The organism is Pseudoalteromonas 'SMAR', from assembly GCF_048515945.1.
Classification (GTDB): domain Bacteria; phylum Pseudomonadota; class Gammaproteobacteria; order Enterobacterales; family Alteromonadaceae; genus Pseudoalteromonas.
In genome coordinates this window covers 1-57,671 of the sequence record NZ_JBLWMW010000008.1, presented here as the reverse complement: position 1 = coordinate 57,671, position 57,671 = coordinate 1, and the positions used below count along the sequence as shown (strand labels likewise).

Sequence of the window (57,671 nt, the reverse complement as noted above, 5' to 3'; positions counted from 1 at the left end):
ACCGGCCATTGCCAGCAAGTCGGATCCGGCACAAGAAGAACTTGTTAATACGCCGAATCTATCAGGGGTAAATGTGCTACTGGTTGAGGATAATAAAATAAACCAAATGGTGGTCGCCAAGTTATTAGAGCCGACGGAATGCCATTTGCACACAGCAGACGATGGCGTCATTGCCTTAGAGGTGTTGCAAAAACAACCTTGTGAGCTGATTTTAATGGACTGTCAAATGCCCAACATGGATGGTTTCGCCTGCGCCAAAGCCATTCGGGCGGATGAATCACTTTATGGCCAACCACATATCATCGCCATCACCGCCAATGCTTACCAAGAAGATAAGCAGCGCTGTTTGAGTGCGGGCATGAATGACTTTATTGCTAAGCCAATAGACGTTAACAGCGTTTATCAAAAACTATCAGATTGGGTTAAAGCTTAAGCGTGAGATAAGTATTTTTGTTCAAATAACGCAATAAGCTCTTCTGCCGGTAATGGCTTAGCAAACAAATACCCCTGCATGTATTCACAACCGACCTCACGTAAGTAACTAAGCTGCTTGTCGGTTTCTACCCCTTCTGCAATGCATTTCATATTCAAGCTCTGGGCCAATAAGTAGATGGTTCTTATAATTGACTTATTAGCAGGTTTGGCCGCCATATTACGCACGAAGCCTTGGTCGATTTTAATAATATCCAGAGGGAATTCATTCAAATACGTTAATGAAGAAAAGCCTGTGCCAAAGTCGTCGAGCAATAATACAAACTCTGCTCGTTTCATTTCATTAATGGTTGCTCTGGCCTTAGCTAGATCGGACATAAAAATGGACTCAGTGATCTCAAGGCGGAGGTTATGGTTTCTTAAGCCGTGAGCACTGAGTATCTCGCTAAATTGACTGGCAATATCAGAACGCAAAATATGCACGGCACTGAGATTAAGTGATACATAAAAGTCAGACTGCTGATTAAATAAAGGGCGCAATTCGGTTAAGGCACGAATAAGCGCCTGCTCAGTCATCACTTCTATTAAGCCATTTTCTTCGGCAATAGGGATAAAGTCGTTTGGTGGAATGAGCTCGCCCTGATGGTGCCAACGCATTAGCAACTCTACTCCAGCAATGCCACCAGTGGTAGTATTAATAATTGGCTGATAATGATTTAAAAACTCATTGCCGCGAACTGCCGTTTTCATAATGGTTTCTAAACGCAGCTTTTTACGGATCTCTTGGTTCATGGCATCGGTAAAAAATTTATAAGCATTGCGTCCAGATTGCTTGGCGTGGATCATGGCCACGTCGGCATTACGGATCAACTCTTCAGGTTCATCACCATCAAAGGGGTAAACGGCAATGCCCACGCTTGCTGATACACTGACGGTGATCCCCTCTATCTCAACTCGCTCAGGAATATGCTTAACTAATTTAGACACCATGCCACTTACGTACTCGACTGAGGGCAGGGTTTTCATTAATAATAAAAATTCATCGCCACTTTGACGAGCAAGGATGCAGTTATCATCTATTTGCGCTTGGATCCGCTCTGAAATAGCAATTAGAAGCTTGTCACCAATATGGTGACCATAGGCATCGTTGATGGGTTTAAACTTATCAAGGTCAATGAATAGTAAAGCACAGTTGTGCTGCTGATTGTTGGCATTAAATAGTGCAAATTCAATGTGCTGCAGCATCAGGCTACGATTAGGTAACTGCGTCAGCGCGTCAAAGTTGGCGAGATAACGTAACTCATTTTCGGCCTGCTTTTGTTCCGTTAAGTCTGTGACAACCACCACAAAATACTCAAGGGTACGTTGATCTTTAGAGATGGCGCTAATGCTTAACTGCACAGGATGCACTTTATCCTTACCATCGTTCACTTGTACTTCTTGGCGTAAATACTGGTTTGGTCCAAGAGACTTAAGGTTGGCAATGAGGCTATGGAACTTACGTTGGCCAATGGCATCAACAAAACGTTTGGTTGTCAATTCATTTAATGCTTTATCTTCATCTAGCTGGAAAGCTTTGCAAAAGCTAGCGTTCACGGCAATGGGTTGCAGCGACGGGTCTAAAATGAGTATCCAGTCATTGACCTGAGAAAACGCCTCACCAAGCATACTGGCCTGCATTTGGTTGGCTTTTTGGGTGGTGATATTGGTATAAATACCATGCAACTCTGTAGCTTCACCTTTATCATTAAATTCCGCTACCTGACCAAAGTCATGAAACCAGTGCCAGTTGTCGTCTTGGCATTTTAGCCGATAAGAAAGTGATAACTGGGCTTTGGTGGGGTTAGAAATAAACTTTTTCCAGCTTAGTTCGACCATCTCTCGGTCGTCTGGATGAATGGCGTTGTAGTGGTCTTGTAAAGTGATGGTGGCGTCACTATAGCCAAGATCATATGCCCGTTGCTGGGTAACAAGGCGACTGTCCAAATTGGCCGACCATACGCCGCTTTTGGTTGAACGTAGTGCCAATTTGGTCTGCTGGCTGGCTTGTGTTACTGCTTTTAACGCCTTAGTGAGCTCAGCTTGTTTTCGTTTGTGGCGAGCAATGACCAAACCACTGAATGCCAAGCCACTAATAATATAAAGCGCGATGGTGTAGGGCGTTAGCCAAGGGGAGTGCGCTACTTTAAAGCGTGTTGTTAGGCTATTAATAACATGGTCATCCACTAGAGAATGCTCTGAAATATTGAGCTCATAGCGCCCCGGTGAAAGCTGGTTAAAGAATACTTTGTTGCGGTTGAGACCATTGTATTCCACTGCGCTCGGACCCGAAAGGGCAACGTTAAATCGCGTGGAGTCATTGTTAGCAAAATCAAAATCGGAAAACTGTATTTCAATGCCTATGTCATCGAAGTTGAAATCAAGTGCCTCAGCAATACGTTGTGGTGCGATAAAGCGAGTATTTTGGTTAAGAACATCCAGTTGCGTCAATTGCACTGAGAGGGTTACTTTATCGCTGGTAGTGAAATCGGCTGGGTTAAACAACACAGTGCCGTTAATAGTGCCAAACGCGAGATGATCATTACTTAAGCGACTTGCAGCCCCGCCATTGAATTCTAATGTGGGTAAACCATGGGTGGGGCTAAACGTTTGCAAGCCTTTATTCTGGTGGTCATAGCGAATTAGCCCACGTTGTGAGCTGGCCCATAACACGCCGTTGTTATCAAACTTTAGGCTATAAACAACGTTACTAGCTAGGCCTGTAGACTTATCGATACGGTGTACGACTTCATAGCTACTACCATCGACAGCAACTATCCCTTCGGTGCTGGTTGCAAGCCATAACCTGCCGTTAGCATCCTCTGCCCAATCGTTTACTGCGGATACCATTAAGCTATCTGGCTTTTGGTACAGCCATGATAGGGTGTCAGTTCGGCTGTCATATTGAGCTAGCCCTTTTGCGGTACTAATGTAGTAGGCATCGTCATCAGCAATAAGCGCCGGTAAGAATAAAAACGCTTCCGTACTGGTAAGCTTGGTATTAAGACCTGTTAGCGCTTTGACTTCGTTGCTTTGAGCGTGATATTCATAAAAACCTTTATTGGTAATAAACGGGAAGCGCTGCTGCGGGTATTGACTTACTCCCCAGCTGTACTGGTTATCTCTGCTATGGCCTGGGTAGGGGATTATTTTTTTAGTATTATGCTCGCGGTCGAACAATGCAACAGATTCAGAGGTTTGCACCACAAAGGTATTTTCATTTAAGGCTGGTGCCGTAAATATTGAATATATCGCATCAGCGCCGTAGAGGGCTTTTGACTCACGGTTTTGTAAATACGTGGTTTTATAGCGTTTGCTGGCGCTGTCGAAGGCATTGATGCCATTGTCGGTGCCAATCAAAATCTCGCCTTGCTGGGTTTCTAAAATAGACCAAACATTGTTATTAGCGTATCTGTCCTTATGGCTGGCGAGGGTATCGAAGCGCAATGCACTGGATGGCCACATATAGGTACCATCATTGTACGTGCCCATCCAAAGGTTATGATTTTTATCGGCATATAAGCTGATAATGCTTGGGTTGGTTAGTAAATACCGACTCTGTGCAAGTGACAGTACTTTGTTGATGGATTTGTTACGCCGCGAGACCTTATAGAGGCCCGTTTCTGTTGCGATAAACTCGCCATATGGGGTGATTTGATGACCCCAAATGTTCTTCTTTGGCACTAAGGTATAGCTCTTATTGGCAAGCAACTTTTTGTCGATGATGGGCATTACATATAAGCCCTCGACAGTACCAATTAATAACCCCAGCGCTGGGTCTTGTTTCAATAGCTTTACGTCTTGGTTGTATTCTGAGGTGGTATCAGTAAAGCTCAGCCGTTTAGGTTTACCCGCTGGCATTCTATATTGGTATAAGCCTTGGGTGGTACCGATGAGAATACTGTTGTCGATACGATGCAGTGCCCGAATCACTTGATTAGCTTCGAAGTGTACTAATAGTTCTGTCTTAAGTGTTTTGCGATCGAGTGTATAAAGGTTATTTTCTATGCTAAGCAGTATGTTGTCGTTGTATGCTATAGCAGTGGTTACCGCTGCAATGCCGGCATTATTGTTACCCAGTTTACCGTCGTATATTTTTTGTGCTTTATAGGTGTCAATATTAACTAAGTAAGCGCCATTAAGAAACGTTGAAACCAATAACTCGCCTTGGCCAATATTAAAAATACCGACTATCTCATACTCGCTGAGGTTGACCCCAGCCGAAACGGCGGTAATTTGGTTACCATCGTAGCGGTTTAAACCGAGTAACGTACCAATCCAAATAAAGCCATGTTTATCTTGAGCTATACTGGTGATGGACGCTTGAGAAAGGCCCTCTTCGACGGAGAAGCGGCTGATGTGTTGCGAAGGGGTATGCCCGTAACTGGGCGCTACTATGGTGCAAGCAATAAAGAAGAATAGACAACATAATAGCGTTTGCTTCATTAAAAGACCTTAAATAAATCGAATCAAAACTAGTCCTTTAATATCACCTGCTCCAGCCAGCAAAAGAATATCGACATCATTGGCTTGTCTAGTCGCAGGAGTTTATCCGACTTCCTGTAGTAAAAGCAATGATAAATATAAGATTAACGTTTTAATTTAACGTTTTGTATACAATTTTCGCTTTACAATTACCAGCATTGCGCGCTTGCAAAAGGTCCTCTTTAGCAAGTCGTGCTATCTATTTGTAAGTCTAGCAGCTATATCATTTTTTGCTGCAATGTTAATGACAACCTTAGTAAACGCTTAGTTTCAAGTGACATACTGAGAGTAATAAAGAATAATTATTCGCATTTATTTTCTGTTTATAGTTGATAATTGTTATCGTTTAGATTAGACTCGATTGTGTTAGTGAAATTGAGATTGGTTTTCATTTATGTATGTCTGTATTTGTCACGGCGTAACCGATAAACAAATTGAAGCGAAAGTGGATGAGGGAGCGCGTTCTATGCGTGAAATCAGCCAGAGCTTGTCTGTTGGTAAGCAATGCGGTAAGTGTTGTAACTGTGCGAAAAAAATCCTTAACGATAAGCTGATTGATATCGTCGATGTAACAGAGCAGGTTGCTTAATCGCCTGAGTAACTTCACAACCTGCTTCATTAATATTACAGCTGCGACTGTAAATAATTCTCTAATCCCATTGTTGTGATCAGATGCTGCTGTGTCTCCAGCCAGTCAATTTGTTCTTCTTGCATGTCTTGGATATTTTTCAACGCTTCACGACTGATGTAGTCCTGCTTCTGTTCGCACAGGGCAATGGCATCTTGTAACTGCGTTAACGATGTTTGCTCTAGGGCCATATTGCAATCGATCATTTCAGCACAATCTTCACCAATACGAAGTCGACCAAGATCTTGTAAATTCGGCAACCCCTCAAGGAACAAAATCCGCTCGATCAATCTATCGGCGTTTTTCATTTTTTGAATCGAGACTTTGTAATCGGCTTTATCAAGTTGGCTGAAGCCAAAATCTTTAAACATGCGAGCATGTAAAAAGTACTGATTGATTGCCACTAATTCGTTTGCTAGCACCGAGTTGAGTGCGGTGATAACTTCTGGGTTTCCTTTCATTGCTTACTCTCTCGGTTTATAGCTGTGATTGAATGTAGTTTGGTGCGCCAATTAAATCGATTAAACGAATTTGCTGCTCAAGCCAATAAACGTGGTCTTCTTCGGTATCGAATAGCAACTTTTCTAGCACCGCGCGAGATTGATAATCTTGCTCTTGCTCGCAAATGCTAATGACTTCTTTCACACACTCAACGACCTCAAGTTCTAACTTAAGATCGTTTTCCATCATGGATTTAACGTCTGTGCCAATTAATAAGTCACGACGCTTAGTCATGTTTGGCACACCTTCTAGAAACAGAATGCGTTTGATCAGCCAATCTGCGTGTGTGGTTTCCTCTTCACGTTCGTGCTCTAAGCGTTGGTATAGCTTGTCTAGGCCCCAGTCTTCATACATGCGTGAATGAATAAAGTATTGATCGACCGCCGCCAGTTCGTTGGCTAACAATGTATTGAATGCATCTATGACTCTTTGTTTACCTTGCATGCGTATTACCTCAAACGTTAAAACTGCCGACAGTCTAACCCGTTTATTTTTAGAGTCAATGAAAAAATCTAAGCAAAACAAGTTGTTACCGATTGATTATAATTCGCATTTAAGTTGTGCTTAGGAACGGAGAATAGCAATTGTTGCTATTGTATTTTGCCACCATTTAGGGCTGCTTGTACGGTTGCAGTCGGCGGTACTATAAGGGCGGTTGACAGCAGCAATAAAACTGTTAAATTGGCATGGCTCACTTTTAGATACACTGGGGATGGCGTTGACTAAGTTACTTACACTTATGCTAATTGTGCTTTTTCTATCCAGACTGTTGCTACGGTCGCCAGTGCCGCGGATTTTCACCAGATTGACGTGAGTCACTTACAGCAAAGCCACGACCATGCCAATGATAATACGGCGCAATTCGATGACCATCCGAGTCAAGATTGTCACCACTGTGGGCACTGTTCAGGCAGCCAGCTTAACCTTATTTTGTTAACTCAAGGCCCAGCATTGCCTTATTTACCACTGGCCCCGAGTTACTCCGCTGATGAGCAACAACTGCTTGATTTTATTGAGCAACAATACCGTCCTCCTATTGCTTAACCAAGCCATAGCCGCAACAGGCTAGAACAAATGGCCACTTTAATAACGACAGTGGCTAATACCAATCCGCATTAATACCTGCTCAATTTGAGGGAGTAAATTCGACGCTAACTGCGTTAAAAATTTCTTATTTAGAACAACTAAATAGCAAAATTTTTGCCTTGTTATCGACAGAATTTTCTTGCCTCAAATAGACCACTTAATTAAGCGAATTGTTATAAATTAATCGGTTAGACACAAAGTAAATCCCTTGCAATGTTTGAATGGCAAGGAACCTCTTTGTGCGCTGACTCCCTTATTGGTCGTTAAGCAAAAGAATTAATGATGATGAAACGTATTTATTTAAGTGTTGTACTGACAACATTGTGCTTTGGTCATTTGGCCTTAGCCTCAGAAAACCATTCTGACCATCAAGAGCACGATGAAAAAGTCACTATCCATTTAACCCCAAGCCAAATAGCAATGGCGAACATCACCGTCAAAAGCGTGCGGGCGCAAACACATAAGCGTAAAATTTATGCACCAGGTGAACTCAAAGCCAATGATTTTACCAGCTACCTAGTTGCGCCGCGAAATGACGCTGTGGTTGTAAGACGCCATACTGCGCTAGGGGAAAACGTCAGTGTCGGTACGCCGTTGGTTACACTCTATTCAGAGTCTATGGCACAGGCTCAAGCAGACTATCTGATCGCTACCAGCGAATGGCAACGCGCGCAGGCAATGCGTGCCGAGACTTTAAGTGAGGAGGCGAAAACGCATGCTCGAGCGCGGTTTAGTGCCGCGTATTCAACATTGCGAGCGTTAGGGGTTAGCAAAACAGAGATCACCGCCATAACCAGCAAAGCGGCGAATGAGTTAGGCGAGTACACCTTAGTGGCTGAGCGTAGCGGCATTGTGACCATGGACGACTTTTCTCAAGGGCAACATATTAAAGCTGGTCAAACGTTATTGGCGATTACCGATGAAAGTACACTCTGGGTTGAAGCGCAATTACCACCAGACTCGCAGCTGGCATTGGATGCCGACACCGAAGCACTAGTAAAAAGTAACCAAGGTCATTATCAGGCAAAAGTACTGCAAGCTGCCCACACTATCGACCCGGTAACGCGCACGCGGCGGGTAAGGTTAATTGTTGATAACCCTGAGGATCAGCTGCATGCCGGTATGTTTGTTGCGGTGCAGTTTTTGCTGCCCAGCGGGAAGCCTATCATCGCGCTGCCCCAAAGCGCCTTAATGCAAGGGCATAATGGCACATGGCAAGTCTATGTTGAAAATAAGCCCGGCGAGTTTATGGCAAAAGCCGTGGAGCTTGGTCAAACCTATGGCGAGCTGGTGGCGGTTTCAGGACTTAAAGACGGAGAAAAAGTGGCAACATCGGGTGCCTTTTTCGTCGCTTCTGAGCAAGCTAAGTCCGGCTTTGATCCGCACAATCATTAGGGGGAGCTATGTTGCAACGACTCATTGACTTTGCTATTTCGCAGCGCTACCTAGTGCTCATACTACTGGCCATGGTGATGACTGCGGCAGCATTCACCATACCAAAGCTCAACCTAGATGCGTTTCCAGATGTCACTAATGTGCAAGTGGCTGTGAATACCGAAGCGCCAGGTCTAGCCGCGCAAGAAGTAGAACAACTTATCACCTATCCGATTGAGGCTGTGATGTATGCCTTGCCAAGTGTAAAGCAGGTTCGCTCTATTTCGAAAACAGGGTTGTCTGGGGTGACGGTGGTGTTCGCAGAAGGGACCGATATCTATTTTGCTAGGCAGCTGGTGTTTGAACGCCTGCAAGCGGCTAGGGAGTTAATTCCGCCAGATGTTGGCACGCCAACGATGGGACCCAATACGTCCGGTTTAGGTCAGGTATTTCAGTATTTGCTTAAAGCTGAACCGGGCTCCAACTATGATGCCATGACGCTGCGTAGCCTCAATGACTGGGTGGTTAAGTTACTTATTATGCCCATAGAAGGCGTCACGGAAGTGCTGTCATTTGGTGGCGCGGTGCGCCAATACCAAGTGCTACTCGATAGTAATAAGCTACTGGCTTATGGTTTGACGCAGCAACAAGTGATGGCTGCAATTGAGCGCAATAACCAAAACGTCGGCGGCTGGTATTTACAACGTGGTCAAGAGCAATTAGTGATCCGCGCCGCAGGATGGTTTCCAAGTGGTGAGCAAGGGTTAAAAGCAATTGCCAACGTGGCGGTAAAAACGGTCGATGGCACAGTCATCACAGTATCTCAGCTTGCTGAGGTCAAGTTAGGCCAGGAAATTCGCCAAGGGGCGGTGACGATGACCAAGCGACTGGACAGCGGCGAGGTTAACGCCTTGGGGGAAGTGGTTACTGGCATTGTATTGAAGCGCATGGGAGCCAATACCAAAGCCACGATTGACAGCCTGCAGCAGCGCATTGCCCTGATCAATCAAGCGCTACCACCTGGCGTGAGTTTCGAGCCATTTTATGATCAATCTGATTTAGTCAACCAAGCTGTGATGACGGTCGCACAAGCGCTGGCCTTGGCGTTTGTGTTTATTGTGGTGATATTGGCACTGTTTCTTATGAATTTAAGCGCCACCTTTTTAGTGCTTATTTCTATTCCTATTGCTATCGCGATGGCGCTGATGATGATGACTTGGCTGGGGATATCAGCCAACTTGATGTCATTGGGGGGCATTGCCGTGGCCATTGGTATGCTAGTAGATGGCTCTGTGGTGATGGTAGAAAATATTTGTAAGCGCATAGAAACAAGTTCGCAGCAGCAACACTCGGTAATCGCCGTGGTACGCTCTGCGGCCAAACAGGTGGTGAGACCGATATTTTTTGCAACCGCTATTATTCTGTTGGTGTTCACGCCCTTGTTTAGTTTTGTCGGTGTGGAAGCGAAATTATTTCAACCCATGGCAATCAGTATTATGTTGGCCTTGGTGGCCGCAGTGATAGTCGCCCTTGTGGTGGTACCTGCGCTGGCCTGCATCGTGTTTCGCCATGGCAATAGCCTCAAGCCAAGCGCGGTGGTGAGAAGCATTGAGCGTGGTTATCGCATCGCATTACCCTGGGTGTTACAACAGCGTAAGCTATTATACCTAGCGGTATTGAGTGTGGTACTGGCCTCTGGTTGGGTTTTTAATAAGCTGGGTACTGAATTTGTGCCAGAACTGGAGGAAGGAACGCTGAACTTGCGGGTAACGTTAGCCCCATCTGCTAGTTTAGACACTGCGCTAAGCTTGGCCCCCAAGCTTGAACAGACTTTGCTGAGTTTTCCTGAAGTGACATACGCCCTGAGTCGCATTGGTCGAGCCGAAGTCGGTGGCGATCCTGAGCCGGTGAACAACATTGAAATTTATATTGGTTTAAAGCCGCCTTCACAGTGGCAATCCGCCAGTAGTCGAGAAGCATTACAGCATCTAATGGAAGAAAAACTGGCGCAATTTCCAGGTCTGCTGTTCAATTTTTCTCAACCTATTGCCACCCGAGTGGATGAACTGTTATCAGGGGTAAAAGCACAGTTAGCAATAAAATTGTTTGGCCCAGACTTGAAAGTACTGGCCAACAAAGGGCGTGAGATAGAGGCGCTGGTGTCACAAGTAGAGGGCACCGCAGCGGTACAGCTGGAGCAAATCGCTGGTGAAGCACAGCTGGTGATCACACCAAAGCGCCAAGCTTTGTCACGGTATGGTCTTGCGGTAAATGACATTATGGCGATTGTTCAGCAGGGCATTGGCGGTGCCACGGCAGGACAAATCATCAATGGTAATGAGCGCTATGATATTGTAGTTAGGCTGGCCAAGCAGCAACGTAATAGCCAAGCGGCAATCAAGGCCATTCGTTTGCAATCTAAGACAGGGGCATGGCTGCGCTTAGAGGACGTGGCGGAAGTGGAGTATCAGTCTGGGCCACCGCAGATCAGACGCGATGATGTTCAGCGTCGCGTGGTGGTACAAGCCAATGTCAGTGACCGCGACATGGGCAGTGTGGTGAGCGATATTCGCAACCTGATTGCCACTAAAGCCGATTTACCTCCAGGCTATACCATAGAAATCGGCGGTCAATATGAAAATCAGCAACGGGCACAGCAGCGCCTGTTGTTGGTGGTTCCAGCATCGTTGGGGCTAATTGCTATGTTACTCTACTTTGCCTTTGCCTCATTTAAGCAAGCGTTATTGATATTAGTGAACGTGCCCTTGGCAATGGTAGGTGGTGTGTTTTCATTGTATTGGTCAGGGCAATATTTGTCGGTACCGGGCTCGGTTGGCTTTATTACTTTATTTGGTGTAGCTGTGCTCAATGGCGTGGTGTTGGTGGCAAGCATAAACCAACAGCTGCAGCAAACAAGCACTGTCAACGATGCCATTATCGCAGGGGCAACATCGCGTTTGCGGCCAGTGTTAATGACGGCGCTGACATCGGCCCTTGGCCTGCTGCCAATGCTCATGGCCACGGGAGTAGGGGCAGAGATCCAAAAGCCATTGGCGAGTGTGATCATCGGTGGCTTAGCGACATCCACGTTGCTGACGTTATTTGTGCTGCCGGCGTTGTATCATTTATGCTCTAAATACAGCACCTCATCTTAGTGGACAAACGCACGCTAAGTTGCCAAATTAAAGGCAGTGACACTTAGCGTGCGGATCATAATAAAGTAAGCAGACGTTTTTTAATGAACGCGGGAGTGGTAATGACACATTCACACCATCACCATCATGGTAATCACTTGGGCTGGGCTGTATTGGTTAATGTTTTACTCAGTGTGGCGCAAGTAATTGGTGGCGTACTTTCTGGTAGTTTGTCTTTGGTGGCAGATGCCTTACATAACTTAAGTGATGCCGGGGCATTGGTTATCGCTTTAGTGGCGCAAAAAATTGCTAAAAAACCGGCTTCAATGCAATTAACTTACGGCTATCAGCGCGCTGAAATAATAGGAGCTTTGCTTAACAGTGCTTCGTTAATTATTATAGGCTTTTATTTGCTCAGCGAAGCCATTGCGCGTTTCATTAACCCCGAGCCCATTAATGGTTGGATTGTTGTGTGGCTAGCAGGCTTAGCACTGGTAGTCGATGTCATCACCGCGCTTATTACCTACGCCGCCGGCGCTAAAACCAGTCTCAATATCCGCGCCGCCTTTATTCATAATGTATCGGATGCTGCGGCGTCGGTTGGGGTGATCATTGCCGGTACTCTGATCATCTTATATCAGTGGTATGTGGTTGACTTAATTGCCACTGTGATTATATCTGGATACGTCATTTACCATGGTCTGGCGCTGAGCAAGAGCAGCATTGCCATCCTGATGCAGGCCACGCCTGATAACGTCGATATTAAAGCCTTGAAAGCGTTTATTGAACAACATGACAACGTCGAAGCGGTGCATCACCTTCATGCTTGGCAGCTCAATGAGCACGATTGCATTTTAGAAGCGCAGGTAAAGGTAAAAAACAGTCCGTCGCAAGCAACATTGAATGCGATTAAGTTGGGGCTAGAGCAACAGTTTGATTTAACCCACACCACCATTGAGTTATCACAAACCCTAAGCGAGCCCGATAACTGTGTCAGCGTGAATTAACCATCAATAGCTTTGACAAAGAAGTACTATTCAGTGCCAAAAGTGGCTAGTATGTATTACTGATGCTGTTTAAGCTTACGGCAACAGCAACTGAGAGTAAGAATGATGTATTCAGCTAAAACCTGCTCACAAGCCAGGCATAGCCGTGATGCTAGGTTCGATGGCCTATTTTTTGTCGCAGTCAAAAGCACAGGGATCTACTGTCGTCCTATTTGTCCAGCTCCGGCGGCCAAAGAGCAAAACGTCGAATATTACCGTTATGCCCATAATGCGGCGCAAGCGGGTTTCCGCCCTTGTATTCGCTGTCGCCCAGACAGTGCCCCTGGCAGTTATGCATGGTTAGGTAACGAAACTACCGCGGTAAGGGCACAAAAGCTCATTGATGAAGGTGCCTTACTAACAGACTCTACTGTCGATTTAGCAGCACGCTTAGGGATCTCGACTCGGTACTTAAATAAGGTATTTGCCCAATACCTAGGCACCAGCCCAAAACAATACGCTTTATACCAACAGTGCGATTTGGCCAAGCAGTTGCTGCAACAAAGTAATTTAGACATCACCACGGTGGCATTTGCTGCCGGATTTAACTCGGTGAGGCGCTTTAATGATGCGTTTTTAAAAGCCTATCAACTGAGCCCCAGTCAACTGCGAAAAAACACTACGGCGGAAACTAGCATCACTGTCTACGTGTATTATCGTCCGCCCTATAATTGGCAAAGTATGCATCGCTTTTTAAGTAGCCGGATCATTGCCGGATTGGAGTGGCTCGGTGACAACAGCTATGGCCGCACTGTGACGCTCGGGGGCAGCAAAGGCCAATTTACTGCAACTATAGAGCCAAGCCAGCACCGCTTCAAAGTAGCGGTAGAAATAGCTGACGTCAGGCAATTATATCGTCTATTGGCACAGATCCGCCGAGTGCTGGATGTCAGTGCCGATACCGAGTTTATTGAGGCTCATCTGCACCGTGCTGCGCCATCGCTGCCGTTACAACAAGGCCTTAGACTGCCGGGAATATGGCATGAGTTTGAAGCCGGAATACGGGCTATTTTAGGGCAGCAGATAAGTGTCACTGCAGCAAAGAATTTACTCACCACGTTTATTCATGAGCTCGGCGAGCAAGACGGTCGGGGTCATTACTTTTTCCCAAGCCCTGCTGCCATTGCCGCCAGTGATCTTGCCTTTTTTAAAATGCCACAGCGACGCAAAGATGCCCTGCGAGCCTTTGCCAGCTATTACCAAGACGTTGAGCACCAACCGCTTGATACTTGGCTGGATATTAAAGGCGTTGGGCCTTGGACCGTTGACTACGCCAAAATGCGTGGTCTTAGCCACCCTGATATTTACCTAGGTGGTGATTTGGGGGTGAAAAAGGCCATGGCGCAATCCTCCGAGGGGATTGATATTAATGCCTGTGCGCCATTTCGCTCGTACTTAACCTTTCAACTATGGCAACAACTATGAATCTCGAAACCTCGTTAGACTCACCCACTGGTCAGTGGATTATTCAGGCTTCCGAGCTGGGGGTAAGTTATGTGGGCTTTTATCCCAAACAGCGCTACCCTCAGGGGGAAAATACGCATTTACTGGCCGCTCAGCAGCAACTAAGTGAGTACTTTAGCGGCGCTCGTCGTCAATTTGACTTATCCTTTGATGTAAGTGGCACCCCATTTCAACAGCAAGTGTGGCGCTTGCTTGCTTGCATTCCCTTTGGCGAGACCCAAAGTTATGGCTGGATTGCTCAGCAATTGGGTAAGCCCAAAGCAGTGCGCGCGGTGGGGGCGGCTAATGGTAAAAATCCGCTCAGTATCGTGATACCTTGTCATCGCGTGATTGGGGCCAATGGCAAATTAACCGGTTATGCCGGTGGATTAGCCGCGAAACAGTGGTTATTACAGCACGAGGGGGCAAGTTGGTGTGAATAGGTTATACTGACTATAACCTAACTGAGGAGGTTGCGTGCGCTATTTGTTGGTCACATTATGGTTAGCTGTTTGCGTCCCTGTTCAGGCCGGCACCCTGGTTCGCTTTTGTTATGAAGACAAAGACGCACCGCCTTTTATTCATGGTGCGGGACTAAAGGTCCCGGCAAGCAACCCAGGTCTCAGTATTGAGTTAGTGCAAACTATCGACGCTTTGGTACCCGAAGTTAAGTTTGAGTATGTCCGCAAGCCATGGAATCGTTGCCTACATGAGTTACAACAAGGTAAGGTGGATGCGGTTTTGGCCAGCTATCGCCAAGAGCGGGAATCATTTATGACTTACCCAAAAAATAGCGACGGCAGTTTGGCAGAGCAATACGCAGTAAATCGCATCGGCAGTTGCCTATTGCAACACAAGCAAAATGTTGCGCCACTCAACGTCAATAAGAGGTTGCGCCTAGCCATTCCTCGTGGCTATGCCGTCAAGGGCTTGTTACCCAGCAATTATTCTATATTAGATACTGATTCATTACCCCAAGCAATACGGTTAGTGGAACAAGGTTTATTGGATGCTACGGTTGGTTTATGCCAAATAGGCAACATGGCTATTGAGCTTGCGCCAGCGTTTGCACAGCTCAAAGCGGTTTATCCGCCGTTAGAGGTGAGCTATGGTTTCGTTAGCTTTTCGCGGCAGTTTTATGGTCAATATCAGGACGCAAGCAGGCTGATTTGGCAAGCCAGCCTGCAAATCGATTTAGATCAAATGTATCAAGCCTATTTATTGCAGCAATCTTCGCCGTAGACCTTTTACTGGATTGCCAGTAAACTGACGCGAAATTTTTTACGCAATGAATCACTATGGCTCAGCTCTACTTTTACTACTCAGCAATGAACGCTGGAAAATCAACCACTTTATTACAGTCCGCCTTCAATTACAGAGAGCGCGGTATGCAGCCCTTTATTATTACCGCAGCGATAGATAACCGCGCCGGAGTGGGCAAAGTGGCCTCACGGATTGGTCTTGAAGCAGAAGCCCATGTGTTTGATGCACAAACGGATGTTAAAGCTATGCTGGCCGCTCAGCATACGCAAAGTAAGCTTGATTGCGTATTAGTGGATGAATGTCAGTTTTTAACCAAGGCACAAGTGGAGCAATTAACGGACATCGTTGATGAACTTAAAATACCAGTACTGTGCTATGGACTGCGCACGGACTTTCGCGGCGAACTGTTCGAAGGGTCACAATACTTGTTGGCTTGGGCCGATAAACTCATTGAATTAAAAACCGTGTGTCATTGTGGTCGTAAAGCGAACCGAGTACTGCGAACCGATGAGCGTGGTAATGCGATTGCCAGTGGCGATCAAGTGGTTATCGGAGGCAATGATAAGTACGTCTCTTTATGCCGCAAACATTACAAAGCAGCATTAACACAATAACTTCTTTTGGCGCATGAAAAAGTCTTAGGCTAGCGTGCAAAACCTACAATAATTGCCTTACTAAGTTTGGTAAATCCATGCTTATGTACCATGCTTAGAGCAGTATTGATAGGAGCCTCATTGCTATGAATCAACCGCTGTCTTTTCTGCGCCCAAGCGAGCCTCAAGAGGCCGAGCCCAAATCCAATGTGCCGCCATGGGTTGTGTTAGTGGTCGATGACGACCCTGAAATTCATGGGGTCACTAAATTGGTGCTCGCCGGCTACCGATTTGAGTTGCGGCCATTGCAGCTTTTACATGCCTACAGTAAAGCTGAGGCCATTGAGATGATGTCTGCACGCGAGGACATTGCTCTAATATTGCTCGACGTCATTATGGAAACCGAAGAGGCGGGCCTTGAGTGCGTGCAATACATCAGAGAGCAGCTCGGCAACAGCAAAGTCCGCATTGTATTGAGAACGGGTCAGCCTGGCAGTATTCCAGAGCATGAACTGATGCTGCGCTATGACATCAATGACTATAAACATAAAACCGATCTCACCAAGTCGCGCTTATTCACTACCTTAACCAGTTCTTTGCGATCGTATAAAGATATTTTGCGGCTGCAGTCACTGAGCCAAGAACTCAGCGCACTGAACGATGGCCTGGAACAAAAAGTGAAGCAACGTACGCACGAGCTAGAGTCTTCCAACCAAGCCTTGCGCGACGCCTATCAACGTATAGAACAACAGCAACAAGCCTTAATCCAGTCAGAAAAGCTCGCTTCGGTGGGGCAACTTGCGGCGGGGGTGGCCCATGAAATAAACAATCCGTTGGGCTACTTAAAAGGCAATTTAGAATTTGTCCAAGGCACTTTGGTTAAGTTGTCTAAGGCATGGCAACAAATGGCTAATGAGCCAAGCTTAACGCCAGAGTGCACCGCTGCGTTGGCGCAGTTAGAGCAAAGTTATCAATTAAACTGGGCGCTCAGTGAAAGCGACGACGTAATGGCGGAAATGCACACTGGCCTAGACCGGATCCAAGCCATTGTTAAAGAGCTGAGCGTGTTTTTTGAGACCAACCAAACGCAATTTCAACAGGTGGATTTTGCCAGTCAAGTGTTGGATGCAGCACTGATGAACTTACAGCTTGCCGGAGTGGACCCTACGCTTATCAAGCGTAATGAGATTCAGCCGCTCGAGATCACGTGTGCCCCGGCGTTGTTAGAGCACGCCATTTTTTGTTTACTACAAAATGCCCTAGAGAGCTTTGGCCGCCAGCGTCAAGCCGTAGAGCTGCACACCGCGGTTACTAACAATAGCTTACAGATCACCATTAGCGACCGTGGTGCGGGGATTGCCAATGACGATATCCACCGTATCTTTGACCCCTTCTTTACCACCAAAGCCTCAGGGAATCATGCCGGCTTAGGATTAACTGTGGCCACTAATATTGTTAAAGCACACGGTGGTGATTTACATATTCGCTCAAGCTTAGGTGAAGGCACCACAGCGGTGCTTGAAATACCAATAAGTTAACGCACAGCTATCAAACTGTACGCAGCGGACAGAAAAACTGTCCGCGGACACTTTACCTCTTACCTTAAATTATAAAAACCAAATTAAATCAGGAGGTTAAAAGTTGGCATGAAGCTGGTATCTGTTTATCCCAGATGAACGAATTGCAGGATACTAACATGCTGACACTGATTTTTTTCCTTTCCCCAAGTGTGGTCCTTATGGTGGCCGCGGTATTTGAGCTGTTTGCTTTTTACAGCGGAGGTAAAACACTGTGATAAAAGATACCAGTTCGCAAGATACTCCAGTAGCACAGCACACAGGCAAGCGGCGCATTTTAGTCTGGCTAATTATCAGCATGAGTGCGGCATTGTTGCTCGCTTATGTGTGGTTAAATGAACATGGAGCGACAAATTCGGTGGCTAAGGAGCGTATACAAATTGCAGAGGTAGCCAGTGGCAGCTTTACCAGAGACATAGCCGCAACCGGTATTATTGTTGCTGCCAATGCCCCACAAATATACAGCCCTGAGAGTGGCTATGTTTCCCTTAAAGTGAAAGCGGGTGACAGCGTCACTAAAGGCCAAGTGCTGGCGACGGTTGATAGTCCCGCACTGACTAACCGTTTACAACAAGAGCAAGCGGAACTAGAGCGCTTAAAAGGGGTATTGGAGGGGAAAAAGTTGGATGTCAGAAGGCAAAACCTGACCCTCAATCGCACTTTAGAGCTGGCAAAAGTGGAGCTTTTAGCAGCACAGCGAGAAGACCGCCGAGCACAGCTCTCCATTGCCAAAAACCTCATCAGTCAAATCGACTTAGAGGAAGCACAGGATGATTTAGCTCGGGCTAAATTGAATTATGCCCATGCCGAGCAAGAAGTGGCTCTGGGTAAAGACACCTTGGCTTTTGAGCTTAAATCAGTGGCGAACCAGCTTGAGCGGCAACAGCTTATTGTTGCGGAATTACAACGCAAGGTAGCCAGCTTAAATGTGGTGGCACCGGTGTCGGCGATTGTGGGCAATTTATTGGTTGAGCATAAAGCCTCGGTTTCGGCTAACGAAGGTTTGATGAAGCTGGTGGATTTAAGTGCTTATGAGGCAGAGCTACAGGTACCTGAAAGTTACGCCCAAGAATTAGGGTTGGGCATGACGGTTGAACTGAAAATAGGCAACGACACCATTGCTGGACGTTTATCGGCTATTTCACCGGAGGTGAATAATCGCGAAGTCACTACCCGAGTTCGGTTTTCAGATCAGCAGGTCTCAGGGATACGACAAAACCAGCGGTTATCGGCACGAATTTTATTGGAGCACAAAGACAACACCCTGAAAGTCAGACGTGGGGCCTTTATGAATGCCGGTGGGCACGTTGCTTATAAGCTCGAGGGCGAAGTGGCAAAACGGGTAGAAATCACCACTGGAACCAGCAGTATCAGTGAAGTAGAAATCATTGCGGGGCTACAGCCTGGCGATCAAATTATTATCAGTAACTACGATGACTTTGAGCGTGCTCCTCGTATTTTATTAAGATAAAAATAAGTGAGAACAATATGTTAGAAATGAATAATGTGGGCAAAGTCTATCAAACAGAAATGGTGCAAACCCATGCCTTAAAAGGCTTTAATTTACAGGTAAATGAAGGCGAGTTTATTGCCGTAACCGGGCCATCTGGCTCTGGCAAAACCACGTTTCTGAACATCGCCGGCATGTTGGAAAACTACAGCAGTGGCCGTTACCTGCTTGATGGCATTGATGTTGGTAAACTCAATGACAATCAACGTGCAGACCTAAGAAACCAAAAAATTGGCTTTATCTTTCAAGGTTTTAACCTTATTCCTGATTTAAACTTATACGAGAACGTAGAAGTGCCATTGCGATACCGTGGTATTAAGGCTGCCGAGCGTAAGCGCCGTATTGAACGCTGCCTGGAACAAGTGGGATTGGCCGGCCGTGCTAAACATCTGCCGCAGCAGCTTTCAGGAGGCCAGCAACAGCGTGTGGCCATTGCTCGAGCATTGGCTGGCGAACCGCGCTTTTTACTTGCGGATGAGCCCACTGGTAATCTCGACAGCCTCATGGCACGGCAAGTGATGGAATTGCTTGAGCAAATTAATCGCGATGGCGCCACCATTGTGATGGTGACGCACGACCCTGAGCTTGCTCGTCGAACACCACGAAATATTCAGATTGTGGATGGTCAAGTAGCGGACTTTACCTTGTACCAAGGGAGTCCTAACAGCGAACAAGCCGCGCCAATAGGAGCCTAAATCATGTTTAGCCATTATCTCGATTTAGCTTGGCGCAGTCTCAAAGCAACGCCTTTGGCGACCGCACTAATGACGCTGGCGATTGCCATTGGCATTGGTGTCACTATGGTGAGCTTATCGGTTTATCATATGATGTCTGCGGATCCCATTCCCAGTAAGAGCAGTCAATTACATGCAGTACAACTACAGACCATGGATGAGGGCAATACTTATCACACCTCCGATGATATTCCCTACCAGCTGACCTTTCAGGATGCCAGCAACCTGTATCAAAATTTAGAGGTTGATAACAAAGTCGCCATGTTCAAGTCGGGCTTTGCTATTCATATCAATGACCCTAAAGTGACGCCTTTATTGCAAGAAACGCGACTCACCACCAGAGAGTTTTTCAATATGTTTGCTTTGCAGTTTTTACACGGTGGTGCTTGGAGCCAAGAGCAAGCTGAAAACATCGCCCCAGTGGTGGTGATAGATGAAACCATTGCCCAAAAGTTGTTTGCGCGTACCGACGTTGTTGGTGAGAACATTTACCTGGCTCAGCAGCGCTATCAAGTGGTGGGAGTGACAAAAGAGTGGCAGCCCACAGTAAAAATGTACGACCTCAATAATGGTGCTTTTGATTATGCTGAGCGGATTTTTATTCCATTTAGTCATGCCGGCGCTTATGAAATTGATACTTGGGGCAACACCAATGGCTGGAAACGTGAAGATATTCAAAATTACAAGGATAAGATGAATTCTGAGTTGCTGTGGACGCAATTTTGGGTAGAGCTGAGCAGTGACAACGAAAAACAAGCAATACAGACCCAGTTAAGCAACTACATTGGAGGGCAACAAGCATTAGGCCGATTTAACAGTGAGGCCCCTAAAGCGGTTCTGCGTAACGTCAATGAGTGGTTAAGCTACAATGCCGTGGTCAGTGAAGACAACAAGGTGATGATAGGGTTGAGCTTTATGTTTTTGGCCGTGTGTTTAGCCAATATTCTCGGCTTATTGCTAGCAAAGTTCTTGAAAAGAGCGCCAGATGTTGGGGTACGCCGTGCCCTTGGCGCTAGTAAAGTGCAAGTATTTTATCAGCACCTTGTTGAAGTGGCCGTACTCGGTTTAATTGGCGGTGTAGTTGGTATAGCGCTGGCACAATTGGGGCTTTGGGGGATCCGGGCTACCAATCACCTGTACCAAAGCATTGCCACAATGGATCTGAGTATGCTCTTAGCAGCGCCCATGATTGCCATTACAACCTGCATCATTGCAGGCCTTTACCCGGCTTATGTGGTGTGCAGAACATCCCCGGCCAGTTATTTAAAAGTGCAATAAGGAGTGAATGATGTTGGAACTAAAACCGATTTTTAATGCTTTGTTGCGCGCTAAAGTAGGTGCCATATTGGCGATTTTACAACTGGCCTTGACCTTGGCGATTGTCAGCAATTCGCTGTCGATAGTCAGTGAGCGGGTAAGCTATTTAAACAAACCAACAGGTTATCCAGAAGAGGCCATTTTTAAGCTTAACACCTTATCGTTCGAACAGGACTACGATGCCAACCAACAACTGATCGCCGATGAGCAAACTTTAAAGCGCATACCCGGAGTTATTGACGCCGTTGCCGTTAGTTCTGTTCCCTTGTCTGGCGGCGGCAGCAATTCGATGTTTAGCCTTTCACCTGATGAAAACAGCAAAAAAATCCATGCAGGGCATCTTTATGCCAATAAACAAGTCATTGATACCATGGGCGTAAAACTGATCGCGGGTCGTAACTTTTCTGCAGATGATGTTTTGATCACCAATGAATATGCTGAGCAACCCGATGTGGTGATCGTTAGCAAAGCATTTGCAGATGAGCTATTTGGTAAGGGCAAAGGGCTCGGAGAAACCGTTTATTTTGCCGGTGAACCGACAAAAGTGATAGGGATAGTTGAGCGCATGACGAATGCTTGGCCGCGCAGCAGTAATGCCGATCGTCTTATTGTCTTCCCAATGGTAAACGCAGGACCATTTCAGATGTTTATAGTCAGAACCGAACCTGAAAAGCGCGCAGAGGTGATGAAGCAAGTAGAGGCCACATTATTACGCGAAAACCCCAATCGCGTGGTAACCGATATAAAAGGGCTGGATGAGAAAAAAGCCCGCTACAATGCCAAGGACCTGCTGATGCTTAGAATGTTAATTGTGCTTATCACCGCACTGGTGGTGGTGACGGCGCTTGGGATCTTTGGCTTGACGCAATTTAATATTAGCAAAAGGACCAAGCAAATTGGCACTCGCCGTGCGCTTGGGGCCAGAAAGTCAGCTATTGTGCGATATTTTATTGTTGAAAACACCATGGTGTGCTTGGTGGGTCTAGTGATAGGTAGTGTGGCGACTTTTTATTTGGGGCAGCAATTGATGCGCTTATATTCCGTTCCGGCGTTAGAGGTTGGTTATGTCTTGGTCACCGCAGTGGGCTTGATATTGTTGACCTTGTTGGCGGCGTACTTCCCGGCAAGAAAAGCGGCGGATATTTCGCCCAGTATTGCGACCCGAAGTGTCTAATTGGTGTATATTGCTGTGCTAGAATCCTACTATTGCACAGCAATGGATATAAAAATAAATAATGATGGATAAAATTTTACTGGTTGATGATAACCCTGCGGTGCTCGATTCATTATCACTGCTGTTGGAGTTACATGACTTTCAGGTGGTGACCGCGGCGTCGCCGCTTGAGGCCATCAAAGTAGTGTCTTATCAAGACATTGCTTTGGTGATCCAAGACATGAACTTTTCTGCTGATACTACGTCGGGGGAAGAGGGCATTGGTTTATTTCATCAACTCAAAGCCATTAATGGCGGTTTACCGATCATCTTGCTCACTGCGTGGACGGAGCTGGAAACCGCAGTTGAGTTAGTCAAAGCCGGGGCGGCCGATTATTTGGCAAAACCATGGGATGATACCAAGCTCATCACCAGTGTGACTAACTTAGTGGCGCTTGGGAAAGCACAGCAACGGCTTGCCACTTTGCAGCAAAAAGAACAAGAGCGTAAGGCATTTAGCCAAGCCGCTCAGTTGTGTGGTGTGATCTATGAAAGTGCTGCGATGCAGCGGCTCATTGATATGGCACTGCAAGTGGCCAAGTCGGATGTGTCGGTGTTGATCACCGGGCCGAACGGCAGTGGTAAGGAAAAAATCGCAGAAATCGTACAAGCGAACTCCGCGCTTGCTGAGCAGGCTTTTGTTAAGGTTAATGCCGGCGCATTGCCCAGTGATCTGTTAGAAGCTGAGTTGTTTGGTGCCGAAAGTGGGGCTTACACAGGGGCTAACAAACAGCGCATTGGTCGCTTTGAAGCAGCAGATAATGGCACCTTGTTTTTAGATGAAATTGGTAATTTACCTTTGTCTGGCCAAACCAAGTTATTGCGTGTTTTACAAAGTGGCGAATTTGAACGCTTAGGTTCCGTGCAAACACAACGGGTGAAAGTCAGAATGATCTCGGCGACCAATGCCGACTTAGCGTCCGACATTGCGGCAGGGCGTTTTCGTGAAGACCTATACTATCGCTTAAATGTGATTGAATTAGCGGTGCCCCCTTTGTCGCAGCGTCGCGATGATATCCTGCCTTTAGTTCAGTACTTTTTGCCACAACATACCATCAGCGCCGAGGCCCGCAAGATGTTGCTAGAGTACACTTGGCCTGGCAATGTCAGAGAACTTGAAAATGCCTGTAAACGGGCCGCGGTACTAAATCCAAATGGTGAGCTTAGTAGTCACGATTTTGGCATAGACAACAGCGAACGCCTGTCGGTGAAGACCAATACTGCAGTCAGTATAGAGCCCAGCAAGGCGGAAATTGAGGCCGCACTGCGCACTCACATGGGCGTTATTGCTAAGGTTGCCAGGCAGTTTAATATGAGTCGTCAAGCCTTGTATCGGCGGCTGCAAAAATTTGGCATAGAGTATTAAGGTGAGTCATGTTGTCATTTAAACACAATGCAGCCATCCTCGCCATGAGTGTGTTCAGTGCTTTTATTCCAGCTTGGTTTTTATTGCCAGAACCCATGTGGGTGGCAGTGACAGCCGTGATTGTCTTTGTCTGTGCTTTGGTAATGCAAATGCTGCTGTTACGCTCACGCAGAGCCGCATGGCAAGCTCTAGAAGTTGGCTTACTAAATTTTAAAGACGGGGAATTTACTACCGCTATCCACTATCAAGCTGACAATGAACTGGGCCAGCTTTGTCAGCTATTTAATGATACTGCAGCGCAATTAAGACAAGAAAAACAGTGGTTGTATCAACGTGAATTAATGCTAGATAAGGTGCTAGAAACGTCACCTCAAGTGCTGGTGTTAGTCGATTCTAATGATCGCGTGATATTTGCCAATAGCAGTGCTAAAACGTTTTTTAACCACCCACATCGCCTAGAAGGAGAGCGTTTTTCGGTATTGCTTGATGCACTGTCGAGCGAGCTAAAACAAGCAGCTAGCAAACGACTTGACGGCTTGTTTTCCATGGCAACAGCGGGCGGCGAGTCACATATGTGGCATCTGGCCAATGGTGAATTGCTACTCAATAATCACTACCATCACTTATATATTTTCAAACAATTCACACGAGAATTGAGCCGCCAAGAAGTGCAGGTGTGGAAAAAAGTTATCCGTATCATTAGTCATGAACTGAATAACTCTTTGGGGCCTATTTCGTCCATGTTGCACAGTGGCCAAATTCTCTCTGAGCGCTTGGCTGAGCCAAAATTAAGCCGAGTATTTGCCACCATTGAAGAGCGTATTAAACATCTCAGTGAATTCGTTCAAGGTTATGGCAAGTTTGCCAAGCTGCCGTCGCCGAAGTTGCAGACCGTCAATTTTCATAAGCTTTGCAATGATTTACAGCAGCAGTGGTCGTTTCGCTGTGAATTACAGCAGCAACAACTTTTGGCAGATGAAACCCAAATTGAGCAATTGCTGATTAACTTAATTAAAAATGCCGTTGAATCAGGCTCTGCAGCCCAAGATATAGCTATTAAAACAAAGCAACAAGGGAACCAAGTGATCATTCATGTGATGGACCGCGGCGAAGGGATGAGCGATGCGGTGATGGCCAATGCACTGATCCCATTTTATTCCACCAAGTCCAGCGGCACGGGTTTAGGCTTGGCGCTGTGTCGTGAGATAGTGGAAGCCCATCACGGTCAAATTAGTTTGTTTAATCGCAAAGATAAGGGCTTGTGTGTTGAGGTGCGGTTACCCAACCAGAGTAATGCACCTGACAAAGTAAGCGCTTAAGGTATTACAAAACAAACTTCAGTAGTCTTGCGCGAGCTACTTAGGTGGATCAATTGCATGATTAATACTGGTGTTGAGTCGAAACCAGCCGGCAATCGAGTAACGTTTTTGATTGGCAACCAGTACTTCATGGGGAAACTCATCACTGAGAAAGGTCACCAAAGTGCCATAATTAGGCACTACTTTGGTGTAAACCTGTTGCTGGTCTTGTGGCTGATACACCACCAATTCGCCGCCATTGTCAGCCGACCAGTCTTGATTTAAATACAGTACAGTAGTGAGAATGCGATTCGCTTTACCTTTAAAGGCATCTAAGTGCTTTTTATAAAAAGCGCCTGGAGGATAAACGGCGAAGTGGCTCTCATAGCTAAATAATCCCATAAACAAGCGGCGATTCAGAAAGATTTTGAGTTCATCCATGTAATTCAGCCAAGCCGCCTCTAGTTCATGATTGCTGTCCAGCCAGTGAATTTTATCACGGCGGATTTTAGCATTGGTTTCATGCTCTTGAAGTCGGCCTATGCCCGCTTGCTTTAAATCGTCTTGGCTTAAGTTGGTGATCCTTTGACTTAATTTAGACAGGATATGGGCTGGGACCAAGTTGGTTTGGATACTGATCCCGTCGCGCTGAATGTCTTGTGCCAGCTGTTCAAAGGGGAATTCGATGTCTAAATTTAGCAATGTTTTGAGCCTCTATTTTAGTTGAGACTCTTTTACAGTTAAACCCTTTGATTATCCAACAAGTTAATTTTACCTTGTCGATAAGCGGATTTTGTCGATGATGACGTCACTGGCTGCCTCAATTAAATCAAGCACCTGTTCAAAGCCATGCTCGCCGCCATAGTAGGGATCTGGTACCTCAGTTTGGTCTGCTTCACCATAGTCTAAAAACAACTTAATTTTGTGTTGATATTGCTTTGGGCATTGCGCCATTAAGTCTTGGTAATTGGCCTTATCGGCACACAGCAGCAAATCAAACTCAGTAAAGTCGCTGGGCTTCACAGGTTGCGCTTGCATGGCGCTAAAATCGTAACCGCGAGCTTCTCCGGCAGCCACACTGCGGGGGTCTGGCGGGTTGCCTTGGTGGTAGCTAATGGTGCCAGCTGATTCAACACGAACAGTTAACCCTGCCTGAGCAAGGCGTTTTTTTAATATCGCTTCCATGGTCGGTGAGCGGCATATATTGCCCATGCACACCACTAAAATCGCATTAATCTGACTCATACTGTGGTTTCCAAATAAATAAAATAACGGCCACTATAGTAACCATTTTTTATTGTGCGACAAAATACGCGACGGCAATGGCTGCCGCCGATAGAACACTAACTAGTTTGGCAGGTTTTCGTGGGGGCCGAATACTTCATAAAAAATTTGACTTGGGTTGACGCCAAGGGCCAGAAGCTGTGCCTTAATTTCAGCCATAAAGCCAACCGGACCACATAAGTAAAATTCACCCTGTTGCAGTGGTAAGCGATGCTGCATTGAACTTAATGCCATTGTGCCTTGGATAGCATTGGCGCCACCAGATTCCAGCCAATACTGGTATTGAAACTGGCTAATTTGCTTTCCAGCGGCAAGGATTTCATCATCAAAGCCTAGTTCTTCAGCAGTGCGGTTAGCGTGAAGAAACACCGCTGGTATATCGGTGAGTTGTGTTTTATGTGTGGCCAGCATACTCAGCATCGGCGTGATCCCAACGCCAGCACTAATATACACTTTAGCTTTGCTGTTAAGGTTGAGGGTAAAATCGCCCGCTGGTGCTGAAAGGGAGAGACGAGCACCAGGTTCTAGGGTATGAAGGTATTGCGAAACTTGACCATCGCGCTTTACCGAAATACGCAGATATTCATGCTGCGCGGCTGCAGATAAAGAGTACTGACGAATTTGCTGCAAGCCGGCGATCTCTTTGGGCACAAACACAGAGACAAACTGACCTGGTGCGAAATTGGGCAAAGCACCCTCGTCGCTGGGTTTGAGATAAAAGCTTTTTACCGATGGGGTGTGGTTAACCACCTCCATCAGGGTAAATTCACGTTGACCTTGCCAGCCCCCTGTTTGCTTCGCAAAAGTCTCTGATAAGCCGTGTTCCGCGCTAATAAAAAGGTCCGCCAAGTACTGGTAAGCCGCTTGCCACGCTTGCTCGATGTCATGACTAAATTGTTCGCCAAACTCAGCTTTAAGCGTAGCGATTAAATGATGACCAACAATGGTATAGTGCTCAGGTGCGATCCCCAAACTAACATGTTTGTGATTGATCCGAGTGATCGCGGTTTTTAGTGTCTCGGGCTCATCAATATAATGTGCATACGCCGCCAGCGCGGAAAATAAAGCCAAGGGTTGTTTGCCCGATTGTTGATGAGATTGGTTAAAAACTCCTTTGAGCTCGGGGTGATGGAAAAACAGACGGCGATAAAACTGCTGTGTGATTTAAGGGCCCACTTGGGCAAGCAGAGGGGCACTTTGTTTTACCAAAGCAATGGTGTTATTTGAAAGCATTTATCTCTCCAGATAATAATAGATAAGTAAACTTAACCGACATGTCCATCAATGCGTTTTTGCAGCAGCATTGGGGCGTAGGTGTAAAGAAATAAGGCAAAACCAAGAACCCAAACTAGGGCGCTTAAAAGCCAGCTCAGGTGAGGGCTGATAAAATGCCCAAGTAAGGCTCGAAGCAAGCCCGATGTAGCAATACAGCTATAAGCGACAGTAGTGACAAAGCCCGTCTCTAGGGCGCGGCCGGTATGGCCGAGAGTAACTCGTGACATCATCGCCAAAATCATCAATCCCATGCCAGTAATGGCAACAAGGTGAAGGTGACTTTTTACATGCTCGCTGGCCCAGCTGTTGCTATACGCAAGAAGTAATAAACCCAGAGCGACAGTCAGGTAAGATAAATACAACGACCATAATAACGGCACCTTGATGAGTTTGCGGTTAAACCAATCACAGGCTCTTTTCAGGTGTAATAGCGCTAAAATGGCTAACACAGTACTGAGAATAAAATGAGGTGCGCCTTTCATTTGCCAGAGGTAACTTGGTAAAGCCGCTAGGGCGACGATAAAAATACTGCGGTCAAGGCGCAGTGAGCGAGGAGCTTGTGGTGTATTCGTCCCCCGAGCAATAAAGAAAGGAATAACCCGGCCGCCAACCACGCCAATTAACAATAGGTAAGCCATTAAACTCGATTGCGCGATATCACTGACTAATTGGTAGTCTTGGCTGCGCAATAAGATGAGAAACAGGGCATTACAGCTGCAAAGTAGGGCAGTAATAAAAATAAACACCCGATTATGGCGCGACTGGGCGGTAATAATGACGTGGCTTAAGTTGATGATCACCAGCAGCCAAAACAGCATTTGTAAGCCTAAGGTGAAAGTAAGCCCCAGATCATTAATAAAAAAACTCAAGCGAGCAGCGAGCCAGACGCAACATAGCAACAGCAATGCTTTGCCATTTAGAGTCTGTTGTTGTGTCCAGTTTTTGGCTGCGGTCAGTAAAAAGCCAGCGACTACGGCGGCGACTACCCCAAACAACATCTCATGGACATGCCAAAAGGTGGCAGGGTAAGGGGCATGCCAGCTGATGTTTCCTGTCAGTATTAGCGCCCATACGCTAATACTGACTACACTGAGGCTAGCTGCCAATAAGAATAGCGGCCGAAAAGCCAGCATAAAGAGGGGCCAAGTAGAAATAGAACGCCACTGAAAAACGCGCCGGTTTGGTTCTTGTAATTGCAGTAAGCTCACTTAGCGCACCTCCATACCTAGTTGATAGAGGCAAACACAGCGACTAACGTAAGCTAATTTCACTACCGCGGCGATGACAATCGTTGCGATATGAGCAGTTATTTGTACTTCAAGCTCATAGTGCTCAGCACTAAAGTAACTGATATGTATAGTAACAATAAACAGCAATAGCGATAAAACTAAGGTGATATTGCTGTATTTCAGTAGTTGTTTTAGACGACTCATGGCAATGTTCTCAGAGGAATAGATAACGAGATATTGCAGAGAATAGGCCAGTTTTTATATCTATAATAATCAATTAGTTAAGTATTTTATATTGAGTTTTATGTTAATATGACCTACCTTGATTGGGTCTATAATTTATAATTAGGTCAAAATGACATGAATGGGGTGGAGTTATCGAAATTATTAGAGCTCAGTACCACCTTGTCGGCTCAGCTTCATTGTTATGAGGGGGAGGACGTAAAGCCCTTTGCTGAGTTGTTACTGCACGCGCTAGCGAACTGTATTGATTCTGATGCTGTTGCGGTGCTACAAGGCAATGAACATGCACTGGCGATTGTTGCTTGTCATGGCTTGAGCTCAGATGCCATTGGCCGTGAGTTTAGGTTATCTGAACAACCGCGTTTGGCGGCCATCGCTCGCGCTCAAGGAATGTGTCACTTTGCCGCAGACAGTGAGTTACCAGACCCTTATGACGGTCTGTTGTTGGCGGCATCGGATAGATTACCGGTTCATGCCTGTATGGGCTTTAGTGTGGTGGCAGACAACGCCATTTTAGCCGTCACCTTTGATAGTTTACAGCCGCAGCATTTTGCCGCCTACTCAAGGGTGTTCTTACAAACCCTACAGCACATTGTGGAGCATGCCAGTAAGCAGCTTATTCAGCTCATTACACTGAAACAGCAATTGCGCTCAAATACAGCGCAACGACCACACAATAGCGTTAAACAGCAGCGTTTAATTGGCGAGAGTGCGGTCATGTTGGCGTTGAAAAATGAAATAGCCATGGTGGCCGACTCTGAATTTAACGTATTGATCCAAGGTGATACAGGAACAGGTAAAGAGTTGGTAGCCAAGCGGGTGCATGAACTGTCACAACGTGCCAGTTCTCCTTTTGTGCAGGTAAATTGCGCCGCATTGCCCGACAGCATTGCTGAGAGTGAGCTGTTTGGTCATACCAAAGGGGCTTTTACTGGGGCTGATAAAGCCCGCCAAGGTAAATTTATGGCGGCAAACGGCGGCACCCTATTCCTCGATGAAGTGGGTGAGTTAAGCCTCAATCTGCAAAGTAAGTTACTCCGGGCTTTACAAGAGGGGGAGGTACAAGCGGTAGGATCTGATAAGGTGAATGTGGTTGATGTTAGAGTGGTTGCTGCCACTAACCGCGATCTGCAAAAAGCGGTGGCTGCAGGGAAGTTTCGTGCAGACTTGTTTCACCGCTTAAGTGTCTATCCATTGTTGTTGCCGACGTTATCTCAGCGCTTAGACGACGTGCCCTTGCTGGTGGGGTATTTTTTAGAACGCCTGCGTACCCGGCTCAACGTCAATCAGGTGGTGATGGCAAAAGCGGCGTTAAATCATTTGTTGCAGCATGATTGGCCGGGCAATGTCAGGGAGTTAGAGCACTACTTAAGCCGCGCGGCTTTAAAAGCCAAACACCAACAATGGCAAGCGGACATTATCGAGATCCAGCAGCAACACCTTGAACCCTTTGTCGCTGCAACCGCCAGTACAGCAGAGAAACCACAGAGTATTGCGCTCAGTCCCCAAAGCTCCATGAAAGCTGCCGTTGAGCAGTTACAAAAGCAACTTATTAGCCAAACTATGCAAAGCCATCACTGCAACTGGTCTGCTGCAGCAAGAGCGTTACAAATGGATCGGGCAAACCTAGTGAGGCTGGCTAAACGCTTAGGCATTGACGTAAAAAAGCAGCTACAGTAGCGAGTTAGGCTCAGGCTTTTAAAGGGAACCCTAAATGTAATAAAAATTGTTCTTAATACTCTTATAAGTTGTTTATTTTAAAAGAGTATATTAAGAAAACTGTTATTTTTATTTATTCTTGCGAAGCGCCAATAATGAACTAGGGTTAAGTGGCGTCATTAGAAATCTTTAGGGGGCCCTATGCAGGGTAACAAGCAAGTGATCACAGCACTGAACCAAGTGCTAACGCTAGAGCTAACGTCGATTAATCAGTTCTTCTTGCACGCCAGAATGTATAAAAACTGGGGCTTAGAAGAGCTTAACGAAAAAGCCTATAAAAAATCCATCAAGGACATGAAGCAAGCCGATGACTTAATTGAGCGCATCTTATTTCTCGAAGGTCTTCCCAATTTACAACACCTTGAAAAACTGCGCATTGGTGAACACACCGAAGAAATGATGGCATGCGACTTGGCCTTCGAGTTGGATCAACTACCGCAACTGCGCCAAGCCATTGCGCTTTGTGAAACCGAACAAGACTATGTCAGTCGCGACCTACTTGAGTCTATTTTAGAGTACGAAGAAGACTATGTAGATTGGCTGGAGACCCAACACTTCTTGATTAAGAACACTGGCATAGAAAACTATTTGCAGTCGCAAATTGAGGGGTAACGAATGCAAGGTAATAAAACCATTATCGATTTACTGAATAAACAACTGACCCTTGAGTTGTCGTCAATGGATCAATACTTAGCTCATGCCAAAATGTATGAAGACTGGGGGCTTGAAAAACTCCATCAAAAGCTTTCTCATGAATATGAAGAAGAGCTGGATCACGCTAAGCGCATTACAGAACGCATTTTGTTTTTAGAAGGCACTCCCGACACCGCTTCGCGAGCCGATATCCATATTGGTGAAGACGTAAAACAAATGCTGGAAAATGACTTGGCCGCAGAAATTGTGGTGAAAGACCATTTAAAGAAAGTCATTGCCGTGTGTGAGCAAGAGCAAGATTATGTTACCCGCGAGATGCTAGAGAGCTTGCTAGATGATACCGAAATGGACCATATTTATTGGTTAGAGCAACACTTAAATCTTATTAAACTCATTGGCTTACCGAATTATATTCAAAGCCAGCTAAACCACACACCAGCTGGTTAATCTTTGCCAAAAAGGTGGTTGTGTCAAGGCATTATCGACCACCTCTTTCACTTCGCTAATTGAAGCTAAAAATTAAGCAAAAACCTTATAAATCAACTACAGTTAAGCAAAAGTTTGCTTGGTATAGTTAACATGAAACGATTGTTGTTGTTGCTTTGTTTTTGCAGCCCTCTATTGGCTGCTCAGTCGCCTCCAAGCGTATTGCGAATTTATCACGATGCCGATTACTCTTCGCTAAGGGCATCGGCAGAGGCCATTCAAATGGGCTTTGTTACGGCTTTAGATGAAGTGAATAATCACGTTAATCAGGCGCAGCTGGAGGTGGTGATCCGCGATCATCGTGGAAACAGCAATCGCAGCTACTTAAATCTGAAGCAATTTTTAGACGACCCAACCGCATTGGCAGTGCTTGGGGGAGTGCACTCCCCTCCTTATATTAAATACCGCGACTTTATTAATGAAAATAACATTCTGCTGTTAGTACCTTGGGCCGCAGGGGGAGCCATTACGCGTTATCCCAGTGCCGATAACTGGGTATTTCGATTATCACTAGACGATACCCAAGTGGGTAAAGTACTGATTGATTACGCCCTCAATAATAACTGTCAGCATCCACACTTGTTATTGGAGCAAACGGCGTGGGGAGAGTCTAATTTTAAAACCCTTAATCATGCTTACAGTGAGCAAATGCCCAATAATATTTTGCCAGTAAGCTGGTTTAACTGGTCAATTAAAGGCAATCAAGCCAGTCAAATCGTCAACAGTATCAGCAATGGCCCGGCGCAATGCGTTATTTTTGTCGGCAATGCCATTGAAGGCGCTGAAATTGTTAAAGCCATGGCTGCACTGCCAGAAGACAAGCGTTTACCTATTATTAGCCATTGGGGGGTTACCGCAGGAAATTTACACCAACAAGTTGGTGAGTTGTTGCGCAATAAGGTGTCTTTGGCGGTAGTACAAAGTTGTTTTTCATTTCAAAGCTCTCCTTTATCTGAGCACGCAAAGGCGGTGTTTACTCGTGCCAAGCAGCTGTTTCCTGAGCGATTTGCCATTAATAACTTTATCGTCGCTGAGCCTGGGTTTGTGCATGGATACGACCTTGGAAAACTATTCATTAACGCATTGCAGCAGGTCGACTTACAAAAACCGATGAAAGAGATCCGCCAAGCGTTGAAAAATAAACTTGAGCAACTCGATACGCCGATAATAGGGTTAATTAAAACCTATCAAGCTCCGTTTACTCGCTGGTCACCAGAGCAGCAGTCTGCGCACGAGGCACTGGCGGCAAGCGACTTGTGTATGGGGCGTTTTCGAGCCGATGGCAGTATGGCATTGTCTCCTAGCTTTGAGGGGCGGCCTTGAAAAAAAATACGTTTTTATCCAGTAGCCGCGCCTTTTACAGTTTTTTACTATTGGCGTTGATAGCCTCGTTAACTTTAAGTGCCATATTCGTGGGTATGCGCGCAACTAGCTCTGCTGAGCGCCTGATAAGCGAAACCCATGCAGGTCAAGCTCAATTAGTGGCAAATAACCTGTCGCAGTTTTTAGTTAACCACAAACAAGTGTTAGTGGATTTGGCAAAGCATCCAACGGTTGTCAATGGCGTCATGGGCACTGAAATGTCAACGGCCAAATTGCAAGACTTCTTAGCGAACGTCAAGTTGATTGGTAAAGAGGAACCATTGCTGGTGATCAATGTGCTGGGCGATGTGGTGTTCAGTAGCTTCGAGAACGAGACAATCTTGCTAAACCAACCTACTTGGCTTAATAAAATCATAGCTGAGGAAATTCCCTATGCCATTGATTTACAATACAGTGAAACGGCCCAAAACTTTATTTTAGCTGTGCCCATTTATTATAATGGCTTTGCCGAAGGGGTACTAATTTCTCGCTTTTCTACTACGCTTTTGAGCCTTTTAAGCCTAGCTGCTGATGATGCAGAACAAGCAGTAACGATAGCAAACCGTTGGTTTTCTTACTCCAGTGTCAGCAATCCGCAGCAGTTTCAAGTTGTGACCACAAACAGGATTGCAGACTTAGGGCTGACGCTGGACTATCAGGTCCATAAACAACTTCTGGACGACAAAGTGGCGTCATTTGTGTGGAGTTTGATTGGCGCAATTTGCATTGGTTTGCTGTTATCGTTTGCAGTGCTGTACCTGTTTGGCCGGCAATTATTATTGAACCCGTTTAAAAAACTACAACTTTCTCAAGCCCAGTTACAACAAAATGAAGAGCGCTTCAAATTGGCGATGTATGGCAGTGATGATGGCTTGTGGGATTGGGATTTACAGCAGGGTACGGTGTTTTACTCCGACCGTTTCAAGTCCTTGTTGGGCTTTGAACAGCAAAATCAACATGCGTTTTCTCCTCACATTAATAGTTTACTCGAGCGAGTCCACCCCGAGGACATGGCGGCGTTGCAGCGCACTCTAGATTACCACATGAGCGAAGACGACCCCTTTGGTGTTGAATGCCGAATAAAAACATGGCAAAGCGGCTATCGGTATTATTGGCTTAAAGGAGCGGCTGCGTTATCCGCAGGCAGGGCCAGTCGCATTGTGGGCTCATTGTCAGATATTACTGAGCAAAAACTGCGGCAAGAAGCTTTAGTAAAGTCGATTGAACAAAGTGACTTGTTAGGGCAAGCCATTGAGTGTGCCAACGTTGGGATCACCATTGCGGATGCGCAAAAACCGGATCTACCGATTATCTTTATTAATAACACCTTTAAAAAAATAACAGGGTATGGCAATGAAATGCTTGGCCTTAATTGCCGTTTTTTACAAGGAGAAGAGACCGACCAAGCTGCGGTGGAAAAAATCCGTGCAGCCATTCAAGAGTGTAAAACGGTGAAAGTAGAGCTGCTTAATTATAAGCGCTCCGGTGAGCCATTCTGGAACAGCTTACAAGTGTCCCCTGTGTTCGATAAAAATAACCAGATTAAAGCGTATGTTGGGATCCAACAAGATATTACCGCGGCCATTGCTGCGCGAGATGAGTTACAAGAGGCCAAGCTGCAGGCTGAGCAAGCCTTGAAAGTAAAAAGTGAATTTCTCGCTGCCATGAGCCACGAGATCAGAACGCCAATGAATGGCGTAATAGGGATGTTGCATTTACTTCAAGATGAAGCCTTAACCACACATCAGCAGCATCGAGTTGGTTTGGCAATGAGCAGTGCCAATTCGTTGTTAAGTTTGATCAATGATATTTTAGATTTTTCTAAGATTGAGGCTGGTAAACTGCGACTTGAGGCACTGGATTTTAATCTTCGTGATTTACTTGAAGAAGTCACGGAGTCATTTGCGCTGGCCGCGCAAGATAAAAACCTTGAATTGATATTGGATTGCACGGCGCTGCAAGAGCCGATGGTCGTGGGCGATCCTAGCCGTATTCGTCAAGTGATAACGAATTTATTAGGTAATGCGGTGAAATTTACCCAGCAAGGTGAGATTGTTGTGCGTGCGTGGACTTCTCGCGTCGGCGACAAGGTGCAGTTGCATTGTAGCGTGTCAGACACCGGGATTGGCATTCCCAGCGACAAGCTTGATATGTTATTCAGGCGCTTTACCCAGGTTGATGCGTCAACAACGCGGCAATATGGTGGTACCGGCCTAGGCTTGGCTATTGTAAGGCAGCTGTGTGAATTGATGTCGGGGTCCAGTCATGTCGACAGTGAGCTGGGTAAAGGCAGTGAATTTCAGTTTCACATTCAATTAGAGCTTAGCCACAATGAGCTTGGCAATGTGGCCCATGATACGCTCTGCGGGATAGACATTCTGATTGTCGATAATAACCAAACCAGTTTGTCTAGCTTGCAAGCGCAACTAAGCCAATGGGGGGCCAACGTCACCATGGCTGCCACAGGTCGTGAAGCGTTATTTATGTGCGAACAGAGATATGAACAGTCGCAACCGTTATATCATATTGCTTTAATCAACATGGCATTGCCTAAAATGACGGGTGAGGAGCTTGGTAAACAGCTTAAGCAAGACCCACGTTTTGCCGCCATGAAATTAATCCTAATGACGGCGATGGGGGCCAGAGGCGATGGTAATTACTATGCCAAATTGGGCTTTTCAGGTTATTTCTCCAAGCCGGTTACCAGCAAAGATTTATTGGATGGTTTAGCTGTGTTAGCTGAAGACGGTGCCATATTAAAACAAGCCAAGCCCCTTATCACCAGCCACTATTTAAAGTTAATAAGGAGCTCTGACGAACGCCAAGAGCCTCTCCCTGATGCCCAGATTTTACTCGTAGAAGACAATAAAGTGAATCAAGTGGTTGCACAAAATATGTTGAAAAAAATGGGCTTAGAGCAATTGCACATTGTTGAGAACGGCCAGCAAGCATTAGAGTGCTTGCAACAGCAGCAAGCTCCAGCCTTTCAATTAGTGTTGATGGACTGCCAGATGCCACAAATGGATGGCTATGAAACCACTCGGTGCATACGCGCTGGAAAGGCAGGAAGCGCTTATGTACAGGTGCCTATTATTGCCATGACCGCCAATGCCATGGCTGGAGATAAAGAAAAGTGTCTTGCGGCAGGCATGGACGACTATTTAGCTAAGCCGCTAAACGCCGGACAATTACGTGAAAAGCTGGCGACTTGGTTGCAGCAGGTCACTGACAAGCAAACGGATATTGAAGTAGACTGAGTACGCAAAACTTACCAGTTTGGCATTGGTAGCGGATTGTGTTAAATTAACTGTATATTTAAACAGTGTATTGATTGTTTTGAAAAAACAACTGCCGGTAAAGTATTACCTCGAACATTTCAATGAATTGATCCGCTACATTCATCAAGTGTGTCAGCCTTTGTTGCAGCCATCGCAGCGTGAATTGTTGCAGCGCTATAGCCAATTACCAGAGCCAGAGCTGTGTTTATTGGTGCGTTTCTATTCCCGTAAAACGGCATTCTTAGATGTTAGCTCGCTCAGCTATTCAGAGTTGGCAGATATTCCAGCGTTAGCAGAGCGGTTAGAAGACAAGGGTCTATTAACACCTGCCAAACCCAGTAATATTGATTTGCTGCTGAGTTGTTTGAGCAAAACACAGTTAGTTGAATTAAGCACTGTTTTTCAGCCACAAGGACGGCCCAACTTATCGGCTAATAAGGCTTCATGGGTTGCTGCCATGACAACGGAGCTACAAGAAGGACAATGGCAGCCTGAACTATTACCCGGCAGATATTATTGCGCCACCCATCAAAGTGACTTTGATTATTTCTTATTTCTTTTCTTTGGCAAATTAGGCGGGAGCTTATCGCAATTTTCTATGCGCGATCTAGGATTGCTCGCGACCCGTGACGACAGTCAAACTATAAACGCGCACTTTGAAGAGTATGACGAAGCTCAGAGTGCCTACCACTATGCTGCTCGGATCGAGGGGCTAAAACAAATTAGTGCAGCGCAGCTAAACACTTGGCAAGGCGAGTTATTAAAAGGCGACTTCCCCGAGGTGGTGGGGCACTATGCTCAGTCACTGTTTGCTGATTACAGTTATAAACTGGCTAAACTCAGCAAAGACGAGCCTGAACACTACGAGGCATTATTAGTGTTAAGCCCGCACCCCAAAGCACGGGAAGCATTAATTCGTCATTGCTATAGCGCAGGGCAGCATCAATGGGTACAAAAGCAGCTCGAAGACATTCTAGATGGCGCCGATGATGAATCCTTGATGCTATTTGCCAGCGATTTCTATCAACGTAAGTTTCATAAAAAGCGCACTTCACTGTTAACCGACATGTTACGGGCAAGCCGGCCAGCATTGGTTATCGATGAAGCCTTTAAAGGCCATACTGAGCAAGGGGTGGTGGATTATTATCGCCGTCAAGGTGATGTGGCTGTTCATGGCGAGAACGCGCTGTGGTTGAGCTTATTTGGCCTAACCTTTTGGCATGAGTTATATATTAACCCAAAAAGCACGGTGGCGAATGCGTTTTCCCGCAGCCCCAAAGTGTTAAAAGAAGGAAGGTTTTACAGCTTATTAGCGTCGGAAATAGAGGCTCGACTGGAGCAGGTAAACACCAAGCAAGCGTGGCAAAAGTGGTTAATTCGTCAAGTGACTCAATACTACCAGCAACCCAATCGGTTATTTACTTGGCACGAAGACATTTTAGCGCCATTAACGCTACTTATTGAGCACGGCGATATAGCCCAGCTGCATGGGGTGATGCGGCTTATTTGTCAGCACTTTGAGCAGTTGCGCTCGGGGTTTCCCGATTTGATGATCATCGATAAGCACGGCAAGCTGCGCTTTGAAGAAATCAAAGCACAAGGCGATAGCCTGAGCCGTAATCAAGTGATCACCTTATCTAAACTCAGCGATGTCGGCCTCGATGTTCGGGTGCAAGCGGTGCAGTGGAATGTTGCTGTGGATCAACCGTATGTGATTGTTGATATTGAGACCACAGGAGGGAACAAAGACTATGATCGCATCACCGAAATAGCCATGATTAAGGTACAAAATGGTCAGGTTATCGATAGCTGGACGTCATTGGTCAACCCTGAGCGCAATATCCCTCAGCGCATTCAAAATTTGACTGGTATAAATAACGCTATGGTGGCCTCTGCCCCAATTATTACTGAACTATTAGAAGCGATAGCGGCATTTACTCAAGACGCCATCTTTGTCGCGCATAATGTCAATTTTGATTATGGCTTTATCCGTCAAGCCTTTGCTCGGCATCAACATGCTTTTAGCCGCGCGAAGTTATGCACCGTGCAGCTGGCGCGCAAGCATTTGCCTGGTCTACCATCCTACTCTCTAGGGAAATTGTGCCAGCAGCTTGGCATCGAGTTGACACAACATCACCGTGCCATGGCCGATGCGAATGCCACCGCAGAGCTTTTTTTACAAATTAATGAAATAAGACAGGCACAGTAGTTATGTCAGCAGTGCGTTTGGTTCAGAATCAGTCGGGACTGTTTTGGGGGTTAAGTGTTTGGCTTGGTATTGTGTGCCTAAGTAAACTGCCTTGGCCACCGTTATACACAGCCGTTGGGCTGTTAATACTTAATTTACTGACCTTTGCTGTTATGTGGTGGGACAAGCGTAAGGCTACCCTGGCTGCCGATAGAGTGTCAGAGCTTAGGTTACTTACTCTTGCTTTGCTGGGGTTAAACATTATCACGCCAGTGGCCATGTACTTGTTACGACACAAAACGCAAAAACCCAGCTTTAATTATAAACTGTTTATGGTGTTGCTATTGCAAACCTTGCTCTCTGGCAGCTTATTTTTGTTGTTATTCTTTTAAACCTAGTACTTTTCAGTCTTGAGTAATTGTTCTAATGTTATGACATAGCGGCTTTTAGTAACCGCCTACCTGCTTTGACAAACAGCTAAACAACAATAACAAGAGAGAAACAATGAAAAGTTTAACCACGCAATTAAGCCAGTATGCGCGCTATCATCGCAGCAAACGCAATATTTTAACGCACTTTTTTGGTATCCCTTTAATTGTCATTGCGGTGATGGGGCTTACGTTTGTGCCCATTACCGCCATCAATCAGGTGGCAATTACATTAACCATGGTGTTAGCTGCGCTGTTATGCAGTTATTATCTGGTGTTATCGCTGCCTCTGGGAATAATGATGACCGCGGTACTATTGGTTTTCTATGCCGTGGTAGCACAAAGTAATGCATACTTTGAGGCTCAGGGCTACTGGGGCTGGGTGATTTGGCTGGGTGTGTTTGTGCTCGGCTGGGTGTTACAGTTTATTGGCCATTATTTCGAAGGTAAAAAGCCCGCGTTTGTCGACGATATTGTCGGCTTAGCCATTGGGCCGTTATTTGTGTTGGTGGAGTTGTTATTTTTATTGGGATTCATGCCGCAGCTAGAGCAGCAAATTATTGACCAAGCCGGAGAGTATCGAGCTTAACTGCAACTAATTGTGGGCAGCTGTGTGAGCTGCCCCGTTGTTGAGGCTACAGTGTCATGCGGGTTTCTAGTTTTGCGCCCTTGATTATAGTGATGTCTTGGCAATTTAACCGCAGCCGACCACAACGTGTTTCTAACAAAAATTCCGCTTCTGGATAGCCATCTCCACAGCTATCAATAAACTGTTTTCTGGCACGATGCACCATGATGTTCATATGATTTGCCTGTACACCTAATGATTTTGCTAAATCATCTCGGTACACCCAGCCCTGAACATCGCTTTCGTGACCCGCGTCTTTGTCTTGAATTCGAGTTCTGGCGAGTAACAATAAGAGGTAATGATGACTGCGAGTGCCCAGATCCATTACTTGGTCATCTACGCGTAAGGTAAGTTGCGTTTCTTCTTCATCTTGACTGACGTTAAACTCCAGAGCCATAGGCTTGGCGGCTTTTTGGCATTCTAAATGTTTGGTCACGGCAATGCTGTTAGCGGAAAAGAACATCCATTGGTCGTTCATTAAACTGATAATACTGCCGTCAATTAGCGCTTGTCTGTCTGCGCTATTGAGGTCTTCTAAAAACCAGTAATTAAGCAGTTTTTCATAGTAAATAATATGTTCCGGTTGCTCTTCGTTAGGCAGGAGTAATTGATCTACCACTTCTATGACCTTTTGCCCGTTTGTTTGCGACACTAAGTACTGACACTCGGTTTTTAAGTTGGCAGCCACATATGAGTTTTGTCCAGGCGCGGCAAAGTCGATTTTATCGTTTTCAAACAATTGGTAAGGCATGTTTTTGTCGAGCTTATTGTCGTTCACCCAAACGCCATTGGTGCTGACATCGCGAATAAACCATTTGCCGTCGTTTAACTCGATAATGGCATGGTGGCGCGAAACACCTGGCTTATCTATTAAGGTATCTACGCTGTATTTGTATCTACCTACGGTGTGATAACTTTTTAAATAAACGCGTTCGAGCTTTTGCTCGTCAATTAAATAAGCCATAGCCTGTCCCATGTAACTCAGTAAAAATGCCAGCTTACCCGTCAGCCATAACGGTGGCATCGTTAATATTAGGTTTTACTGCAAGCTTTGCTTGCAAACTCAGCAATAAAGACTCACTAGGTGAGTCTGGTTGAGGGAAGAATCTGTCGGCACCAAGGTGCCGACAATACTTGTATCAGAGTTCTCTAATTTTAGTTTGACGCAGAAGTCTTTTACAAGCCTGGCATGACACCAGTTAATTTGAAGAGGAGCACTCTATCAAACATAGGTTATAGTAATATTTTTATGTCACCTTGGCTATTACAACGCATTACAGTTCAATTTTCCAAAGTACCTACTAACACTATGACATTGAAACACTTTTTATAGAAGGCAAGGTTAAATAGGGCGCTGGGTAGGCGATAGTAAAAGGCGTCTGTACAGTCATTACTTTAAAGCTAGCGGCAATTGCGCCATGTTTCTGGCTCAACATGAAACAGAAACATGGCATTACTGCTAAATAGTATGCGCTTTTAAGTAATCAAGTGCTCCACGCACAGCAGCTACTTGTCCTTCAATACAAGACTCTGGGGTGGCATTTTCGCCATCAGGGTAGACTTCTGTGGTGGTCACATACGGCGCTTCGGTCATGCCCATACATAACCCCAGAGCCGTGCCATCGTAGTTAATGACACCGAATTGCTCGATGTCGACGCCGATGAGTTGTTGGTTGTCATCCGCAGGAGCAATAGGATTTACCTTAGCTACTTCGTTAATAATGGCTTGCTGAAATTGAGGTTGTGGCTTTTGGCTATGCCCCACGAGATAGAAACCATCGGGAATATTCCAATTGTGGTTTTCTTTACCATCGCGAGCTGCAAGCGCCGGGCGAAACTCTTCATTATCGCTGTTGGTTGTTTCGTGCAAATCCACATGACACAGCACTTGTGGTGCTTTTTGTTGGACAAATGCCATCGCCAAAGCTGACTCTGGAGCGGGACTGTTTGCATAAAACGAGCGGTTGGGATCAATGGCTTCTGGGTTCCAGCGGTTGATGGTTTCGTATCCCCATGGGCTTAGGCATGGCAAAATAATAAAATTAAACTCAGGGTACTTTTGTGCCTCGTGCTTAGCAAAGGCCAACGCACCATGAACGCCGCTGGTTTCATAGCCATGCACACCACCGGTCACCAGCACACACGGCTTTTCTGGCTGCCATTGCTTTGAGGTTAGGGCATATAAAGGGTAGTTATTGTGTTGATAGTTCAGCTCGCCGTATTGGCTCAGCGCAAACTGCTCACCGAGCGCCGTTATTTCTGCGGCCACTTGTTCGAAGTAGCTGCGCTTTACGGTTTGTGTTGCAAACCATTGCTGTTTTTCTTCTGCATTCCATGGCACACCGGGTGTGCCAATCGGATACTGTCGTTGCATAGTCACCTCACTAAATTTTTCTCAATGGTAGAGGCTTGGCTACTGCGACGCAACTTAATACGCTGGATTGATACCATCAGTAACTCAGCAACTTAAGTCGTTCGAGCTGGCTGGAGCGCAACTTAAATGCCCAAAACCGTATGGTTTTCTCTTCTAAGCTGATTTCGGTGTAGTTAAAGCAGTAAATTTGCTTAGCACTAATGGTGCGGATTTGCTCTGCGGGGAGGTAACATTGTTGCCCGAATACGTTGCGGTACGCAACCCCTTGGCTGCAAATACTAAACTGCCTGCGGCCACAAATAAATGTGGTCAGTGCAATCGCCACATAGGCAAGAATAGCCAAAGCAATGAGCAGCTGCAGTTTAGATATACTGTTGGCAGGTTCTGAGTATAGCCAAGGCCCGTTCAGCAACAAACCAAGCGTGGTGATACTCAAGGCTAAATAAAATGAAAAGTTCAATCCTAGTTTTAACTCTTTCACTGTTCTTCCTATATTTTATGACAATCGAACGCTGAGTAAGGTATGGCAACAAAATGAAGCAAATGTGGAGCAACAAACAAAGTCGATTAAAACCCTTATAATGTATGGTGAACCTTCTCATTTCTGAGTCAAAAGGATGGTTTTTAATGGCATATAACCACATTTTCCATGGTTAAACGCATTAATGGCAGTAAAGTTGCAACTTTTTAATATGACAAATCGTACAACTTAGAATATGGTTAAAGCTTGAGCGATTTTCAGTCATCGGATTAGTTACAGCAGCCGTGAGGGTTAAGGAAATGAAATTTGAACAACTATTAAATCACTTCGACACTGGCATGTGTGTCGATCAAATGCAAAAAGAAGCCTTATTAGACATTGCACTGCTATTTATTGGTGTAGATGGAGTCATCAGCGAGTCAGAAAAGCAAGTCGTTCATGACTGGGCTGAAGGTTTACATTGGAATTCGGCAATTGCACTGCATGATTACATTGAAGACAGCCTGGCTAAGTCGGTGGTCGCGATTTCGCAAAACGATATTGAGGCTTATGTGCAACACCGCATGAACAACATTGTTGATGAGCCAATGCGCAAGCTGGCAAAAGATTTAGCGGTGCGAGTAATTGAAGCCGATGGCAATGTAGAAAAAGCAGAAAAAGACGCCTTGGCTATTTTAGAAGCCGAGATGTGATTTGGTGGGCTCACTTTGCACTTATCAGAGTGAGTCTGTCTTTTGTGATGCTGGTTAATAAACACTCTCTGCATTAACCACTTCACCATACCCGCCTAGATACTTTTATGATTTTTCCCTTGCAATCAGTAAAATGATACACCCTATTACAGCTTAAATCAGTTGTGCTTAGTCTTTGAAATAAAAGGTTATTTTTAGTACATTCATTACTGTGTAAATTAAGGATAAGCAAAAATGAAATTTCTAGGGTTATTATTGAGTCTTTTATTGCCAATAGCAGTGGTTGCTAAACCAAGTTTTATTACCATAAAGGGCTATAAAGTCGAGTACGAAATAGCGGGTAAGGGCAAACAGACTGTGTTTTTGGAGGCTGGTGGTTCGGCAGGATTATCTGATTGGGATCCCATTTTTAATCGTTTGGCGCAATTCTCTCGTGTGATCCGCTATTCTCGAATTGGCAATGGCGGCTCCGAACAATTAAGCAAAAATTACAGCTCTGAAGAATATGCTGAAGAAGCGCGTTTAGTGCTGGAAGCACTGAATATTAAAAAGCCAGTGGTGTATGTGGCTCATTCGTATGGTGCATACATCGCTCGGCGGTTCGCAGCTACTTACCCAGAATGGCTGTCTGGGTTAATGCTCATTGAGCCGTCATCAGAGCATGATGTGGATATTATGCGAAGCATTGATCTGGCCAAAGCTGAAAAGCAAATCGCCCAAGTGAAATTAGATGACCTTAAAAATGGTATGTCTAACCAATATTTAGACTTTTGGTCTAAACGGCCATTACCTGACTACCCTGAGATAGGGGATATTCCTGTCACTGTTATTGCCTCAGTGAAAAAGTATAACAATAAAGAAGTGCTGTTTTTTACTGATAAAGCCAGAGAAATGTGGGGAGAATTGCATACACAGTGGGCACTGGCATTCCCCCAGGGCAAAGCCGTATTAACAGACAAAAGCTACCATTTCCCACAACAAGATGAGCCTGAGATGGTGGTTCAAGAGGTGCGTGAGCTATTGAATAGGATTGAGGTTGAGTAAATGTGCTTTTCAATGGTTGCCAGGTTTGCACGAAAGTGAGCTATTAAACCTGGCAAAAAATTTATTAAGAAAACTGTTGAATTAAGCGGGTTTGATTCTCAATTTGCTTGAGCAATTCTTGGCATAATTCAAATGACTTTTCACCATGCTCGGTGCCTTTCTCAGATAAGGTGGTGACGCTTTCGACATTGACACTGATCTGCTTTACCACACAGGTTTGCTGTTCAATGGCTGCTGCCACACTGCGGTTTAAGTCGGCTAAGTGCATAACATGGCTTTGAATGGTTTCCAAACTGCTGCCATTATTTTTGGCCAAGTCAACGCTGCGGTTAGATAAGTTGTTACTTTTACTGACGGATTCAACTGCGGAGCTGGAGATCTCGCCGAGCTCTTGCAGTAACTGGGCAATTTCCTCGGTTGAGCTTTGGGTGCGCTGCGCTAATGAACGCACTTCATCGGCAACTACCGAAAAGCCGCGACCATGATCGCCTGCACGAGCGGCTTCGATAGCGGCATTGAGGGCTAATAGATTGGTTTGATCGGCAATGGAGTTAATAACACTGAGAATATTTTGGATCCTATCGTTGCCGGTGACTAAGCGGTCCACCGCATTATTAACCTCTTGTAGGTGTGAATCTAGGGTGTGGATCGACTCAATCACCTCATTAACTGCGCCACGCCCCAAGCCGGCTTGCTGCTCGGAGTTGTTGGCTGCGTCTGCTGCATGGTTGACGTTTTCAGAGAGCTCATCAATGGTTTGAGAAAACTCGTCCATACAGGTAACCATTTCTTTGGCTTCACCGGCTTGTTGTTTCAGTAGCTCAGACACATAACGGCCACTTTCAGTGGTTTTTTTAGCATTATCACTGACCTGCAACGATACGTCATTCACCCGGCCAACCACGGCAGCAATCTTGGCTTTTTGCATCTCAAAGGCCAAGCTAATATCGGCAATTTTATCGCGGCTACCACCATACAAGTAGGCCATGATGTCATTTTCATAAATATCAGAGGCAGTTTTTAGTACGCGCTTGTAGTCTCTCCGAAACTTAATCATTAGCGCCGTTACAGCGAGCATGGCAAGCAAAGGCAGTAGCATAAACCATGTAGCTTGAATGAATGGTGTTATTGCCAGCGTGGCAATGGCGAAACATAATAACTGCACTATCCAGCGCGTGGTGTCGTAGCGCTTTGGTGGTTTCTTATAGTCCAAAGTTTGGTAAAGCTGCTGTGCTTTATTGACAACTTCAGCTTTGGGTTTAGTGCGTACTGACTGATATTCGGTCACCCGGCCCTTTTCGTCTTTTATTGGTGTTGCAAAGGCATTGACCCAATAATAATCGCCATTTTTGGCGCGGTTTTTTACCGGGCCCATCCAAGACTGCCCGCTTTTCAAGGTTTGCCACATATCGGCGAAGGCGGCCTTTGGCATGTCTGGGTGCCTAACTAGGTTATGCGGCTGCCCCAGCATTTCATCTAAGTCATAGCCTGCAATTTGGCAAAATGCTTGGTTCGCATAGGTAATGCGACTGTCTAAACTGGTGGTGGAAAGCAAAACGCTTTGCTCCGTTAACTTTATTTCCTTACCTGTTGTTTTTGACATGTTTTTATCTCAGGAGCTGAATACGTTGCAAATATAAATCTAATACTTTTTTGGTAGAAGTGTTTTTATGCTAAATAGGGCATCCATTTAACATTTTTATGATCTCCATCAGTCTGTTGCTAGGAGGGTCGTTACACCTTTTGATAGTTTGTTATAAATCAACAATAAAAAAGGGTATGTGTGTTACCTACCGTTGTTGGCGTGCTCTTTGCTGATTATTAATCTAGAGCTACCTTGCGGCGCGAAACGTCATGACTTTATGTAAATCTTTCATAGTAACGGCGACGCATGAGTAATTATTTACCAAATTGCGATAAAAGGGAGGCGGGCAATGACAACAGCAACTTTATATCGAATGCACACTGATGAACACATTTGTCCTTTTGGTTTAAGAGCGAAGCACTTATTGGAAAAAAGTGATTATGACCTAGAGGACAACATACTTAGCAGTCGCAGCGAGACGGATATGTTTAAAGCGCAACACAATGTTGAAACCACACCGCAGATATTTATTGGTGATGAGCGTATTGGCGGCTATGAGGAGCTTCGTGAGTATTTAGGTAAGCCCAGTCACGCAGCCAAACGCAATACTTACTGGCCGGTGTTATCAATCTTTTTAGTATCATTATTATTGGCAGTGACCACCCAGCTTGCGGCCTTTTCGTGGTCGGCATTGGCGGTGCACTTTATTGGTTTTGCCATGGTGTTGCTGGCGGTGCAAAAAATTCGCGATGTTCACAGCTTTAGCAATTCCTTTATTACTTACGATTTATTGGCCATGCGGCAGTTACCTTACGCCTACGTATATCCTTATTTAGAGCTTTATGCTGGGCTTGGCATGCTGGCTGCCTTACCGGCACTTTACTATGCGCCACTGGCCATGTTCATTGGCTTAATTGGCGGTGCTTCGGTATTTAAAGCCGTTTATATCGACAAGCGAGAGTTAAAATGTGCCTGTGTTGGTGGTGACAGCGATGTGCCATTAGGCTTTATTTCATTAACAGAGAACGTGGTGATGTTTGCCGCCGGTTTTTGGATGCTGTTTGCTTAATAACAAATACTAAAAAAGTAGCCGCGCAAGCGGCTACTTGAGAAATAGCAATTATGACGTTAGATGGGCTAAGTAGTCTAATTGCTACGACTGGGGAAAAAGCCATGCTTTACCGGTACGTGTTCAGCAACCATTGCTTCGCCGTTACACCACACGCTATGCACGCTAAGAGTATCTTTATCAAGCAACACTAAGTCGGCATCTCCACCTTGGGTGATGATGCCTTTTGCTAGGCCTAATATACTGGCGGGGTTTTTTGTGATTGCTTGCAACGCCAGTTCTAACGGTACTTTGAACTCGTTTACCGCTTGCTGCAATGAAGTCAATAACGATGCTTCTTGACCAACTTCAAAGCCCACCATGTGGTTGTTACTATCAAACACCGGCAAGCTTGCGTGACCATCGGAGCTCATGGTGAGCTTGCTGGGATCTACGCCTTTTTCCAAGCAATAGGCTAAGGCTTCTGCTGCGGCCAGTTCGCCATGGGCTAGATCGTACTCGGTGGTGCTGGTGGTAAAATCAATGGTCCCGCCAGCTTGGCAAAAGGCGATGCCCGCGGTGAGTAGCTCAGCATTGCGGTTCATATGAGTGGGATAAAACTGACTAATAGGCACCTCCGTGGTCGCCGCCACTTGATGCAGTAGGTCGAGGTGCTCAGCACCCGTGCCTACGTGGATCGATACGGTCCCGCGCTTGTTACTCAATAAGCCTGCGGTGCGTGATTCAGCGGCCACTTTAGCGAGCATTTGCACTGTCGGCTGCGAACCGCGATGATCGGAAATCGCCACTTCACCAACGCCAATGACTTCATCGATGTACATGATGTCATGGCTAATGCTGTCGCCTAGGGTTTTTATGGGAAAATGATAAGAGCCCGTATGGCAATAGGCATTTAACCCCTCTTGCTTTAACCCCTTGGCCTTTGCAATAAGATCGCTGTGGGTACGGCTGATATCGTCGGTGCCCAGTGCCCCAACCACGGTGGTGATGCCACTGAGGGTGGCGTCAGTTAATTGCATCTCCGGGGTGCGACTAGCAAAACCGGCTTCACCGCCGCCACCGCTAAAGTGCACTAAGGCGTCGACAAAGCCGGGTGCTAACACTTTGCCGTTAGCGTCGATTTCGACAATATCGAGATTACTGTTGAGCTCTATGTGTTCTTCAATGGCAATGATTTTTTTGCCTGCGATCAGGACATCGCGTTTTCCAAGCTTTTCTGGTGTGTAAAGCTCGGCACTCTTAATTAATGTCAGCATAGTGTTATTGGTAATTGATGAGGTGAGCGAAAATAATAACTGCGCTCGCCAAGGTGAAAAGAAATAACATGAAGCGCCAAATAAATTGCGCCCATTCGTTCCAAGACAGCTTAACCACGCCTAAACAGCCGATTAAGCTGGCTGAAGTGGGAATAATGATGTTGGTGAGGCCGTCGCCAAGTTGAAAGGCCAGCACGGCAGTTTGTCTGGTAACGCCAATTAAGTCAGCCAAAGGTGCCATAATGGGCATGGTGATAGCAGCTTGCCCGGAACCTGAAGAGACAAAAAAGTTAAACACGGATTGGAATAAATACATAAACCAAGCCGCCATTACTTCTGGTAGATGGGAAATGAGCGTCGCGGCATGAAACAACAGGGTGTTTAGCATGGAGGGCTGGGACAACTCACTACCACCGAGTAATAACACCAAGCCTTTGGCAAGACCAACTAGGATCGCCGCAGGTAACAACTCGGCACTGCCTTGTTTAAATGCCTCGACGGAATCGGCGATGGTTTGTCTGCCACCTAACTTCGCAATAACAGCAACCACAATGGCCAGTACAAAAAACTGAGCTGCTAATTCGGGGATATAAAACCCCTCCACCGTAACACCATAAATAACCCAGACAATGACGGCCAAAAACGTTAACAACAACGCTTTGTCGGTCATTTGTAATGCTAAAGCAGGGCTATCTTGCTGTGCCTCAGTGTTGATGCGAATTCGGTTGGCATACCTGACCGTAAACACAGTACCTGCAATAATAAACAGTGCCGTAACCGCCGCTCTCAAACCTGCTCCCGAGAATACCGCTAACTCTGCAATACTTTGCGCTATGGCAATGCTGAATGGGTTCATCGGCGAGGTAGCAAAGCCAATTTGGGTCGCCACATAGGTCACTAACACGGTCACTTGAGCGTTATAGCCCAGTCGCTGCATAATAGGGTAGAGCACAATACAAAAGGCGATGGCTTCTTCACCCATGCCAAAGATGGCGCCACCTAGAGCAAAAGTAATAAACAAGCTAGGGATAAACAGCCAGTCAATGCCTTTGGTTGAGCCGATAAGTGCCATAATGCCGTTATCAATGGCTTTGGTGCGCATCAAAATACCAAAAGCACCGCCGGTGATAAGGATAAAGGCTATAACACCAATGGCGGCTCCATTTCGGTCACCACTAACCAAACCATCAAACAGCACATTGAAAAGCCCAGGCTGGCCATCAGTGGCAAACAGGGCAAGGGTGTTGACGCTGCCTGCTTGCACAAACTGCGTCAAAGCCACCTGCTGCGCACCGTCACTGATGGCAAAGTGTCCTGGTAATACAAAAAATGAGATGACGTAGCATGCTGCGGCGATAAGCAGCAAGATCACCAACGCATCTGGCATTTTAAAGGATTTTTGCATAATCAATTAAAATGGGGTTGCCCCCATTTTTCCGTTTAAAACTGGTAAGTCACACCAAGGGTGTAAGTGGTGCCAAAAGCATCGTGGTTGATGGAATCAAAGCCCCGTGACGAACCATAGATACGCGGTGGTGCTTTATCAAACAGGTTGTTGATACTGGCACGAACCATCAAGCTCTCAGAGATTTCATAGCCTGCGCTTAAGTCAACCACGGTCCAGCTATCCACTTGGCGCTGCTCACTGTCATCGATTTCGCCGAGCGAGATTAGCTCATCGATTTCACGGCCGCGCAGCCCTTCAATGTCGTCTTCGTAGCTGTCAGTATAGTTGGCGCCAATAGAAACGTAATATTTTTCAGCGTCATAGGTAAACGACAAGCGACCGACATTTTCTGGGTATCTGAAGCTGCCAATCAGCGACTCGATTTGATCTGAGCCTGGCTTATTACGGTCGTACTCGAGATAGTGGGTGGCATCAAAGCGCATCAGTAAGTCGCCATGTTCGAAGCGGAAACGCTGATCAAATTTAATATCCAAGCCAGCAATGTCTTGTGTACCAGTGTTTTCTAACTGAATGACGTGATCACGATACAGTTGCAGGCTTTGTGAACGGGGATCAAACTCGTTGACGTAATTGGTTAGAATTTGACTGAGATCGGCACCTGCTTGATCAATGAAACGGCCTTGAGCGTCGGTAACGCTACACACATCTTGGTCGTACGAAATGCCCATAGCACCATTCGGGACTAAGCCACAATGACGCAAACTTTCGTCGTTGATAGCGCGTGCCAGCACGGCGGTCATATTGGTATCAATAACGTCGGTATACTCAAACTGCCAGTAGTCGAGGGTTAAGGTAGTATCGCGGCTTGGACTCCAAGCAAAGCCCAGCGATAATGATTCTGACTCTTCGGCGTTTAGGGCATTATTGCCAAGTTCTAGTGAGTTTACTGTCACTAAGGTGCCGTCGCCTTCACAATAGAGATCGGCCACTGCTTGGTTGGCACCACAATCGAATGATGATGTGGTGGTTCTAAGTTTTACCCCAGCCTGAGTAAGTGACGGTGCTCTAAATGAAGTTGACCAACCAGCCCGTAACATCATTGAATCTGTGGGGCGATAGCTAATTCCCACTTTAGGATTAAAGGTAGAGCCAAAGTCATCAAAATGGTCATAGCGGCCAGCGAGTTGCATTTCAACTTGCTCGGTGAGCGGCACGTACAATTCGGCAAAGGCGCCGTATTGACTGCGATCTGCCTCTGCGATACTCGAACCAAAGCCAAACACATCCACTAAATAGTCATTACTGGCGTCGGCCACCGCCAAATCAGAAGGAATATCCGATAACTCCTCACGGCGAGCTTCTACGCCAAAAGAAGATTGAATACTGATATCGGCAATGGTCATTAACTCACCAGTGAAGGTCAGATCCCAACTGTACACGCGGCTTTTGCCTTCACGGGTAGGCATCTCTTGCGTTAAGGCAAGGGTCGCGTCATTTTGGCTGTCACCGACTAAAAATGGATTATAAAAAGGTTGCAATGTACCTGAACCACAACTTATTTCACCTGCCTGATTAGTGGCAATGGTGCCGTCGCTACACAACTCACCAGCGAGTGCTGCGTGGAATTTGTAGCGGTTATAAATACCAGCAGTGGCTACCTGATCGGACTTTGACTCAGACAGCATAATGCCAGACTCCCAATCCCAATCGCCAATAAAACCAGCTAGGCTAGAAACAAAGCGCATATTTTGCGATTCCACTTCAACGGTACGCGGATCATTAAAGCGGGCATCAAAGGCAAAGCCCCATTGTTCTTGGCCAAGCACAGTGGTAAACGGGTCAATATACAAAGCGTCGAGTAAGGAGTTACTGCCATTGGCATCGTCAAAAATGAAAAGGGCATTCTCTTTCACGTACGGCCCTTCACCATCGTCAATTTGATTAATTGGTGCCGGCGTTGAGTAGGCTGTGGATTTGGTTTTGCTAAAGAAAAACTCACTTTCCCAGGTTAGTTCACCAAAGGCTTTGTTTACCATAAAGCCCGCAGACATACTTTCAAATGGCGCCCGTAACACGTCATCTTGGTTGCCATAATAGGCACAGATCTGCTCACCATATTCGGTGGTAACCAGTTCAGTTTGACATCCAGGTGCGGGCAGCTCATTTCCATCGCGACTGCTGTAATAATAGATATTTGGGGTGTTTTCCAGTTTTGGTAAATAGGAGTAGCCGCTCACTAAACTGGGCTCTGCAAGGTAGTCACGATCGCTGGCATTAAACTGATTACGGTCGTAATAATCGGCAAACAAGGTGAGGTTGCCGCCGTCGATTTCCGTACCCCAGATAAAGTTTACTTGTTTTTTGCCTTCATCGCTTTGCTCTAGGCTATTGCCATAGCTGACTTCTAACTCTGCACCTTGGTAGTCTTTTTTGAGGATATAGTTAATCACCCCGGCGACAGCATCAGCCCCATAAATAGCCGAAGCACCAGTGGCCAAAATTTCAACCCGTTCAATGGCCGCTAAGGGGATTGAGTTTACGTCGACAAAGTTTTGTGTGCCGGCGGCAAAGGAGCTGGGGGCAACACGACGACCGTTAATCAAGGTTAACGTTGCCGATGGGCCCATACCGCGTAAGCTCGCGGCTGCCTGGCCTGCCGGTGTAGAGGTTGAGGTACTGCCACTTTCACTGGTGGAGAAAGTACCTGCTCCGCCTTTGAGTTGGGGAATATCTTGTAGTAATTCGTAAATTGACGAGGCGCCAGAGCGGTCGATGTCTTCGGCACTTAAAATGGTAACGGGCTGAGTGCCTTCTAAATCCACCCCTTTTATGCGTGAACCGGTGACCTCGATACGTTCCACCGCTTGCACATCGGATGTGGTTTCACTTTCAGCGTAAGCACTGAGACTGGTCGCTGCAATGGCAGCGGAAATTGCTAGGGATAACTTGTTGTACATTACTTCACCTACTTCTGTTGATGAGTGGCTGAGTACAGTCGCAACGAGATCCGTGTTTATTAGTCGATGAGCTCAAGCACAAACCATAGGCACACTAAAGCACAGCAAAGTTGCCGTATTTTAGAGGTAATTGGAGCTTGGGTTAATACCACCGACCATAGCTGACGGACACCAAAACAGGTGTACGAGCTGCATTAGCCTTAATTACTTTGTTGTTGGATTTTTTGTGCTGTGGGTTGTGACAAACAGACAACGCCACGATGATTACATCGTGTGTCTACTCGTCGAACCACTCTGAGAGGTAGTGAGGTGAGTAGAAGTAGCAAACAAGCTCAAATGCTTTTTTATACATATCTTCATCTCTTGTGTTTTGACAATGCAAACTAACCTGTGCTAGCTTGCTCTTCGCAATGTTCATTTAATTTTATAGCACAGCCTTTTTTGTGCTGACAAGTCATTTTTTTAAAAAACTGTTTGGATTTTATTTATGAACATTGTCTTATTTGTAAAAGCGATGCTGGCTTTTGCACTGCTTTTTTGTAGCGTAAGTGCCTACTCTCAAACGCTTTATCTTATTGGTGGGGCCCTTAAAACCTGCTCCAGTATGGCGCCAAAAAACTGCACTCCCAATGCCCAATTTCCTGATATAGCCAAAACGCATGCAAACTTTATTGTGACCAAAAACGCAATTAAAGAGATTGCCGCGCTGTGGCCAAGCAACTCACAAAAGCGCTTTAATCGCACCATGCGATTGCTAAGACGCATCCCCAAAGACAAAGCATTTACCCGCTCGCAATTAATTAAAGCCATTAATCAGCATGACAGTGAGCTCTATCATCAGTGGTCGAATCGTGAATATTATTTTATCTTCGATATGCTCGAGTTACCTTTGATGGTGAATGGCAAACGAGTGTCTGAATTGGTGCTAACTAAATATAACAACGAGCCTGCCAGCAGTGATATTATTCAACAAATTGCGACTCAAGTAGCAAACACTCCAAGTCAATCGCTCTATTTACTCACCGCCTCTTCTCGTGATCCTTATGAATCGGCGGATTTCTATCAGGGCTTATTTAAGGCCTATGGTATCAAAGCGCAATGGCTGCCACTAACGCCAGCGTTGGCGCAGGCGGTTAGTAATCAAGACTGTGAGAACCTAGATCACTATCGCACCAGTATTAACCAAGTGTTTAACCGTGATTACGTCTACCCTGACCTCACCACCAAAGAATATAACCTTTGTATGGCGGGCGTTGAAGGCGTAAAAAAAGCGCTGCAAAGCGTGGATGCTGTGATGCTAAATGGCGGCGATCAATCACTGACGCGACAAATTTTTTACCACAATCAAAGCGGTGTTGAATTGCCTTGGACTGACATGGTGCGAAATAAAGCGGTACTTATTGGCACTAGTGCAGGCACTGCAGTGCAATCTGGTGGCGAAAACCAATACGGCCGTGTGCCTATGATCACCAATGGCAGCAGTATTGAAGCGTTGTTGCAGGGCGCTAAAAATGCCCCAGCCCCAGCTGCTAATTGCGATCAACATGGTGGCTGTGAGGACTTAAGCGCTGATACTCTAACGTATCACGACCAAGGGGGGCTTGGGAGCTTTACTCACGGTATATTGGACACCCATTTTAGCGAACGTGGCAGAACCTTTCGTTTGGCTGTGCTAACGCAACATAGCAAGCAAAAGTTTGGTTTTGGTGTAGATGAAACTACGGCCTTAGTGGTAGATACAAGCAAGCAACAGATGCAGGTAATTGGCAAAGCTGGAGTGGTGGTGACTAAAGTTTTGGGACAAAACCAGTTTAGTTACTCTTTTTACCCTGCAGGGAGCGAGTTCACCATGGCGCAATTAACTGAGCAGCAGCATCAAACTGAGGTTCAAGGCAATGACACTCGCCGAACCGAGGTGGTTGAAAACTTGGTGGAAGAAGAGCGCATGCGAGCGACAGCACAAAGGTTGTGTGACAATGGCAACGTACAGGTAATAGCAAGCAGTGACGACTTGCCCCGCATTACCATTGGGCGTTCAGCTAACACAACATGTATTAAACAACCAAGTGGCCAGTATGTTGTCAAAGATATGCAAATTAGCTGGTAATAAAATTCAGCACGGTTAAGTCAGAGCCAAGCAGCTAGTTCTGCTTGGCTCTGTAATTGACTTTAATTTACCAGTTCGAAGAAAGTCAGAACGTAGGCAAACAAAACTGCCTAATGCTGTGGTTATCACCAGTTTATTATTTAAGTCTATGATATGTTGATTAAACCTTTTGCCAAACTCATGCGACTAACGGGTTTTAATAAAGGAAATATCATGAAACAAGTAACCGTTTTGTCAGCATTACTGTTGCTTTCTTTAAACGCTTGTGCAAAACCTAAAATAGACTGCGCGGCTTACCCCTCACAACAAGAATCGCCTTATGTTTTACCCTATGAAGTGGGCACGGCATGGGATATTTATGCCACCACCGAGCATTATCGCCGTGCTAATAATGGCGTCGGTACCTATGCCATCGACTTTGTTATGCCTATTGGTACCAAAGTGATTGCAGCCAGAGATGGTGAAGTGGTCAGTGTTCAAGCAAGTTATAAAGATGGCAGTAATGAAGATTTAAAAGAAAATTACGTCTTTATTAAGCACAGTGATGGCACCATTGCTAGATATTTTCACCTCACTTATGACGGTGTACTAGTAAAACCAGGTGAGCAGGTAAAGGCGGGAGAAGTGATTGCGCTAAGTGGCAATACCGGACAAAGCGGTGGTCCGCACTTGCATTTTGATGTGCAGCAATGTGGTCCTAACTTACCGCCAAACTATAACCAATTACCTTGTGGTCAAACGTTGCCGGTTACTTTTTCTAATACCCGAGAGCATCAATGTGGACTGAAAACCGGGGAAAGATATACCGCGCTGTAGTTAGCAAGGTGGCTGAAATTTACACTGCTTATCGGCGTCATACCGCAGAAGGATTTAAACTACCTCGACAATAAAGCAACAAAAGTTGTAGACGATACTGAGTTTTCAATGCAGTGGAAATGTGGACCTATGAGATTTAACGGTGAGTGATTTATATGATGCATCAGGCTAGAAAGCAAGAGGGTAAAGGAATTGGTCGGCATAGCAGGATTTGAACCTGCGACCCCTGACACCCCATGACAGTGCGCTACCAGGCTGCGCTATATGCCGACTTGGGAGTTACTATACGGATTTTTTTTCGAAAGGCAATAAGTGGTTGGTTTGTTTGGACATTAAATGTGCGGTATCGCGGTTTTATTTGTAGGGAATAAACAATAACAGTGAGTTGCAGGAGAGAGGCGCTGATTATAGCGCCTCTCATTGTTGACGGTTCGCTATTTTTTCCAGATCCCTTCAGGTAGGGTCTTTTCGACTTCAGGGTTGCTACTGGGGTCAAACTCGGGAGTTTTGCCAGCTTTCAATTGTTGTTTGTAGTCTTTGGCCAGCCAAAGTACTACTTTACGTAACATAAACAGCGCTATTACGTTGACAACGGCCATCATGCCCATGGATATGTCTGCCATCGTCCATACCAAACCCAGCTCACTGACTGCACCAAACATCACCATTGCGAGCACGCACGCTCTGAATACCAACATACCGGTTTTGGAGTGATGATCTAAAAATAAAAGGTTGGTTTCGGCATAGCTATAATTGGCAACAATAGAAGTAAAGGCAAAAAAGAGAATGGCCACAGCTACAAATGTCGCGCCCCAATCACCAACGTGGTGCACTAACGCAGCTTGGGTCAATTCAATACCACTCAAACCAGAGTTAGGCTCTAGATAGCCAGATAACAATATAAGTGAAGCCGTTGCAGTACAGATAATAAGAGTATCAACAAATACTCCTAACATTTGAACATACCCTTGAGAGGCAGGGTGGTTTGGATTAGGTGTCGCACTTGCTGCGGCATTAGCTGCACTACCCATACCGGCTTCGTTAGAAAACAGACCACGCTTGATACCTTGGATCATGGCCTGCATTACCGCGTAACCAATGGCTCCAGCACCAGCTTGCTCAAAACCCATGGCACTATTAATGATCAGCGCAAAGACTTCAGGTAATTGAGCTGCATTTACTGCGCAAACGTAAAGTGCAAGTACTAAGTATGCAGCCGCCATAAAAGGCACCACTAATTCAGCAAAACGCGAAATGGTTTTTAAGCCACCAAAAATGATAATGCCAGATGCCGCAACCAGGCCAATGCCCATGACATGTTTGGGTACATCAAAGGCAACTTCAAATGCAGCGGCAATGGAGTTGGCTTGCACAGCGTTGAACACCAATCCAAACGCTAAGATAAGACACAGTGAAAAGATTACACCCATCCACTTACGCTTTAACCCCAGCTCCATATAATAAGCAGGACCGCCACGGAAGTTTCCCTCATCATCGCGTGTCTTATAAAGCTGAGCTAAACAACTTTCTGCAAAACTGGTGGCCATGCCTATTAAAGCAATAAGCCACATCCACATAATGGCACCAGGGCCGCCTAAGTATAAAGCAACACCGACACCAGCCATATTACCGGTACCTACTCGCGCAGCGAGGGAAGTACAAAATGCTTGGAAAGAAGAAATGCCACCTTCTGCGCCTTCACGGCTGTGCCACATTACTTTAACCATGTACGGAAACTGGGTGAACTGTATAAAGCCAAGTCGAATAGTAAAGAATACGCCTGCAGCAATAAGAAGGTAGATAAGCAAGTGGCCCCAAAGTAATCCACTTATAAAATTTAAGATGTCAGCCATGTATTTAGCCTTTTCCTACGAACGAGTAAATAATGGGGCGGTAATCTATCACAAAGGAACAGGAAAGCGGAAATGAGCTGCAGTTATCCACAGAAAATGTGGATAAGTTGTGAGGATGCGGTGGGCTAAAAAGCATTTCAAATTTAATTAAATAAATCGTGAAAAAACGCTTGCACTGAAATCGATTCTCCCTATAATGCGCATCCACCGACACGG

General features: G+C 45.8%; 46 protein-coding genes and 1 tRNA gene (1 of these 47 running past the window's edge). 30 read left to right on the top strand and 17 right to left on the bottom strand.

Annotated features, from left to right (window positions below; all coding sequences use genetic code 11):
- Positions 1–433 carry the final stretch of a response regulator gene (locus ACNKW2_RS05610; protein WP_419147666.1) on the top strand. Its footprint begins 2,318 nt before the window's first position, so 433 of the gene's 2,751 nt are visible here — the last part of the coding sequence; its start codon lies off the left edge, out of view; its stop codon occupies positions 431–433.
- Here ACNKW2_RS05610 and ACNKW2_RS05605 read toward each other — a convergent pair.
- The gene (locus tag ACNKW2_RS05605; RefSeq protein WP_419147665.1) at positions 430–4,917 is read right to left on the bottom strand and encodes an EAL domain-containing protein; all 4,488 of its coding nucleotides are present in this window, start codon (positions 4,915–4,917) and stop codon (positions 430–432) included. The genes ACNKW2_RS05610 and ACNKW2_RS05605 overlap by 4 nt on opposite strands.
- 433 nt (positions 4,918–5,350) lie before the next feature.
- Between ACNKW2_RS05605 and ACNKW2_RS05600 the strand changes: the two genes are divergently transcribed.
- Complete coding sequence (locus ACNKW2_RS05600) at positions 5,351–5,545, top strand: (2Fe-2S)-binding protein (protein WP_336565131.1); 195 nt, start codon at positions 5,351–5,353, stop codon at positions 5,543–5,545.
- Positions 5,546–5,580: 35 nt separating this feature from the next.
- Here the strand turns inward: ACNKW2_RS05600 and bfr (ACNKW2_RS05595) are convergent, their stop codons facing one another.
- Positions 5,581–6,045 carry a bacterioferritin gene (bfr, locus tag ACNKW2_RS05595; protein ID WP_419147664.1) on the bottom strand — a complete coding sequence of 155 codons (465 nt, stop codon included), beginning with the start codon at positions 6,043–6,045 and terminating at the stop codon, positions 5,581–5,583.
- A gap of 16 nt (positions 6,046–6,061) precedes the next feature.
- Positions 6,062–6,529, bottom strand: coding sequence for a bacterioferritin (gene bfr / locus ACNKW2_RS05590; RefSeq protein ID WP_419147663.1), 468 nt, complete (start codon positions 6,527–6,529; stop codon positions 6,062–6,064).
- Between the two features lie 366 nt (positions 6,530–6,895).
- Here bfr (ACNKW2_RS05590) and ACNKW2_RS05585 point away from each other — a divergent pair, with 366 nt between their 5' ends.
- The 15 genes from ACNKW2_RS05585 (at position 6,896) to ACNKW2_RS05515 (ending at position 25,060) form a co-directional block, all read left to right on the top strand.
- Positions 6,896–7,129 carry a hypothetical protein gene (locus tag ACNKW2_RS05585; RefSeq protein WP_419147662.1) on the top strand — a complete coding sequence of 78 codons (234 nt, stop codon included), beginning with the start codon at positions 6,896–6,898 and terminating at the stop codon, positions 7,127–7,129.
- Between the two features lie 324 nt (positions 7,130–7,453).
- Positions 7,454–8,566: an efflux RND transporter periplasmic adaptor subunit gene (locus ACNKW2_RS05580; protein WP_419147661.1), complete on the top strand. Its 1,113-nt coding sequence runs from the start codon at positions 7,454–7,456 to the stop codon at positions 8,564–8,566.
- Between the two features lie 8 nt (positions 8,567–8,574).
- Complete coding sequence (locus ACNKW2_RS05575) at positions 8,575–11,700, top strand: efflux RND transporter permease subunit (RefSeq protein WP_419147660.1); 3,126 nt, start codon at positions 8,575–8,577, stop codon at positions 11,698–11,700.
- Between the two features lie 101 nt (positions 11,701–11,801).
- On the top strand, positions 11,802–12,686 hold the full coding sequence (locus ACNKW2_RS05570) for a cation diffusion facilitator family transporter (protein WP_419147659.1): 885 nt from the start codon (positions 11,802–11,804) through the stop codon (positions 12,684–12,686).
- A 105-nt stretch (positions 12,687–12,791) separates the two neighbouring features.
- Entirely contained in the window at positions 12,792–14,150 is a 1,359-nt protein-coding gene (locus ACNKW2_RS05565; RefSeq protein WP_419147697.1) for an AlkA N-terminal domain-containing protein, read from the top strand.
- A complete protein-coding gene (locus tag ACNKW2_RS05560; protein WP_419147658.1) occupies positions 14,147–14,611 on the top strand; it encodes a methylated-DNA--[protein]-cysteine S-methyltransferase in 465 nt (154 codons plus the stop codon). Before ACNKW2_RS05565 ends, ACNKW2_RS05560 begins: the two co-directional genes overlap by 4 nt.
- Before the next feature lie 34 nt (positions 14,612–14,645).
- A complete protein-coding gene (locus tag ACNKW2_RS05555; protein WP_419147657.1) occupies positions 14,646–15,410 on the top strand; it encodes a substrate-binding periplasmic protein in 765 nt (254 codons plus the stop codon).
- 56 nt (positions 15,411–15,466) lie between these two features.
- Complete coding sequence (locus tag ACNKW2_RS05550; RefSeq protein ID WP_336565122.1) at positions 15,467–16,045, top strand: thymidine kinase; 579 nt, start codon at positions 15,467–15,469, stop codon at positions 16,043–16,045.
- Positions 16,046–16,170: 125 nt separating this feature from the next.
- Entirely contained in the window at positions 16,171–17,562 is a 1,392-nt protein-coding gene (locus ACNKW2_RS05545) for an ATP-binding protein (RefSeq protein WP_419147656.1), read from the top strand.
- Positions 17,563–17,815: 253 nt separating this feature from the next.
- On the top strand, positions 17,816–19,072 hold the full coding sequence (locus tag ACNKW2_RS05540) for an efflux RND transporter periplasmic adaptor subunit (protein WP_419147655.1): 1,257 nt from the start codon (positions 17,816–17,818) through the stop codon (positions 19,070–19,072).
- Positions 19,073–19,089: 17 nt separating this feature from the next.
- Positions 19,090–19,806, top strand: coding sequence for an ABC transporter ATP-binding protein (locus ACNKW2_RS05535; RefSeq protein WP_419147654.1), 717 nt, complete (start codon positions 19,090–19,092; stop codon positions 19,804–19,806).
- 3 nt (positions 19,807–19,809) lie between these two features.
- Entirely contained in the window at positions 19,810–21,123 is a 1,314-nt protein-coding gene (locus tag ACNKW2_RS05530) for an ABC transporter permease (RefSeq protein WP_419147653.1), read from the top strand.
- A 10-nt stretch (positions 21,124–21,133) separates the two neighbouring features.
- Positions 21,134–22,336, top strand: coding sequence for an ABC transporter permease (locus tag ACNKW2_RS05525; RefSeq protein ID WP_419147696.1), 1,203 nt, complete (start codon positions 21,134–21,136; stop codon positions 22,334–22,336).
- A gap of 64 nt (positions 22,337–22,400) precedes the next feature.
- On the top strand, positions 22,401–23,741 hold the full coding sequence (locus tag ACNKW2_RS05520) for a sigma-54-dependent transcriptional regulator (protein WP_419147695.1): 1,341 nt from the start codon (positions 22,401–22,403) through the stop codon (positions 23,739–23,741).
- A gap of 8 nt (positions 23,742–23,749) precedes the next feature.
- Positions 23,750–25,060, top strand: coding sequence for a sensor histidine kinase (locus tag ACNKW2_RS05515; RefSeq protein ID WP_419147652.1), 1,311 nt, complete (start codon positions 23,750–23,752; stop codon positions 25,058–25,060).
- 36 nt (positions 25,061–25,096) lie between these two features.
- Here ACNKW2_RS05515 and ACNKW2_RS05510 read toward each other — a convergent pair whose 3' ends face one another.
- The 5 genes from ACNKW2_RS05510 to ACNKW2_RS05490 all read right to left on the bottom strand — a co-directional run bounded on the left by ACNKW2_RS05510 (position 25,097) and on the right by ACNKW2_RS05490 (position 29,031).
- Complete coding sequence (locus ACNKW2_RS05510; RefSeq protein WP_419147651.1) at positions 25,097–25,741, bottom strand: 2OG-Fe(II) oxygenase; 645 nt, start codon at positions 25,739–25,741, stop codon at positions 25,097–25,099.
- A gap of 69 nt (positions 25,742–25,810) precedes the next feature.
- The gene (locus tag ACNKW2_RS05505; RefSeq protein WP_419147650.1) at positions 25,811–26,284 is read right to left on the bottom strand and encodes a low molecular weight protein-tyrosine-phosphatase; all 474 of its coding nucleotides are present in this window, start codon (positions 26,282–26,284) and stop codon (positions 25,811–25,813) included.
- A gap of 102 nt (positions 26,285–26,386) precedes the next feature.
- Positions 26,387–27,487, bottom strand: a complete 1,101-nt coding sequence (locus tag ACNKW2_RS05500; protein WP_419147694.1) for a globin domain-containing protein — start codon at positions 27,485–27,487, stop codon at positions 26,387–26,389.
- A 101-nt stretch (positions 27,488–27,588) separates the two neighbouring features.
- The gene (locus ACNKW2_RS05495; protein WP_419147649.1) at positions 27,589–28,806 is read right to left on the bottom strand and encodes an NnrS family protein; all 1,218 of its coding nucleotides are present in this window, start codon (positions 28,804–28,806) and stop codon (positions 27,589–27,591) included.
- The gene (locus ACNKW2_RS05490) at positions 28,807–29,031 is read right to left on the bottom strand and encodes a hypothetical protein (protein ID WP_419147648.1); all 225 of its coding nucleotides are present in this window, start codon (positions 29,029–29,031) and stop codon (positions 28,807–28,809) included.
- A 156-nt stretch (positions 29,032–29,187) separates the two neighbouring features.
- On the opposite strand from ACNKW2_RS05490, the gene norR reads away from it, so the two are divergent.
- From norR to ACNKW2_RS05450, 8 genes are all read left to right on the top strand, one after another.
- Positions 29,188–30,750 carry a nitric oxide reductase transcriptional regulator NorR gene (gene norR, locus ACNKW2_RS05485; protein WP_419147647.1) on the top strand — a complete coding sequence of 521 codons (1,563 nt, stop codon included), beginning with the start codon at positions 29,188–29,190 and terminating at the stop codon, positions 30,748–30,750.
- A 180-nt stretch (positions 30,751–30,930) separates the two neighbouring features.
- Positions 30,931–31,401, top strand: a complete 471-nt coding sequence (gene bfr / locus ACNKW2_RS05480; RefSeq protein ID WP_419147646.1) for a bacterioferritin — start codon at positions 30,931–30,933, stop codon at positions 31,399–31,401.
- Between the two features lie 3 nt (positions 31,402–31,404).
- The gene (gene bfr, locus ACNKW2_RS05475; RefSeq protein ID WP_419147645.1) at positions 31,405–31,890 is read left to right on the top strand and encodes a bacterioferritin; all 486 of its coding nucleotides are present in this window, start codon (positions 31,405–31,407) and stop codon (positions 31,888–31,890) included.
- 132 nt (positions 31,891–32,022) lie between these two features.
- On the top strand, positions 32,023–33,252 hold the full coding sequence (locus tag ACNKW2_RS05470) for an ABC transporter substrate-binding protein (protein WP_419147644.1): 1,230 nt from the start codon (positions 32,023–32,025) through the stop codon (positions 33,250–33,252).
- Positions 33,249–36,548 (top strand): response regulator, encoded by a 3,300-nt coding sequence (locus ACNKW2_RS05465; RefSeq protein ID WP_419147643.1) that lies wholly within the window; start codon positions 33,249–33,251, stop codon positions 36,546–36,548. Before ACNKW2_RS05470 ends, ACNKW2_RS05465 begins: the two co-directional genes overlap by 4 nt.
- Before the next feature lie 79 nt (positions 36,549–36,627).
- A complete protein-coding gene (locus ACNKW2_RS05460; protein ID WP_419147642.1) occupies positions 36,628–38,778 on the top strand; it encodes an exonuclease domain-containing protein in 2,151 nt (716 codons plus the stop codon).
- Between the two features lie 2 nt (positions 38,779–38,780).
- Positions 38,781–39,149 (top strand): DUF1294 domain-containing protein, encoded by a 369-nt coding sequence (locus ACNKW2_RS05455; protein WP_419147641.1) that lies wholly within the window; start codon positions 38,781–38,783, stop codon positions 39,147–39,149.
- Between the two features lie 112 nt (positions 39,150–39,261).
- Positions 39,262–39,774 (top strand): Mpo1 family 2-hydroxy fatty acid dioxygenase, encoded by a 513-nt coding sequence (locus ACNKW2_RS05450; RefSeq protein WP_419147640.1) that lies wholly within the window; start codon positions 39,262–39,264, stop codon positions 39,772–39,774.
- Between the two features lie 46 nt (positions 39,775–39,820).
- Here the strand turns inward: ACNKW2_RS05450 and ACNKW2_RS05445 are convergent, their stop codons facing one another.
- From ACNKW2_RS05445 to ACNKW2_RS05435, 3 genes are all read right to left on the bottom strand, one after another.
- Positions 39,821–40,777: an FHA domain-containing protein gene (locus ACNKW2_RS05445; RefSeq protein ID WP_419147639.1), complete on the bottom strand. Its 957-nt coding sequence runs from the start codon at positions 40,775–40,777 to the stop codon at positions 39,821–39,823.
- 495 nt (positions 40,778–41,272) lie between these two features.
- A complete protein-coding gene (locus tag ACNKW2_RS05440) occupies positions 41,273–42,187 on the bottom strand; it encodes a M14 family metallopeptidase (RefSeq protein ID WP_419147638.1) in 915 nt (304 codons plus the stop codon).
- Positions 42,188–42,263: 76 nt separating this feature from the next.
- Complete coding sequence (locus ACNKW2_RS05435; protein ID WP_419147637.1) at positions 42,264–42,668, bottom strand: hypothetical protein; 405 nt, start codon at positions 42,666–42,668, stop codon at positions 42,264–42,266.
- A 299-nt stretch (positions 42,669–42,967) separates the two neighbouring features.
- Here ACNKW2_RS05435 and ACNKW2_RS05430 point away from each other — a divergent pair, with 299 nt between their 5' ends.
- Together ACNKW2_RS05430 and ACNKW2_RS05425 are read left to right on the top strand one after the other, a co-directional pair.
- On the top strand, positions 42,968–43,360 hold the full coding sequence (locus ACNKW2_RS05430) for a tellurite resistance TerB family protein (RefSeq protein WP_419147636.1): 393 nt from the start codon (positions 42,968–42,970) through the stop codon (positions 43,358–43,360).
- Positions 43,361–43,594: 234 nt separating this feature from the next.
- Complete coding sequence (locus tag ACNKW2_RS05425) at positions 43,595–44,404, top strand: alpha/beta fold hydrolase (protein WP_419147635.1); 810 nt, start codon at positions 43,595–43,597, stop codon at positions 44,402–44,404.
- A 64-nt stretch (positions 44,405–44,468) separates the two neighbouring features.
- On the opposite strand, the gene ACNKW2_RS05420 is transcribed toward ACNKW2_RS05425, so the two are convergent.
- Entirely contained in the window at positions 44,469–46,007 is a 1,539-nt protein-coding gene (locus tag ACNKW2_RS05420; protein WP_419147634.1) for a methyl-accepting chemotaxis protein, read from the bottom strand.
- A gap of 331 nt (positions 46,008–46,338) precedes the next feature.
- Between ACNKW2_RS05420 and ACNKW2_RS05415 the strand changes: the two genes are divergently transcribed.
- A complete protein-coding gene (locus tag ACNKW2_RS05415) occupies positions 46,339–47,058 on the top strand; it encodes a MauE/DoxX family redox-associated membrane protein (protein ID WP_419147633.1) in 720 nt (239 codons plus the stop codon).
- Between the two features lie 77 nt (positions 47,059–47,135).
- Here the strand turns inward: ACNKW2_RS05415 and iadA are convergent, their stop codons facing one another.
- Genes iadA through ACNKW2_RS05400 form a run of 3 tightly spaced genes read right to left on the bottom strand, consistent with a single transcriptional unit; the run spans position 47,136 to position 52,679 of the window.
- Positions 47,136–48,314, bottom strand: a complete 1,179-nt coding sequence (iadA, locus tag ACNKW2_RS05410) for a beta-aspartyl-peptidase (RefSeq protein ID WP_419147632.1) — start codon at positions 48,312–48,314, stop codon at positions 47,136–47,138.
- Between the two features lie 4 nt (positions 48,315–48,318).
- Positions 48,319–49,719 carry a putative basic amino acid antiporter YfcC gene (gene yfcC / locus ACNKW2_RS05405; RefSeq protein WP_419147631.1) on the bottom strand — a complete coding sequence of 467 codons (1,401 nt, stop codon included), beginning with the start codon at positions 49,717–49,719 and terminating at the stop codon, positions 48,319–48,321.
- 35 nt (positions 49,720–49,754) lie between these two features.
- On the bottom strand, positions 49,755–52,679 hold the full coding sequence (locus ACNKW2_RS05400; protein WP_419147630.1) for a TonB-dependent receptor: 2,925 nt from the start codon (positions 52,677–52,679) through the stop codon (positions 49,755–49,757).
- Positions 52,680–53,166: 487 nt separating this feature from the next.
- Between ACNKW2_RS05400 and ACNKW2_RS05395 the strand changes: the two genes are divergently transcribed.
- Positions 53,167–54,786, top strand: coding sequence for a cyanophycinase (locus ACNKW2_RS05395; RefSeq protein WP_419147629.1), 1,620 nt, complete (start codon positions 53,167–53,169; stop codon positions 54,784–54,786).
- Between the two features lie 213 nt (positions 54,787–54,999).
- Positions 55,000–55,602 (top strand): M23 family metallopeptidase, encoded by a 603-nt coding sequence (locus ACNKW2_RS05390; protein WP_419147628.1) that lies wholly within the window; start codon positions 55,000–55,002, stop codon positions 55,600–55,602.
- 193 nt (positions 55,603–55,795) lie between these two features.
- Here the strand turns inward: ACNKW2_RS05390 and ACNKW2_RS05385 are convergent.
- Positions 55,796–55,872 (bottom strand) — tRNA-Pro (locus tag ACNKW2_RS05385).
- A gap of 164 nt (positions 55,873–56,036) precedes the next feature.
- Positions 56,037–57,455 carry an alanine/glycine:cation symporter family protein gene (locus ACNKW2_RS05380; RefSeq protein WP_419147627.1) on the bottom strand — a complete coding sequence of 473 codons (1,419 nt, stop codon included), beginning with the start codon at positions 57,453–57,455 and terminating at the stop codon, positions 56,037–56,039.
- Between the last annotated feature and the right edge of the window lie 216 nt (positions 57,456–57,671).

What these genes read in the sequence shown, in the direction of transcription:
- ACNKW2_RS05605 (WP_419147665.1), bottom strand. Translation starts at nt 4,917, where the DNA reads ATGAAGCAAACGCTATTATGTTGTCTATTCTTCTTTATTGCTTGCACC.
- ACNKW2_RS05600 (WP_336565131.1), top strand. Translation starts at nt 5,351, where the DNA reads ATGTATGTCTGTATTTGTCACGGCGTAACCGATAAACAAATTGAAGCG.
- bfr (WP_419147664.1), bottom strand. Translation starts at nt 6,045, where the DNA reads ATGAAAGGAAACCCAGAAGTTATCACCGCACTCAACTCGGTGCTAGCA.
- bfr (WP_419147663.1), bottom strand. Translation starts at nt 6,529, where the DNA reads ATGCAAGGTAAACAAAGAGTCATAGATGCATTCAATACATTGTTAGCC.
- ACNKW2_RS05580 (WP_419147661.1), top strand. Translation starts at nt 7,454, where the DNA reads ATGATGAAACGTATTTATTTAAGTGTTGTACTGACAACATTGTGCTTT.
- ACNKW2_RS05575 (WP_419147660.1), top strand. Translation starts at nt 8,575, where the DNA reads ATGTTGCAACGACTCATTGACTTTGCTATTTCGCAGCGCTACCTAGTG.
- ACNKW2_RS05570 (WP_419147659.1), top strand. Translation starts at nt 11,802, where the DNA reads ATGACACATTCACACCATCACCATCATGGTAATCACTTGGGCTGGGCT.
- ACNKW2_RS05565 (WP_419147697.1), top strand. Translation starts at nt 12,792, where the DNA reads ATGTATTCAGCTAAAACCTGCTCACAAGCCAGGCATAGCCGTGATGCT.
- ACNKW2_RS05560 (WP_419147658.1), top strand. Translation starts at nt 14,147, where the DNA reads ATGAATCTCGAAACCTCGTTAGACTCACCCACTGGTCAGTGGATTATT.
- ACNKW2_RS05550 (WP_336565122.1), top strand. Translation starts at nt 15,467, where the DNA reads ATGGCTCAGCTCTACTTTTACTACTCAGCAATGAACGCTGGAAAATCA.
- ACNKW2_RS05545 (WP_419147656.1), top strand. Translation starts at nt 16,171, where the DNA reads ATGAATCAACCGCTGTCTTTTCTGCGCCCAAGCGAGCCTCAAGAGGCC.
- ACNKW2_RS05535 (WP_419147654.1), top strand. Translation starts at nt 19,090, where the DNA reads ATGTTAGAAATGAATAATGTGGGCAAAGTCTATCAAACAGAAATGGTG.
- ACNKW2_RS05530 (WP_419147653.1), top strand. Translation starts at nt 19,810, where the DNA reads ATGTTTAGCCATTATCTCGATTTAGCTTGGCGCAGTCTCAAAGCAACG.
- ACNKW2_RS05525 (WP_419147696.1), top strand. Translation starts at nt 21,134, where the DNA reads ATGTTGGAACTAAAACCGATTTTTAATGCTTTGTTGCGCGCTAAAGTA.
- ACNKW2_RS05520 (WP_419147695.1), top strand. Translation starts at nt 22,401, where the DNA reads ATGGATAAAATTTTACTGGTTGATGATAACCCTGCGGTGCTCGATTCA.
- ACNKW2_RS05515 (WP_419147652.1), top strand. Translation starts at nt 23,750, where the DNA reads ATGTTGTCATTTAAACACAATGCAGCCATCCTCGCCATGAGTGTGTTC.
- ACNKW2_RS05505 (WP_419147650.1), bottom strand. Translation starts at nt 26,284, where the DNA reads ATGAGTCAGATTAATGCGATTTTAGTGGTGTGCATGGGCAATATATGC.
- ACNKW2_RS05490 (WP_419147648.1), bottom strand. Translation starts at nt 29,031, where the DNA reads ATGAGTCGTCTAAAACAACTACTGAAATACAGCAATATCACCTTAGTT.
- norR (WP_419147647.1), top strand. Translation starts at nt 29,188, where the DNA reads ATGAATGGGGTGGAGTTATCGAAATTATTAGAGCTCAGTACCACCTTG.
- bfr (WP_419147646.1), top strand. Translation starts at nt 30,931, where the DNA reads ATGCAGGGTAACAAGCAAGTGATCACAGCACTGAACCAAGTGCTAACG.
- bfr (WP_419147645.1), top strand. Translation starts at nt 31,405, where the DNA reads ATGCAAGGTAATAAAACCATTATCGATTTACTGAATAAACAACTGACC.
- ACNKW2_RS05470 (WP_419147644.1), top strand. Translation starts at nt 32,023, where the DNA reads ATGAAACGATTGTTGTTGTTGCTTTGTTTTTGCAGCCCTCTATTGGCT.
- ACNKW2_RS05455 (WP_419147641.1), top strand. Translation starts at nt 38,781, where the DNA reads ATGTCAGCAGTGCGTTTGGTTCAGAATCAGTCGGGACTGTTTTGGGGG.
- ACNKW2_RS05450 (WP_419147640.1), top strand. Translation starts at nt 39,262, where the DNA reads ATGAAAAGTTTAACCACGCAATTAAGCCAGTATGCGCGCTATCATCGC.
- ACNKW2_RS05445 (WP_419147639.1), bottom strand. Translation starts at nt 40,777, where the DNA reads ATGGCTTATTTAATTGACGAGCAAAAGCTCGAACGCGTTTATTTAAAA.
- ACNKW2_RS05440 (WP_419147638.1), bottom strand. Translation starts at nt 42,187, where the DNA reads ATGCAACGACAGTATCCGATTGGCACACCCGGTGTGCCATGGAATGCA.
- ACNKW2_RS05430 (WP_419147636.1), top strand. Translation starts at nt 42,968, where the DNA reads ATGAAATTTGAACAACTATTAAATCACTTCGACACTGGCATGTGTGTC.
- ACNKW2_RS05425 (WP_419147635.1), top strand. Translation starts at nt 43,595, where the DNA reads ATGAAATTTCTAGGGTTATTATTGAGTCTTTTATTGCCAATAGCAGTG.
- ACNKW2_RS05420 (WP_419147634.1), bottom strand. Translation starts at nt 46,007, where the DNA reads ATGTCAAAAACAACAGGTAAGGAAATAAAGTTAACGGAGCAAAGCGTT.
- ACNKW2_RS05415 (WP_419147633.1), top strand. Translation starts at nt 46,339, where the DNA reads ATGACAACAGCAACTTTATATCGAATGCACACTGATGAACACATTTGT.
- iadA (WP_419147632.1), bottom strand. Translation starts at nt 48,314, where the DNA reads ATGCTGACATTAATTAAGAGTGCCGAGCTTTACACACCAGAAAAGCTT.
- yfcC (WP_419147631.1), bottom strand. Translation starts at nt 49,719, where the DNA reads ATGCAAAAATCCTTTAAAATGCCAGATGCGTTGGTGATCTTGCTGCTT.
- ACNKW2_RS05400 (WP_419147630.1), bottom strand. Translation starts at nt 52,679, where the DNA reads ATGTACAACAAGTTATCCCTAGCAATTTCCGCTGCCATTGCAGCGACC.
- ACNKW2_RS05395 (WP_419147629.1), top strand. Translation starts at nt 53,167, where the DNA reads ATGAACATTGTCTTATTTGTAAAAGCGATGCTGGCTTTTGCACTGCTT.
- ACNKW2_RS05390 (WP_419147628.1), top strand. Translation starts at nt 55,000, where the DNA reads ATGAAACAAGTAACCGTTTTGTCAGCATTACTGTTGCTTTCTTTAAAC.
- ACNKW2_RS05380 (WP_419147627.1), bottom strand. Translation starts at nt 57,455, where the DNA reads ATGGCTGACATCTTAAATTTTATAAGTGGATTACTTTGGGGCCACTTG.